52 protein-coding genes and 4 pseudogenes (1 of these 56 running past the window's edge) are annotated in these 57,671 nt (G+C 52.9%); 32 read left to right on the forward strand and 24 right to left on the reverse strand.

Annotation, left to right across the window (positions count from 1 at the left end):
- From ACYVHC_RS21050 to ACYVHC_RS21110, 13 genes are all read right to left on the reverse strand, one after another.
- On the reverse strand, window positions 1-433 hold a 433-nt coding region (locus tag ACYVHC_RS21050), incomplete at its 3' end, for a hypothetical protein (RefSeq protein WP_460615708.1).
- Between the two features lie 82 nt (window positions 434-515).
- Window positions 516-2,681 (reverse strand): RICIN domain-containing protein, encoded by a 2,166-nt coding sequence (locus ACYVHC_RS21055; protein WP_460615709.1) that lies wholly within the window; start codon window positions 2,679-2,681, stop codon window positions 516-518.
- A 165-nt stretch (window positions 2,682-2,846) separates the two neighbouring features.
- Entirely contained in the window at window positions 2,847-4,313 is a 1,467-nt protein-coding gene (locus tag ACYVHC_RS21060; RefSeq protein ID WP_460615710.1) for a glycoside hydrolase family 30 protein, read from the reverse strand.
- A gap of 55 nt (window positions 4,314-4,368) precedes the next feature.
- Complete coding sequence (locus ACYVHC_RS21065; protein WP_460615711.1) at window positions 4,369-5,802, reverse strand: glycoside hydrolase family 30 protein; 1,434 nt, start codon at window positions 5,800-5,802, stop codon at window positions 4,369-4,371.
- Between the two features lie 115 nt (window positions 5,803-5,917).
- The gene (locus ACYVHC_RS21070; RefSeq protein ID WP_460615712.1) at window positions 5,918-7,186 is read right to left on the reverse strand and encodes a sugar MFS transporter; all 1,269 of its coding nucleotides are present in this window, start codon (window positions 7,184-7,186) and stop codon (window positions 5,918-5,920) included.
- 167 nt (window positions 7,187-7,353) lie between these two features.
- Window positions 7,354-8,805: a RagB/SusD family nutrient uptake outer membrane protein gene (locus tag ACYVHC_RS21075; RefSeq protein ID WP_460615713.1), complete on the reverse strand. Its 1,452-nt coding sequence runs from the start codon at window positions 8,803-8,805 to the stop codon at window positions 7,354-7,356.
- 68 nt (window positions 8,806-8,873) lie between these two features.
- Entirely contained in the window at window positions 8,874-12,071 is a 3,198-nt protein-coding gene (locus ACYVHC_RS21080) for a SusC/RagA family TonB-linked outer membrane protein (RefSeq protein ID WP_460615714.1), read from the reverse strand.
- Window positions 12,072-12,182: 111 nt separating this feature from the next.
- Window positions 12,183-13,013: a carbohydrate kinase family protein gene (locus tag ACYVHC_RS21085; protein ID WP_460615715.1), complete on the reverse strand. Its 831-nt coding sequence runs from the start codon at window positions 13,011-13,013 to the stop codon at window positions 12,183-12,185.
- A gap of 183 nt (window positions 13,014-13,196) precedes the next feature.
- Window positions 13,197-16,016 (reverse strand): substrate-binding domain-containing protein, encoded by a 2,820-nt coding sequence (locus ACYVHC_RS21090; RefSeq protein WP_460615716.1) that lies wholly within the window; start codon window positions 16,014-16,016, stop codon window positions 13,197-13,199.
- Window positions 16,017-16,130: 114 nt separating this feature from the next.
- On the reverse strand, window positions 16,131-16,304 hold the full coding sequence (locus ACYVHC_RS21095) for a hypothetical protein (protein ID WP_460615717.1): 174 nt from the start codon (window positions 16,302-16,304) through the stop codon (window positions 16,131-16,133).
- A 60-nt stretch (window positions 16,305-16,364) separates the two neighbouring features.
- On the reverse strand, window positions 16,365-16,586 hold the full coding sequence (locus ACYVHC_RS21100) for a hypothetical protein (protein ID WP_460615718.1): 222 nt from the start codon (window positions 16,584-16,586) through the stop codon (window positions 16,365-16,367).
- Window positions 16,587-16,839: 253 nt separating this feature from the next.
- Window positions 16,840-17,274, reverse strand: a complete 435-nt coding sequence (locus tag ACYVHC_RS21105) for a hypothetical protein (RefSeq protein ID WP_460615719.1) — start codon at window positions 17,272-17,274, stop codon at window positions 16,840-16,842.
- A 71-nt stretch (window positions 17,275-17,345) separates the two neighbouring features.
- Window positions 17,346-17,759 carry an STAS/SEC14 domain-containing protein gene (locus tag ACYVHC_RS21110; protein WP_460615720.1) on the reverse strand — a complete coding sequence of 138 codons (414 nt, stop codon included), beginning with the start codon at window positions 17,757-17,759 and terminating at the stop codon, window positions 17,346-17,348.
- Window positions 17,760-18,207: 448 nt separating this feature from the next.
- Between ACYVHC_RS21110 and ACYVHC_RS21115 the strand changes: the two genes are divergently transcribed.
- The 5 genes and pseudogenes from ACYVHC_RS21115 to ACYVHC_RS21135 all read left to right on the forward strand — a co-directional run.
- Window positions 18,208-19,461, forward strand: coding sequence for a serine hydrolase domain-containing protein (locus ACYVHC_RS21115; RefSeq protein ID WP_460615721.1), 1,254 nt, complete (start codon window positions 18,208-18,210; stop codon window positions 19,459-19,461).
- A 191-nt stretch (window positions 19,462-19,652) separates the two neighbouring features.
- Window positions 19,653-20,054, forward strand: coding sequence for a DUF1016 N-terminal domain-containing protein (locus tag ACYVHC_RS21120; protein ID WP_460615722.1), 402 nt, complete (start codon window positions 19,653-19,655; stop codon window positions 20,052-20,054).
- Between the two features lie 199 nt (window positions 20,055-20,253).
- Window positions 20,254-20,745, forward strand: a pseudogene (locus ACYVHC_RS21125) (PDDEXK nuclease domain-containing protein).
- Between the two features lie 157 nt (window positions 20,746-20,902).
- Complete coding sequence (locus tag ACYVHC_RS21130) at window positions 20,903-21,184, forward strand: hypothetical protein (protein WP_460615723.1); 282 nt, start codon at window positions 20,903-20,905, stop codon at window positions 21,182-21,184.
- 33 nt (window positions 21,185-21,217) lie between these two features.
- Window positions 21,218-21,397 (forward strand): annotated as a pseudogene (locus tag ACYVHC_RS21135) (IS1182 family transposase); the annotation flags it as partial.
- A gap of 320 nt (window positions 21,398-21,717) precedes the next feature.
- On the opposite strand, the gene ACYVHC_RS21140 reads toward ACYVHC_RS21135, so the two are convergent.
- Window positions 21,718-22,479 (reverse strand): HesA/MoeB/ThiF family protein, encoded by a 762-nt coding sequence (locus ACYVHC_RS21140; RefSeq protein WP_460615724.1) that lies wholly within the window; start codon window positions 22,477-22,479, stop codon window positions 21,718-21,720.
- 624 nt (window positions 22,480-23,103) lie between these two features.
- Here ACYVHC_RS21140 and ACYVHC_RS21145 point away from each other — a divergent pair.
- From ACYVHC_RS21145 to ACYVHC_RS21175, 7 genes are all read left to right on the forward strand, one after another.
- A complete protein-coding gene (locus ACYVHC_RS21145; RefSeq protein WP_460615725.1) occupies window positions 23,104-23,400 on the forward strand; it encodes an NHLP leader peptide family RiPP precursor in 297 nt (98 codons plus the stop codon).
- 17 nt (window positions 23,401-23,417) lie between these two features.
- Complete coding sequence (locus ACYVHC_RS21150; protein WP_460615726.1) at window positions 23,418-25,379, forward strand: adenylate/guanylate cyclase domain-containing protein; 1,962 nt, start codon at window positions 23,418-23,420, stop codon at window positions 25,377-25,379.
- Window positions 25,380-25,595: 216 nt separating this feature from the next.
- The gene (locus ACYVHC_RS21155) at window positions 25,596-25,925 is read left to right on the forward strand and encodes an NHLP leader peptide family RiPP precursor (protein WP_460615727.1); all 330 of its coding nucleotides are present in this window, start codon (window positions 25,596-25,598) and stop codon (window positions 25,923-25,925) included.
- 440 nt (window positions 25,926-26,365) lie between these two features.
- A complete protein-coding gene (locus tag ACYVHC_RS21160; protein ID WP_460615728.1) occupies window positions 26,366-26,725 on the forward strand; it encodes an NHLP leader peptide family RiPP precursor in 360 nt (119 codons plus the stop codon).
- 53 nt (window positions 26,726-26,778) lie between these two features.
- On the forward strand, window positions 26,779-27,003 hold the full coding sequence (locus ACYVHC_RS21165) for a hypothetical protein (RefSeq protein ID WP_460615729.1): 225 nt from the start codon (window positions 26,779-26,781) through the stop codon (window positions 27,001-27,003).
- Between the two features lie 11 nt (window positions 27,004-27,014).
- Window positions 27,015-27,410, forward strand: coding sequence for a hypothetical protein (locus ACYVHC_RS21170; RefSeq protein WP_460615730.1), 396 nt, complete (start codon window positions 27,015-27,017; stop codon window positions 27,408-27,410).
- Between the two features lie 52 nt (window positions 27,411-27,462).
- A complete protein-coding gene (locus ACYVHC_RS21175; RefSeq protein WP_460615731.1) occupies window positions 27,463-27,804 on the forward strand; it encodes an NHLP leader peptide family RiPP precursor in 342 nt (113 codons plus the stop codon).
- A gap of 21 nt (window positions 27,805-27,825) precedes the next feature.
- Here the strand turns inward: ACYVHC_RS21175 and ACYVHC_RS21180 are convergent.
- A pseudogene (locus ACYVHC_RS21180) lies at window positions 27,826-28,010 on the reverse strand (IS701 family transposase); the annotation flags it as partial.
- Between the two features lie 228 nt (window positions 28,011-28,238).
- Here ACYVHC_RS21180 and ACYVHC_RS21185 point away from each other — a divergent pair.
- From ACYVHC_RS21185 to ACYVHC_RS21200, 4 genes are all read left to right on the forward strand, one after another.
- Entirely contained in the window at window positions 28,239-28,589 is a 351-nt protein-coding gene (locus ACYVHC_RS21185; RefSeq protein ID WP_460615732.1) for an NHLP leader peptide family RiPP precursor, read from the forward strand.
- 30 nt (window positions 28,590-28,619) lie between these two features.
- Window positions 28,620-28,973, forward strand: a complete 354-nt coding sequence (locus ACYVHC_RS21190) for an NHLP leader peptide family RiPP precursor (protein WP_460615733.1) — start codon at window positions 28,620-28,622, stop codon at window positions 28,971-28,973.
- Between the two features lie 24 nt (window positions 28,974-28,997).
- Window positions 28,998-29,351, forward strand: a complete 354-nt coding sequence (locus ACYVHC_RS21195; RefSeq protein WP_460615734.1) for a hypothetical protein — start codon at window positions 28,998-29,000, stop codon at window positions 29,349-29,351.
- 377 nt (window positions 29,352-29,728) lie between these two features.
- On the forward strand, window positions 29,729-30,955 hold the full coding sequence (locus ACYVHC_RS21200; protein ID WP_460615735.1) for a cupin domain-containing protein: 1,227 nt from the start codon (window positions 29,729-29,731) through the stop codon (window positions 30,953-30,955).
- A gap of 459 nt (window positions 30,956-31,414) precedes the next feature.
- Here ACYVHC_RS21200 and ACYVHC_RS21205 read toward each other — a convergent pair whose 3' ends face one another.
- From ACYVHC_RS21205 to ACYVHC_RS21215, 3 genes are all read right to left on the reverse strand, one after another.
- Window positions 31,415-32,200 (reverse strand): response regulator transcription factor, encoded by a 786-nt coding sequence (locus ACYVHC_RS21205; RefSeq protein WP_460615736.1) that lies wholly within the window; start codon window positions 32,198-32,200, stop codon window positions 31,415-31,417.
- A gap of 1,307 nt (window positions 32,201-33,507) precedes the next feature.
- The gene (locus tag ACYVHC_RS21210; protein WP_460615737.1) at window positions 33,508-33,690 is read right to left on the reverse strand and encodes an integrase core domain-containing protein; all 183 of its coding nucleotides are present in this window, start codon (window positions 33,688-33,690) and stop codon (window positions 33,508-33,510) included.
- Window positions 33,691-34,090: 400 nt separating this feature from the next.
- Window positions 34,091-34,534, reverse strand: coding sequence for a hypothetical protein (locus ACYVHC_RS21215; protein ID WP_460615738.1), 444 nt, complete (start codon window positions 34,532-34,534; stop codon window positions 34,091-34,093).
- 158 nt (window positions 34,535-34,692) lie between these two features.
- Between ACYVHC_RS21215 and ACYVHC_RS21220 the strand changes: the two genes are divergently transcribed.
- The 4 genes from ACYVHC_RS21220 (at window position 34,693) to ACYVHC_RS21235 (ending at window position 37,055) form a co-directional block, all read left to right on the forward strand.
- Entirely contained in the window at window positions 34,693-35,301 is a 609-nt protein-coding gene (locus ACYVHC_RS21220) for a hypothetical protein (RefSeq protein WP_460615739.1), read from the forward strand.
- A 60-nt stretch (window positions 35,302-35,361) separates the two neighbouring features.
- Window positions 35,362-36,015: a helix-turn-helix domain-containing protein gene (locus tag ACYVHC_RS21225; RefSeq protein WP_460615740.1), complete on the forward strand. Its 654-nt coding sequence runs from the start codon at window positions 35,362-35,364 to the stop codon at window positions 36,013-36,015.
- A gap of 80 nt (window positions 36,016-36,095) precedes the next feature.
- A complete protein-coding gene (locus tag ACYVHC_RS21230; RefSeq protein ID WP_460615741.1) occupies window positions 36,096-36,434 on the forward strand; it encodes a hypothetical protein in 339 nt (112 codons plus the stop codon).
- Between the two features lie 99 nt (window positions 36,435-36,533).
- A complete protein-coding gene (locus ACYVHC_RS21235) occupies window positions 36,534-37,055 on the forward strand; it encodes a cyclic nucleotide-binding domain-containing protein (protein WP_460615742.1) in 522 nt (173 codons plus the stop codon).
- A 356-nt stretch (window positions 37,056-37,411) separates the two neighbouring features.
- Here ACYVHC_RS21235 and ACYVHC_RS21240 read toward each other — a convergent pair whose 3' ends face one another.
- Entirely contained in the window at window positions 37,412-37,564 is a 153-nt protein-coding gene (locus ACYVHC_RS21240) for a hypothetical protein (protein ID WP_460615743.1), read from the reverse strand.
- A 710-nt stretch (window positions 37,565-38,274) separates the two neighbouring features.
- On the opposite strand from ACYVHC_RS21240, the gene ACYVHC_RS21245 reads away from it, so the two are divergent.
- The 7 genes and pseudogenes from ACYVHC_RS21245 to ACYVHC_RS21275 all read left to right on the forward strand — a co-directional run bounded on the left by ACYVHC_RS21245 (window position 38,275) and on the right by ACYVHC_RS21275 (window position 48,720).
- Window positions 38,275-39,825, forward strand: coding sequence for a TolC family protein (locus tag ACYVHC_RS21245; RefSeq protein ID WP_460615744.1), 1,551 nt, complete (start codon window positions 38,275-38,277; stop codon window positions 39,823-39,825).
- A 4-nt stretch (window positions 39,826-39,829) separates the two neighbouring features.
- Window positions 39,830-41,092, forward strand: coding sequence for an NHLP bacteriocin system secretion protein (locus ACYVHC_RS21250; protein ID WP_460615745.1), 1,263 nt, complete (start codon window positions 39,830-39,832; stop codon window positions 41,090-41,092).
- Window positions 41,093-41,103: 11 nt separating this feature from the next.
- Window positions 41,104-43,293, forward strand: a complete 2,190-nt coding sequence (locus tag ACYVHC_RS21255) for an NHLP family bacteriocin export ABC transporter peptidase/permease/ATPase subunit (protein WP_460615746.1) — start codon at window positions 41,104-41,106, stop codon at window positions 43,291-43,293.
- A gap of 11 nt (window positions 43,294-43,304) precedes the next feature.
- The gene (locus ACYVHC_RS21260; RefSeq protein WP_460615747.1) at window positions 43,305-46,229 is read left to right on the forward strand and encodes an NHLP family bacteriocin export ABC transporter permease/ATPase subunit; all 2,925 of its coding nucleotides are present in this window, start codon (window positions 43,305-43,307) and stop codon (window positions 46,227-46,229) included.
- A gap of 24 nt (window positions 46,230-46,253) precedes the next feature.
- On the forward strand, window positions 46,254-47,363 hold the full coding sequence (locus tag ACYVHC_RS21265) for a DUF7005 family protein (protein WP_460615748.1): 1,110 nt from the start codon (window positions 46,254-46,256) through the stop codon (window positions 47,361-47,363).
- Window positions 47,364-47,736: 373 nt separating this feature from the next.
- Window positions 47,737-47,892 (forward strand): annotated as a pseudogene (locus ACYVHC_RS21270) (transposase); the annotation flags it as partial.
- 297 nt (window positions 47,893-48,189) lie between these two features.
- Complete coding sequence (locus ACYVHC_RS21275) at window positions 48,190-48,720, forward strand: Riean_0653 family protein (protein WP_460615749.1); 531 nt, start codon at window positions 48,190-48,192, stop codon at window positions 48,718-48,720.
- A gap of 709 nt (window positions 48,721-49,429) precedes the next feature.
- Here the strand turns inward: ACYVHC_RS21275 and ACYVHC_RS21280 are convergent.
- From ACYVHC_RS21280 to ACYVHC_RS21295, 4 genes are all read right to left on the reverse strand, one after another.
- Window positions 49,430-49,936 (reverse strand): helix-turn-helix domain-containing protein, encoded by a 507-nt coding sequence (locus tag ACYVHC_RS21280; RefSeq protein ID WP_460615750.1) that lies wholly within the window; start codon window positions 49,934-49,936, stop codon window positions 49,430-49,432.
- A gap of 219 nt (window positions 49,937-50,155) precedes the next feature.
- Entirely contained in the window at window positions 50,156-50,746 is a 591-nt protein-coding gene (locus tag ACYVHC_RS21285; protein ID WP_460615751.1) for a hypothetical protein, read from the reverse strand.
- A 488-nt stretch (window positions 50,747-51,234) separates the two neighbouring features.
- A complete protein-coding gene (locus ACYVHC_RS21290; protein ID WP_460615752.1) occupies window positions 51,235-51,618 on the reverse strand; it encodes a hypothetical protein in 384 nt (127 codons plus the stop codon).
- An 87-nt stretch (window positions 51,619-51,705) separates the two neighbouring features.
- A complete protein-coding gene (locus ACYVHC_RS21295) occupies window positions 51,706-51,855 on the reverse strand; it encodes a hypothetical protein (RefSeq protein ID WP_460615753.1) in 150 nt (49 codons plus the stop codon).
- Window positions 51,856-52,044: 189 nt separating this feature from the next.
- Here ACYVHC_RS21295 and ACYVHC_RS21300 point away from each other — a divergent pair, with 189 nt between their 5' ends.
- From ACYVHC_RS21300 to ACYVHC_RS21315, 4 genes are all read left to right on the forward strand, one after another.
- Complete coding sequence (locus tag ACYVHC_RS21300) at window positions 52,045-52,548, forward strand: hypothetical protein (protein ID WP_460615754.1); 504 nt, start codon at window positions 52,045-52,047, stop codon at window positions 52,546-52,548.
- 514 nt (window positions 52,549-53,062) lie between these two features.
- A complete protein-coding gene (locus ACYVHC_RS21305; protein ID WP_460615755.1) occupies window positions 53,063-53,776 on the forward strand; it encodes a porin family protein in 714 nt (237 codons plus the stop codon).
- 666 nt (window positions 53,777-54,442) lie between these two features.
- Entirely contained in the window at window positions 54,443-54,874 is a 432-nt protein-coding gene (locus ACYVHC_RS21310; protein ID WP_460615756.1) for a hypothetical protein, read from the forward strand.
- 184 nt (window positions 54,875-55,058) lie between these two features.
- Window positions 55,059-56,264, forward strand: a complete 1,206-nt coding sequence (locus ACYVHC_RS21315; protein WP_460615757.1) for a hypothetical protein — start codon at window positions 55,059-55,061, stop codon at window positions 56,262-56,264.
- Between the two features lie 433 nt (window positions 56,265-56,697).
- Here ACYVHC_RS21315 and ACYVHC_RS21320 read toward each other — a convergent pair whose 3' ends face one another.
- Window positions 56,698-57,276, reverse strand: coding sequence for a hypothetical protein (locus ACYVHC_RS21320; RefSeq protein WP_460615758.1), 579 nt, complete (start codon window positions 57,274-57,276; stop codon window positions 56,698-56,700).
- 233 nt (window positions 57,277-57,509) lie between these two features.
- Between ACYVHC_RS21320 and ACYVHC_RS21325 the strand changes: the two genes are divergently transcribed.
- Window positions 57,510-57,671, forward strand: the 5' end (the start) of a protein-coding gene (locus tag ACYVHC_RS21325; protein WP_460615759.1) for a hypothetical protein. It continues 327 nt past the right edge of the window; the window shows 162 of its 489 coding nt (coding positions 1-162); it begins with the start codon at window positions 57,510-57,512; its stop codon lies beyond the right edge, outside the window.

Consider the following 57,671-nt stretch of genomic DNA (forward strand, 5'->3'; position numbering starts at 1 on the left):
TGCTGTGGATGGAGGTGCGCGCCAGCGTGTAGCCGATGCCTTTCGTAGGGCTGTAGTAGGCCTGCAGCAGCTCCTGCTGCTGGGCCTTGGGCAGGCGGGCAAACGTTTCGGCGGCGGCATCGGTCAGGGCCCCGCCAATGCCGAGCAGGGTCTGAAAGGCATGGGTGGGGTCCACAAACACAGTGGGCTGGGTTTCCAGCGGCTGGGCCTGGGCCTGGAAGGCCAGCTTCTGGGGGGCGGCCGCCAGGCGCAGCGGGGTGTTCTCGGCGGTGGTGTAGACCTGCACCTGCCGGCCGGCCGCTGAGTACTTCGGCGTAGCCACCGACGCCGCTCGCTGCGATGTGGAAGATGGAGAAGATGCTTTTTTCTGCGCTGCCCCACTCGGGATAGTGAAAGCAGACAGCAGCAGACAAGAAAGAAGTTTGCGGAACATGGTAAACAATGTGGTTGCGAGGCTTCCTCGCAACTACTGTCTGCCGGAGCGGTGCCGACAGACAGTAGTTGAAAGGCAAAACTTAATGCCGGATAGTCAGGCGTTGCTGAACCTGCCCCTGAGGAGTTAGCAGGCGCAGCATATACACCCCATCGGGCAGGGCGGCCACGTCCAGCTCTAATTGGTTAGCGCCGGCTTGCATGGCCTGTTGGGGACGGGTAAGCACGGTTTTACCCAGCAGATCAATCAGCTGCACCGTGACCTTTTGGGCGTTAACGGCCGAATAGGCAAAGGTTAAGGTAGTGGCCGCCGGGCTTGGATATACCTGCAGCGTTTCGGCTGGCGCAACAGCGGTGCTGGTGCTGAGCACCCGGCTAGCCGTGCCCTGGTCACTAAACCACCAGCGTTGGTTGTCACCTCCGCCGTAGGTCCACTGCTGGATGGCGGCCCCATCGGCGGTAGAGTTGTTTTGCACGTCCAGGGCTTTGCCACTGTACTTGTTTATAATTCGGTACGTGCCGTCCCCGTTGGCCAGAATCTGCCAATATTGGTTGTCCGCGCTTGCCCAGTCCCACTGGTGAATCAGGGCCCCATCGGCAGTGGAAGGACCCGCGATATCCAGCGACTTGTTGCTGTTCAAATTCACGATGCGCACGTAGGTGCTGCCCGCGTCCACCAGCTTCCACTTCTGGCTGGCGGTGCCGGCCCAGCCCCACTGCTGCACCCGGCCGCCATTGGCCGTCGAGTTGGCGGAGACCTCGAGGGTTTTACCCCCGTTCTTGGAGCTGATCTGGTAAATACGGCCAACCTGCGGGCCGCCCGAAGCGGGGGGCACTGCGCCGCCGCTCCACTTGTAGGTCGCCACGGCCCCGGCGGGCAGGGTGTAGGTAAACGCTTGGTTGTTCCACACTACCTTAAAGGTGCTTTGGGAATTGCTGGTGTTCAGGACAATCAGCACCTTGGAGCCGTCGGGGTTGCGGAAGGCCACGTTGCTGAGGCCCGTCGGGAAATTGGAGTCGATGCGCACGGCCCCCGGGTCCACAAACTTGCTGGCGTGGCCCAGGGCGTAGTACTCGGGGTTGCGCGTCACGTTGCCGTTATTTACCGTCACCACCCCGCGGCAATCCAGGCAGCCGCCGTTGGTGGGGCCGTTGTTCGGGTTGAGGGCCAGGTTCCAGATCAGCACGCTCTTGGCCCAGTTGCGGGTGTTGCCGATGATGAAGTTGCCCACGTGCCAACGCAAGTCGTCGGCGAAGTTGCCGTTAACTGAGCCGGTAGCTTCCGTAAACCAGATATCCTTGTTGGGATACGCATTGTGGACGGTACTCATGTTGGGAATCCCCTGAATATCGGAGTAGCCGTGGAAGGCCGAGCCAGCGGCATACTGGGCCGCCGCCGGGTCCGCGAAGACGTCCAGGGGGTAGTCCGGCCGGTCCCAATTGTGGTCGTAGACAATAAGCTTGGTGTTGATGCCCGCGTTGCGGAAAGCCGGCCCGATGTTATTTTTAAGGAAGGCCGCCTGGTTGCCCGGGTCCATGCGCATGGCCATGTAGGGCGCGGCGTAGAGGGGCTCGTTTTGCAGCGTAACGGCGTACACCGGCAAGCCTTCGGCGGCGAAGGCCTGCACGTATTTCACGAAATAATTGGCGTACGCTTGGTACCAGGCCACGTTCAGCCAGCCCCCACCGCGCAGGTTACCGGTTTCCTTCATCCAGGCCGGCGCCGACCACGGGGAGCCCATCAGCTTGATGGCGCCATTTTTGGCCCGGGCGGCTTTCAGCATCGGAATCACGTCTTCCCGGTCCTGGGCTAGGCTGAAGTTAACCAGGTTAGGGTCGGTCTGGCCGGCGGGGCGGTCGTTATAGGTGTAGTCCCCCTGGGGCGAGAAGTCGGAGCCGCCCATGGTGTGGCGCAAAAAGGTTAATCGAATGCCGCTGCCCGTAAACAGGTCGTTGAGCAGCGCATCCCGCTGCGTGGCCGACATATTCCGGTTCAGCACGTAGGCCGAGGAACCCGTCATCGAAGCCCCAAAGCCGTCGATGCTCTGGTAGGTGGTGCTCTCATTCACCGTAATGGTAGGGGCCGAGCCCGAGTTGGCCCCGAAGCTTATCCCCGTTTGGGGCTGCAGCAGCCTGCTGCGGTCCCCGGTGGTCATCCAGGAGCTCACGGACTGGGCCGCCAACACGCCCGGGGTAAACGCCAGGCTCGTGATGAGTAGTCGGAGCCAGGATCTGGTACTGTTTTTCATACGCGTAGTGGGTTTGGTTGTGGAAATTTCCCCGGTCAAGGGGCGGAAAAGCAGCGTAGAGAACAGGTGTGGGTAGGCAGCAGAGCGGCGGTAAGCGGGGATGGGCAATAAGCGAAAGCAGAAAAATGAATGGAGCAGAACTGGGAAAGGACCGCCGAAGTCGGCCTACCAGACGTAGGTGCCGACGGCCCCGGCGGGCAGGGTGGAGGTGGCCGCTTTACCCCGGTACTGGATGTCGAAGGATTGGCTGGCGCCGGTGGTATTCTGGACGATCAGCACTTTTTGGCCGCTGGGGGATTTAAAGCCCACGTTCGGCAGGCCGCCCGGCTCGTTGGAGGCAATCCGCACCGAGCCCGGGCGCACAAACTTGCTGGCGTGGGCAATGGTGTAGAAAGCCGTGTTTCGGGTTACCGTCTGCCCGCTGATGGTTAAGGCCCCCAGGCAGGTGCTGCAGCCGCCGGTGGTGTGGGGCCCGTAGCTGGGATCGGCGGCCAGGTTCCACTCCAGCACGTTGCGGCTCCAGTTGCGGGTGGCCCCGATAATTAAATTGGAAATGTGCCAGCCGAAGTCGCCCGCGAAATTTCCCGGGCCGCCTACCCACTGCTCCGTGAAGTACACGTGCTTGTCGGGGTAGGCATTATGCACCCCGGTTAGGGAGCCAATGGAGCCGGCGTAGAGGTGGAAGGCCGATCCGTCCACGTACTGGCGCACCTCGGCGTCGGCCAGAATACTCAGGGGGTAATCCGTGCGGTCGGCGTTGTGGTCGTAGAGGATAATCTTGGTACTCAGGCCCGCGGCCCGCAGGGCCGGCCCCACGTGCTCCTTGATGAACACGGCCTGCTCGGCCGAGGTCATGACCATGCTGGGGTTGTTGTCGGCGTTCAGGGGCTCGTTTTGCAGGGTTAGGGCGTCGAGGGTAATGTCCTCGGCCTGCATGCCCCGCAGGTACTTCACCAAGTACTGGGCATACACCCCGTAATACTCCGGTTTAAGCGAGCCGCCCTTCAGGCTGCCGTTGGTTTTCATCCAGGCGGGGGCCGTCCAGGGCGAGCCCAGGAGTTTGATCTGGGGGTTGATGGCCAGGATTTCCTTCAGCACGGGAAGCAGGTCGGCCTTCTCCGGCTCCAGGCTGAACTTGGCCAGGGTGGGGTCGGTCTGCCCGGCGGGCACATCGTCGTAGGTAAATTCCCGGGCACTTAAGTCCGAAGCCCCGATGCTCAGGCGCAGGTAGCTGACCCCGATGGCATTGTTGTCGGTAGCAAACAGCTCCTGGAGCACGGCCGCCCGGGCAGGAGCCGTCAGCTGGTGCAGCAGGGTAGCGTTGCCCCCGGTGAGCGTATAGCCAAAGCCATCAATGGTCTGGAAGGTTTGCGTGGTATCAACCGTAATGGTAGTTCGCTGGCCCGAGGGAGCCTGGAAGTTCAGGGGCAGCGTGTTCTTTTGAAACAGGGCCGACTTATCGGGCAGCGTCATCCACAACGCCACCTGCGAAGGGGCTGCCGGCGACGGGGTGGGGGGCACCGGGGGTGCGGGGGGAACAGGCGCTGGGGAGTCGTTGCCCCCGCAGCTAACCAAGCCTCCGCTCAGCACCATTGCGCTGAGCAGGTATCGTACTAAGATGTTTTTTTTCATAGCAGGTACTGGTGCCAGACCAGTGTGGATCGGAGAAGTGGAGAGGCAAATCAGTTTACCACACGTAGGTACCGGCAGCACCGGCCACCAGGGAGCTGTTAAGGGTTTTACCCTGATAGCGGATAGTGAAGGGTTGTGCAGCCGCCGTATTGTTTTGCACAATCACCACCTTCTGGCCAGTGGGCGTTTTAAAGGCCACGTTGGGCAACTGTTCCGAGCTAGTGGAGCTGATGCGCACCGAGCCCGGGCGAACAAACTTGCTGGCGTGGGCCACGATGTAGTACGCATCTTCGCGGGTGACGGCGTTGCCATCCAGGGTCAAGGCGCCCCGGCACTCAGTGCAGCCGCCGGGCGTATGAGGATTCTGCTGGGGGTCAGCGGCCAGGTTCCACTCCAGTACCGTGCGGGCCCAGTTGCGGGTGGCGCCAATGAGGAGGGTGCGCACGTGCCAGGGCAGGTTTTCGGCAAAAGCACTCTTCGAGCCTACCCACTGCTCGGTAAAGTAGACGTGCTTGTCAGGGTGGGCGTCGTGCACTTTGCTTAACGCCTCGATCGGGCCGGCGTAGAGGTGGAAGGCCGAGCCATCCACGTACTTTTTGGCTTCTGGGTCGTTGAGAATGGTCAGGGGGTAGTCAGGACGATCGGCGTTGTGATCATACACAATGATTTTCGTCTTGATCTTCTCCGCGGCGAACAAGGGGCCCAAGTGCTTTTTGATAAACTCCGCCTGCTGCTCAGCCAGCATGAGCAAACTGGGGTTGTTGCCCGGATGCAGGGGCTCGTTTTGGATGGTAATGGCATCGATGCGTACCCCCTCGGCTTGCATGCCCTGGATGTACTTGACAAAGTAGCGGGCGTAGGAATCGTAGAACTCGGGCTTAAGCGAGCCGCCCTTGGAGCTGCCATTGGTTTTCATCCAGGTGGGTGGAGACCAGGGGGAGCCCAGGATTTTGATGGCGGGATTGATCGCCAGAATTTCTTTGAGCACCGGAATCAGGTGGGCTTGGTCCGGGGCTAAGCTGAACTTGGCCAGGGTGGGGTCGGTCTGGCCGGCGGGCAGGTCATCGTAGCTAAACACGGTGGCGTCAAGGTCCGAGGCCCCGATGCTCAGGCGCAAGTAGCTGACCCCAATGTTGGTACCATCAGTGGCAAACAACTCGCGCAGCAGGGCCTTCCGCTCCGGGGCGCCCATGCGGTGGAGCAGCTCGGCACTGCCGCCCGTCAGGCAATAGCCAAAGCCATCGATGGTTTGAAAGGTCTGCTGCTCATCCACCTCAATTACCGGGTTGCCGGCCGCAACGGGGGTAGTAGACCAGGTGGGAGCCGGCTGGGCCTGAAACAGAGCCGACTTATCGGGGGTGGTCAGCCAGAAGGCAGGAGCCGAGCCCGTGGTAACGTCACCGGACTGCGGGACGCGTTGGCAGCCGGCCCCTAGCCCCAGGCTAAGAAGCAAACCCAGGGAAAGCGTAGTTTGGGAAAGTGAAATCATAGCGGAAAAAAGAGCGTGGCCCGCCGAATAGCCGGCAGCAAAACCCGCAACCGACCAGCGGAAACGAAAAGAACATCTTGCTCCAGGTTAGGTAGTAACCCGGCGTAAAGAGTTGTTATACCGTCGTGGGTTTGTGGCCTTTCAGGCCATACCACATGATGTAGACGTAGCAGAGCACGGGCAGCACAAAGGCCCAGCGTAGGGAGCTGGCGTCGGCCACCAGGCCAAACAGCAGGGGAATAATGGCGCCGCCCACGATACCCACGTTCAGCAACCCGGAGGCTTCCTCCGTGTGGCGTCCGAGGCCGGCCACGGCCAGCGTGAAGATGGTAGCAAACATAATGGAGTTCATCAGCCCCACGGCCAGCAAACTCCACATGGCCACCGGGCCCGTGGTCAACACCGAAATCAGCACCAGCACCACGGCCCCAACGGCATTGAAGGCCAGCAGGCGCCCGGGGTTGAACTTGCCCAGCAGGTAAGCTCCCAGAAAGCGGCCCACCATGGCTCCGCCCCAGTAGTAGGCAACTTTATCACCGGCTACCTTGGGGGTGAGACTCATCACGTCGGGCAGGTGCAGGTAGGAGACAATGTGCGAGCCAATGGCCACTTCCCCTCCCACGTAGGCAAAAATGCCGATCACGCCGAAGATAAGATGCCGGTAGTGGTAGGCCCGGCGGGAGGCATCCGCTTCGCTGTGGGCGTGGGCAATAGTGGGCAGCTTGAGCATCCCCAGCAGGACACTGATCACGATCAGCACCGCGCCAATGCACAAGTAGGGAATCTGCACGGCCTTTACATCAATTGCCGCCGCGGAAGCGGCCGTATCCAGGTCGGGCAGATTAGACAAAATCAGGGCGGAGCCCAACAGGGGAGCCACGGTGGTGCCCAGGGAGTTAAAGGCCTGGGTAAGCGTCAGGCGGGCCGGGGCCGATTCCGGCCGGCCCAGGATCGCCACGTAGGGGTTGCCGGCCACCTGCAGCAGCACGACACCCGTGGCCAGCACAAACAAAGCCCCCAGAAACAGGGCGTAGCTGCGGCTGTCCGCCGCGGGATAGAACAGAAAGGCTCCCAGGGCTGCAATCAGAAAGCCCGCCAGCATGCCGCCCTTGTAGCCAATGCGCTGTACCAGCTTGCCGGCCGGGATGCCCATCACGAAGTAGGCCCCGAAAAAACAAAGGTTGATCAGGTTGGCCTGGGTATAGCTCAGCTGAAAGATGGCCTTGAGGTAGGGAATCAGAATGTCATTCAGACAGGTGATAAAGCCCATCATAAAGAACAGCACCGTCAGGGAAGCCAGCGCGGAGGTGTAGCGGGGTGTTTCGCCGCCCGCTGACGTGGGCGCCGCGGTGGCCTGGGGGAGGGAAGAAATAGGAGCAGCCATGGGAGGGCGTAACAGGGGTTGGGGATGGGGTTGGTGGAGCCGGTCAAAGCCCTTCAGCAACCTAGTAAAAACCTCGGAGCCGGCCGCGCCCCTTTCGCGAGCCGGCCCGAGGGTATCGGGCTCAGGCCACCCACCGTGAGCATGGGTGCCTTAGCAACCGAAAAAGCTTAATAGCCAGGGTTCTGCTGCACGTTTGGGTTAGTGTTCAGCTCGCCCAGGGGAATGGGAAACAGCAGGTAGTTGGGGTCCGCCGTGGCCGACTTGCGCTGCTGCTTGATCAGGTCCAGGGCCGTAACGGCGTGATCCGCCGAGGGGTCCGCCTGCTCGTGCCGGGCGTAGCGCAGCAAGTCAAACCACCGCTCGCCCTCAAAGGCCAGCTCCAGGCGGCGCTGCCGGTCAATCTCCTGGCGCAAAGACTGCTTGGAGGCCGCCTCCGGAGAAGCCGTAGTCAGGGCCGCTAGGCCCGCGCGCTGGCGGATCAGGTTCAGTTTGGTTAGCACGTCAGCGGTAGGGCCGCTTTGCTCGTTGGCCGCTTCGGCGTACATGAGCACCACGTCGCCCAGGCGCAGCACGTAGGTGTTGTCGGGGGAGTTAAAGCCGTTCGGGTTGCCGGGCCACTTGTACACAAAGGGGCCGTCGTCGTTGCCCGTGCCCCGGCCGCCGTCCACGTAGCTGCCGTGGTCGCGGCCGGCGTTGGTGACGCCCTGAAACTTCCAGCGCGCGTCATTAACCGTGTCCGCAAACTGAATCAGCTCCGCGGTGGGAATACTGAATTTCGGAAAGGAGTAGGTAGCCGGAGGTGAGGGCAGCAGCAGGTCGGGCAGGATGTTGCCCCCGTCGGCGTTGCCGGCAAACTGCACCTCAAACAAAGACTCCGACTTATTATCCGCCGGAAACAGCGACTTGAAGCTGGACGCGAGCGTGGCACTGCCCAGCACCTTGGCGGCGGCCGCCTGGGCCTGGGGCCACTGGCGCTGGGTGAGGTGCACCCGGGTCAGCAGGGCATTAACCGCATTCTGGTTGATGCGGGTGGGGTTGTTGGCGGCTACCAGGGGTTCAGCCGCCGTCAGGTCCTCGATTATCCGGGCGTATACCTGGTCCGGGGTAGCGCGGGGCAGGTTCAGCACTTCCGGGGTGCCGGTTTCCGTGGGCTCCAGGCGCAGGGGCACGCCCCCGTACAATTTCACCAGGTTAAAGAAGTGCAGGGCCCGCAGAAAGCGCGCCTCCCCCAGGATCTGATTTTTACGCGCCTCGGTCATGCCAATACCCGGCACGTACTTCAGGACGGCATTGGCGCGGTTGATCCCGATGTAGGAGTCCCGGTAAATGCTGTTTACCTGGCCGGTGGTCGAGTTCCAGGTGATGTTTTCCAGGGCGGCCACATCGCCGTTGGCGCTGGTCACGTTGTCGGAAGGCATCTCGCCCACCACGATCATGTCCTGGCCGTAAAGGCCGGCGCCCTGCAGGGCATCGTAGGCCGCGGTCAGGCCGGCCTCCGCGTCATCGGCGGACTTAAAGAAGTTTTCGGGAGAAATGCTGGGCAAAGGGTTTTTGTCCAGCACATCGCAGCCCGAGGCCAGCAAAGTCAGGGCGAAAACGGGGATAAATATCTTTTTCATGGGGAATTAAAAGAAAGCTGAAAAGAATCCGGGCGGGCCCGCGCCCGCGGCGCTAGGGGTGCCGGGGGTTAAAACGTCGCGTTCAGACCCACCGTGTAGGTGCGCGACTGCGGGTACACCCCGTAATCCCGGCCGAAGCCCGTGTTGGATTGGGGGTCCGAGCTTACCTCGGGGTCGTAGCCCGAGTAGTCCGTCCAGGTAATCAGGTTCTGGCCCGTCACGTACAGGCGCAGGTTGCTGATGGCTGCCTTGCGGGTAAGGGCAGTGGGCAGACTGTAGGCCAGCGTCAGGTTTTTCAGGCGCACGTACGATCCGTCCTCGATAAAGCGGTCGGACATGCGGCGGTTGTTGTTGGGGTCGTTGCGCACGGCCCGGGGAACCGTAGTGTTGGTGTTCGTGGGCGTCCACCGGTCCAGCACGCGGGTGCTTTGGTTCAGCGGATCGGCCATGCCCTCCAGGGTTTCCCGGTTCTGGTTGTAGATATCGTTGCCGAAGGAGCCCTGGAAAAAGGCGCTCAACTCCAGACCCTTAAATGAGAAGGTGTTGGTCACGCCGGCAATGGCCCGGGGGTTGGGGTTGCCGATGATGGTGCGGTCCTTGTCGTTGATCAGCCCGTCGTTGTTCAGGTCGCGGAAGCGGATGTCCCCGGGGGAAGCATTGTCCTGCTTGGCGGCCCCGCTGATCTCGTCCTGGCTCTGGAAGATGCCCTGCACCTGGTAGCCGTAGAACACGCCCAGGGGCTCGCCCACCAGCGTAAAGCCGTTGCCGCTGGGCAGGCGGCGGTTTTCCTCCTGGCCCTGGTCGTTGCGGATGGTGCCCAGGTCCAGCACCTTGTTGCGGTTGAGGGTAAAGTTCAGGTTCGTCGTCCAGGCAAAGGCCCCGTTTTCCCCGGCCACATTGGTGGAGGTCAAGCCGAACTCGAAGCCCTTGTTTTCTACCTTGCCCACGTTCTGAATGATGCTCAAATCCTGGGCCCCGGTGCTCAGGGGAATGCTCACGTTGGTCAGCAAATCCTGGGTGCGCTTCAGGTAGGCGTCCAGGGTAATGGTCAGGCGGTTGTCGAGCAATCCCAGATCCACGCCGGCGTCGTACTGGTAGGTGGTTTCCCACTGCACGTCGTTGTTGCCGATGTTGGTGGGGGCAATGCCCCCGAGGATACTGCCTCCGTTCTGGTAGTTAAAGCCCGTGCCGTAGCGCGAGAAGCGCTGGTAGGTGTAAAACTCCTGGTTGCCCGTGGCGCCCACGCTGCCGCGCAGCTTCAGGTCGGAAACCAGCGTGGTCTGGGGGAAGAACGCTTCCTTGGAGATGCGCCAGCCCAAACCCAACGCCGGGAAGTAGCCAAATTTGTTGCCTTCCTTGAACTTGCTGCTGCCGTCAGCCCGCACGCTCAGCGTGGCCAGGTAGCGCTCGTCGAAGTTGTAGATGGCCCGGCCGAAGTAGCTCATCAAACCCCACTGGTCCTGGTAGCTGCTGGGCTTGTTGAACTGGGAAACCGCCGACAGGTAGGGAACCGAGTTGGAAGGGTAGCCCTGCCCGCTGGCCGAGGAGGTGATGCGGTCGGACTCCTGCACGGACTGGCCCGCCAGCAAGGTCAGGTTGTGGCGGTCCCCCAGGGTGGGGTTATACGTCAGGGTGTTTTCCAGCAGCCAGATTACCTGCTGGTTGAGGGAGGTGGCCCCGCTGCCCCGGGTGGCCGGGTCGGCGTTGGAGGTGCCGGGGTAGTCGCGGGTGATAAACTGGTTTTCGTTCTGGGTGCGGAAGTCCAAACCCAGGGAGCTGCGCAGGGTCAGGTTTTTAAGCAGGTCGAGCTCCCCGTAGGCGTTGCCGATGGCCTGGTAGATGATAGCCTTGTTGCTGGTCTCCAGCAGGTTGCCCACCGGGTTGTCAAAAGCCTGGAAGGGGTTGACCCCGTAGCGGCCGTCGGGCGTGCGCACGGGAATGGTAGGAATCTGGGCCAGGGCCCCGAGCACGGTGCCCGAGTTGCCGATGCCCAGCTCCGAGCGAACCGAGCCATTGGTGAAGGTGCGGCTCAGGTTCAGGTTGGTGCCCATGCGGAAGCGCTGCCCCAGCTTCTGGTCCAGGTTAACCTTGAAGTTGTAGCGGTCAAAGCCCGAGTTCAGGCTGATGCCCTCCTGCTTGAAGTAGCCCCCGGATACGTAGTAGCGGGTCTGGTCGGTGGCCCCGCTGATGTTGAGCTGGTAGCTCTGGATACCGGCCGGGCGGTAGATTTCATCCTGCCAGTCGGTGGCCGCCGGCAGGTTGCTCAGGTCGGAAAAGGCCGGGGCCTGGCCCGCGTTGGTCAGGGCCTCGTTGTAGTACTCGGCAAACTGGCGGGAGTCCAGTACGTCCAGCTTTTTGCGCAGCTGCTGCTGGCCGTAGTACACGTTCAAACCCACCTGGGGCTTGCCCACCTTGCCTTTTTTAGTGGTAATTACGACTACCCCGTTGGAAGCGCGCAGGCCGTAGATGGCCGCGGCCGCCCCGTCCTTGAGTACGTCTATGCTTTCAATATCATTGGGGTTGAGGGCGTTCAGGGGGTTGGGGCGCTGCCCGCCCACGGCCAGCTCCTGCTCGTAGGTAGGCAGGATGGGCACCCCGTCAATTACGTACAGGGGGGAGCCGGTCAAGCTGATGGAGCTGTTGCCCCGGATGCGCACGTTGATGCCCGCGCCGGGCGCGCCGGAGGGGCTGATGACCTGCACGCCGGGGGCCTGGCCCTGCAACGCCTGGTCAAAGCCCGCTACGGGCTGCCGCTCCAGGTCCTTGGCGCTGACCGACGCCACCGAGGTGGTCAGCTCCTGCCGGCTCTGGGTGCCGTAGCCTACGACCACGACCTCTTGCAGGGCCTGGGTGTTTTCCGCCAGCGTCAGGGTGTTTACCTGGGTAGGCTGGCCGTCCACGACGGTGATAGGCAGGCGGGTGGTCAGAAAGCCCACCGAGGACACCACCAGGTTGTAGGAGCCGGCCGGCACATTAGAGATGGTAAATCCCCCCGCGGCATCGGTGGCGGAGCCCAGGGTGGTGCCTTCGAGCAGGACCGTTACCCCGGGCAGGGCTTCGCCTTTCGCATCAACAATGCGCCCGGTTACGGGGCTGTTTACCCGGCGGGCGGCGGCGTTGTCCGCCGCGCTGCGTCCGGGGACCGGGGCGGCCTGGGCGACGGGCGCCGCCGCAAAGTGAAACAGCAGGGCGCCTCCTACGGCCGGGGTCAGCCATTGCCGAGTGCGAAGCCGGGAGCCGGGAGGCAAGAGTAGAGAGAAAGGCATGAAGCAGGGAATTAAGTGAAGTGGGAGAAATATCTCAGAACCAGAGTGGTCTCTGGGTTGTGGAGTATGAAAATTCGCTGTGCAGTCAGGTACGCTACCGTGGGCTGGGGCTTAGGGCCCGGCTGCCGCCGGGAAGGTGGCCGCGCAGGCCGCCTGCAGGCAGGCAGCAGCGCTTTCCTGACCCCAGTGGGCCAGCAGGCGGCCGAGAAATACGTCGCTGCGGCCGAGCTCCTCCGGGCTTTCCCGCCGGGGCAGCTCCGCCGTGTGAAGCTGGGGCGCCTGCCAGAGGGTAACCTGGCTGGCTTCCTGGTACAGGCACACCGCATCCAGCTGGTAGTGGGCCGCCAGCCAGGGTAGGGCAGTAGCAACCGTGGCTTCCTGCCCGTGCCAGTCCATAATTTGCTCCAGCTCCGCAAGGGTAAGCTTAACCAAATCGGCCTGACGCAGGAGGTAGTTTACGACCAGGCGGGAATAGTGCGGGCGCCGCAAATTCACATCAAACACCTTGTAGGAGGCAACCTGCAGCAGGCGGTAGAGGGTTTCCCGGGTTACCGGGTTACGGGCGGCCAGGGAGCCGTACACCAGCATCCGCCCGCTGGCTACGGCAGCGCGCAGCTCCTCCGTATGCTGGAGGTAATCCCAGGCGACCGGCTCCACAATCTTGTACTGACGATGCCCCGCCGACAGGTTTACTTTCACGACCCCCGTCAGGTGGGTCTGGCTGCGCTGAATCAGCTCACTGCCCAGCCCGAACCCGGGCAGGCAGGCCAGCAGCTCGGCCCCCAGCTCATCGTTGCCCACCCGGCTGATCAGCTGGACCGGCTGGCCCAGGCGGCCGAGCTGGGCGGCCACGTTCAGGGGCGCCCCACCCGGACGGCGGCCGGTAGGCAGCATATCCCAGAGGCATTCTCCGATGCAAACGATGGCGGCTGAAGGGTTCATGGAAGCGGGCTTTACACAAAAGTCCGCCTTCTCCCAGCTCAGGGATAAAAGGATTGTATCAAAATACGTTCACCGGCGACAATATCCGTAACCGTTTGAAATACAGAAATATAAAATAGAAAACCCCGGGGTGATTCGGAGTTCGGGTAGCACGTATGTAACGACCCTGTTGAAATTATTGCACTAGTGGGGGGCAACGTGCAGGCTCCGGAACTCGGAAGGGGCCATCTGGTAGTGGGCTTTAAAGCTGGCCGAGAAGTAGGAGGGGGAAGAAAAGCCCAGCTCGTAGGCAACTTCGGCAATCGTCAGCGATTCATCCAGCAGCAGTTCCCGGGCCTTGGTCAGGCGCAGGCTCTGGATAAAGTCCGTGACCCCGGTGCCCAGCACCGCCTTGACTTTGCGGTAAAGCTGCATGCGGGAAATGCCCAGGCTGCGGGCAATGTCTTCCACGGTCAGGTCGGAGCGGGTCAGGTTCGCTTCGACAATGGCCGTCAAATCGGCCAGGAATTTCTGGTCGGGTTTGGTGGCTGCCACCGTTACCGTATCCAGGGACAGCTCCCGTCGGAAGTGCTCGCGCTGCCGGCTGCGGTTGGCCAGCAGGGTGCGGATGCTTTCCAGCAGGAAGGTGGGGTTGAAGGGCTTGGTCAGGTACAGGTCGGCCCCGGCCTGCACGCCCTCCAGCTGCTGCTCGGGGGCCGTGCGCGCCGTCAGCAGCACGATGGGAATGTGCGAGGTGCGCCAGTCCTCGCGCAGCTGTGCTACCACTTCCAGCCCGCTTAAGCCGGGCATCATCACGTCGCAGACAATCAGGTCCGGGATTAAGTCCGTGGCCAGGCGCAGGCCGGCGTGCCCATCACGGGCGCTTTGCACCCGGAAGTCGGTCCGCAGCTTGCGGGACAGAAAATCGTTGACGTCGGAGTTATCCTCAATTACCAGCACCAGGGTTTCCCCGGCGCTGGGTAGCGCGGGCTCCGGCAGCTCGGCGCCCAGGGCAATCCCCTCCAGCAGCTCCGGTTCGTCGGTGCTCAGCAGGAGGGAGCCCACCGGGGCCGGGGTGCGCAGGGACTCCGGCAGTTCCCGGGGCAAGGAAACGGCGAAGGTGCTGCCCAGCCCCGGTTGACTGCTGAACGTCAGCTGGCCCTGGTGCAGGCGCACCAACCCCTGGGCCAATGCCAGGCCCATGCCCGAGCCCTTAGCGACGGGCCCCTGCTCGCCCTGGTAAAACCATTCGAAAATATGGGCCTGGTCCTGGTCGCTGATGCCACGGCCCGTATCCGCGACACTGACCCGGACCGACTTGCCGTTTTCGGTGGGTTGCAGGCTGATGGTGATCTGCCCTTGATCCGGGGTAAACTTCAGGGCGTTGGACAGCAGGTTGAAAAATACCTTGTCCAGAATATTGCCGTCAAACCACACTGGCAATACCGGCTCAGCCGCCAGAAACTTGATTTGCACCCCGCGCAGGCGGGCGGGCTTTTCAAAGGCATCTACAATTTCCCGCACAAAGGCGACCAGGTTGCCTTCCGAGGCGCGCACGGTCATTTTGCCCACCTCGATTTTGCGAAAGTCCAGGAGCTGATTAACCAGCTGGAGCAGGCGCTGGGTGTTGCGGCGCACCAGTGCCAGATCGTGGCGCTGGGGAGCGGTAAGATCCGGGCTGCTGGTAAGCAGCTCTTCGACCGGACCCAGAATAAGCGTGAGGGGAGTGCGCAGTTCGTGGGAGAAGTTAGTGAAAAACCGCAGCTTGGCCTCCGTATCCGCCCGGCTTCTTTCGGCCAGGGCCTCCAGCTGGTTGCGCTGCTGCAAAATTTCTTCATTCTGCACCTGGAGCTGGCGGTTGATCTTGTCGTTTTCCGCGTTCTGCAGCGCCAGCTGCCGGTTAATCAGGCGATTTTTCCGGGACGAGCCCCAGGCCATAACCCCGAGGGTGACGGCCCCGAGCAAGGTCAGCAGCAGCCCGTAAAGGATGGTCTGCTGGCTGGCATAAGTGGCCCGCAGGGACTGCAGCAGGGTTTGCTGGCGCTCGACATCGTGCTGCTGGCTTACCATCTGGGTGGTTTGCTGCTGCATGGTTACCACGTTGGTAGAGTCGATGACGATCGTGCCCAGGGTGTTCTCGCGCTGGAAGGGGTGGCGGCGCAGAATTTTCAGGGCCGTACGAATGGCTTCTTCCCCTCCGGGAGAGTACAGCAGGGAGGCCGTGAGAATTCCGCGCTGCACAAAGTCCAGGCCCTCGCCCTTGCCGTAAAGTCCGTCCACGCCAATGATACGAATCTGGGTGGTGCGGCCCAACAGCTGGCACACTTCGTAGGCCCCCCGGCCCATGGCGTCGTTGTGGGCGAAAATTAAGTTGACCTCGGGGTGTTGGCGCAGCAGGGAAGTCAGGGCGGGCTTGAGGGTTTTTTCCTGCCAGTTGCCCGTCACCTGCCCGGCAACGCGCAGGCGGGGGTAGGCCTGCAAGGCCCGCGCAAACCCTAGGTGCCGGTCGGAGGTCGCGGAGGAGCCGGGAGTGCCTAAAATCTCAATTACGCTGCCCTGCTGGTTAAGTAAGGCCGCGGCGTAGCGGGCCGCTGTCTGCCCGACGGCCTGGTTGTCACCGCCCACATACGCCGTATAGTGGGGGGAGGCGGTGCGCCGGTCGAGCAGCAGCACGGGAATGCCGCGCCGCATGGCTTCCTCCACGGCCGGGGTAACCGGCGCTGATTCGTAAGGCGAGACTATCAGCAGGTCAACGCCCTCTTGCACAAAGGCTTGTATCTGCTGCTGCTGCCGCTGGCTGTTATCCTGGGCATCCGTCATCTTTAACTCCACCTCCGGATGGAAGCTTAGTTCCCGCCGCATCCCGTCCAACATGGCTTGCCGCCAGGGGCCCGCGGTACTACACTGCGCAAAGCCAATTCGATACGCCGCCTTCTTCGGCGGGTGGGTGCAGCCGGCCAGGAATACCACGGCCAGCACGAACATCCACCCCCAGCTGAACCGATGATCTTGTACTCTTTTCACGGGAAGAAGCAACCTAAGCCAGTAGCGAGGAATAATGCTACCCGATCAAATATACTTGGTTCCCCGCAGCTTCTCGGGCTACGCGTGCTAGGCTGTCAGCAAGCGGCCTCAGCCTTAGTGGATGATGGTGGGGGAAAACGGCGGCCGGAGGCCTTCCTCGACCTGCTTGATTTCCCGGCACATGCGCACAAAGTAGTTGCGGGAGAAACCGGTGCCGGATTTCAGATACTCATAGCCGCTCCACAGGGCATCGCGGTGGCGCAGCACTTCCTTGACGGGAGCTTCCACCTGCTCGGCCGTGGTTTCGCTGAAAGCCCGGTACAGCTCGTCGTCCGTGGTGAAGTTGTTTCAATGGCGCTGGAGGCCTTGGCTTCCTGCCGTCACCAGCAGCTCCTGGTTGGGGATGGCGATGCTGCGGCCGTGCAGCCGGCCCAGGGCTTCGCGGGCCTGCCCCAACTGCTCCAGCACGTCCGCCGTGCGCCATAGCTCCTGGGCACTGGGCAGTTCCGGTGAGGGGTTCCACGGCACATTCCGGAAAGGGGTAATGGAATACAGCGGCCGGTTTAGCATTAAAAAACGGCGTAAGCAACGTTAGCTTACTTAGCCCGGATCAAAACCAACCTAAAGCGGCCGTCTTAACATTAAAACAAGCTCCTTTTAATGCCAGCTTTCCTGCTTGACCTTAAAAGCGGCACTTCGCAGCTTGGGAGCCACCACCCCCCGACTTCTCCCGACTGCGCTTTGTGTAAGTATTGCGCAGTATAGCGGCGCCGACCTTTTTGTGCCGGCCGAGGTGATCCAGCAGCGCTCGCTGCCGGGAGCATTAGCGCCGCAGGGCTTCCCGGGCTCCCTGCTTGGCGGCCTCCAAGGAAGGGTAAAAGGCGGAGTTGATTTCGTACTGGTCCAGCTGGGCGTGCGTGCTCTTAACGTAGTGCTGCGTGGCCAGTTGGCCCAGCACGTTGGCGGATAGCACGATGCTTACCTCGCGGATGCCGGCGCTGAAAGCTCGCCGGTTCCAGTCGGTGGTCAGCCACTGCTGCACGGCTTGGGGAATGGCCCCCATGTGGCGCACGTCCCCGATCCAGCCCCAGGGCCGCAACACTTGGCTGTGAACCCGGTAGTAGGCCAAGCCGGTTTCCATGATGTTCTTGAACTCGGTTGTGTTGGCGAAACCGTGGAACTGCACGATGACGCAGGGCACCTGGGCATCGGCGAGAACGGAGCCGTAGGGTTCAGCCAGAATAATTTCTTCGGGCATTTGGGTGGGGTTAGGTATTTCTTAACCGGGGCGCCAGACGGCTAGAGCCGGTAGGAAACGCGGCGTATAGCCTATGGTTGGTTGCAGAACGGGCGCAACCAGGCCTGGGCGTCGTCCAGGTTGTCGAACACTTCGGCTTGGAAGGCCGTGAGCTGAGCGTAGAACGCGGCGGCCGACCCATCGGCGAGGGTCTCCGGGGTAGAAATCAGGGCGAAATGCGTCAGGCCGGCGGCGGCGGCATTGGGGGCCCACTCGTTGATAACCCAATCCATGGAATGGTCCCAGGGCCCGCGCACGGAGCGCGTATCGTTGAGCACGCACGAGAAGCCGGCGGCGGCCAGGGCATCGGTGTACGCCTTGGCCCCGGTCTTGATACTGTCGGCGGTCAGGTAGCCCTTCCAATCCACCGCGACCCACCGGTTCACCGGGTCGGTTTCGATGGTAAGGTAGACCCGGCCCGTGGCATTGTGTAGCTCTTGCTTCATACAGCAAAGTACGCCATTGGTCTCATCAAAACCGTCAGCCGTCCTACCCGGCGGCGAAAAAGCCCATGGGCACCGCACTAGCAAGCGGGTTTGGAAATGAGAAAAAAGCTGGGGTGTCCTGCAAGACCAGGGCCTCTCGAGCAAAGAATATGTCGTGCTTTTTGTGCTAAGCAGGCCTAGCACTTCCCCAAGTGGTGGGCAATGGTTGTCTCAAAGAGGAAGGTAGCCCTATGTTTCATTCTAAGCAGGAACTTCCTAGCCATCGAAACAGGTCTACTTTACCTGCCTTCTGTTTCCTGGCTGGCCTGCTTAAAGCAGTGGGCGGTTAAAATTACTCTAAGCCCATGAAGACACCATCTCGGGCTGGTTAGCCATCAGGATGAAAAATGCCTTTTATTTACGGCCAGTACTATCTAATGGTCGTGTTCATTCCTTTCTATCCTATTTCGTGCTTAGAATCCTTACTATCTCGCTATGCTGCCTTGCTTTCGGCCTCGCCACGCCAGGAGCCGCGCAGTCCTCCCACCGGCGCGCCGCACAGGACTCCTTGACGGCCGAACTGGAAACGTTGCGGAGCCAGGGCCATTTCACCGGCTTTGGGGTGGCCATCGTGACAGGCCAGGGGGCGCTCTATCAGCACGGCTTTGGCTTCGCGGACGCCGAGGCCCGCACGCCCTACGACGTACACACCCGCCAACCCATTGCCTCAGTGAGCAAAACGGTGGTCGGGCTGGCCCTGCTTAAGGCCCAGGAACTCGGCAAGCTTACCCTGGACGACCCCGTTAATAAGTACTTGCCCTTTCCGGTCGTCAACCCGGCCTTTCCCGACGTGCCGATTACGCTCCGGCAGTTAGCTACTCACACCTCCAGCATCCGCGACAACGACTACTACCTGAGCAAGAATCTTTACCTCAAGCCCGGCCAACCGCTCGCGGGCTTGCCGCGGACCTTTCGGGATGAGCAGACGTTTATCTCCGCCGATTCGGCGGTGGCCCTGCCCGTGTTTCTGCAAAACGTGCTCACCCCGCCAGGCAAGTGGTACCAGGCCCAGAGCTTTCTGGCCCGCCGGCCCGGTGAGCTGTACGAATACTCCAACGTAGGCACGTGCTTGGCGGCGTACGTGGTGGAATTGGCCACCGGCCAGCCCTTTTCAGCCTTTACGGCCCGCTACCTGACCCGGCCGCTGCGCATGCGGGCGTCGGGGTGGCAGGTTGGGGCCGTCGATTTCACCCGGTACGCGCGGCCGTACCAGGCCCCGGCCGTGCCCTTGCCCTATTACGCGCTGACCACTTACCCCGATGGCGGGTTCATCTCGTCCGTGGCCGACATGAGCCGGTACCTGCGCGAGCTCATTCGGGGCTACCAGGGGCAGGGCACGGTGTTGCAGCCGGCGAGCTACCGCGACTATTTTCGCCCCCAGCTGGGGGCAACCAATTTCGAGGAGCGCAACGAGCGTAACCCCTTCAGTGAATCCTACAACGTGGGCGTGTTCATGGGCTTTGGCTACACGGGCTACATCGGCCACACCGGCGGCGACCCCGGCGTGGTGACGCTGCTGTTTTTTGACCCCAAAACCGGCATTGGTCGGCTGTTGCTGTTGAACACCAATCTGACCGGCCGGGCTTCGGAGGTCGCCATGTACGCCATCTGGAACACGCTGGCCAAATACGAGCACCGTCTGGGTCGCTCAGCAGTAAACTAGAACTAGGCGGAGTAGGGTCTTGGCGGCAGTCGTAATCGTTCGGTCAGTTGCGGCAAAACCCCTTGGAGTAATTGTATTTCCCCGTTGCTATAAGAAGGCCTGGCTGTATCTTCGTTCCTATGCCCGACAGCACCTTTCTCGACCTAGCGGAACAACTGGCTTAGTAGCACACCACCACGCCGCGCGCCGCCGTGCAGCAAGTCAATTACTGGCTCACCGCGCGTAATTGGCTGGTCGGCTATTACGTGTCGGAATACGAGCAAGCGGTCCAGGACCGGGCAACGTATGGCCAGCGCTTATTAGCGCAGTTGGCGCGTGCCTTGCGGGCGCGGGGCGTACCAGGCCGCTCCCAGACCAACCTGGTGGTATATCAAACCTATCCGCTGCTGCGTGAGCAGGCTAGCACCCTTCAGCTCGCCGGCCTATCCCTGCCGGCAATTGGTCGGACAGTGTCTGACCAATTGCCGCCGACCACGGTGCCCGTCGGCCTCGGGCCCGCCCGCTTGCAGCAGCGGCTAAGCTTCTCGCATTTTATCGAATTAGTCGCGCTAAATCGCCGTTGCAACGGGCCTTTTACGAGGTGCAAAGCGTGAGCAACCACTGGTCGGTGCGCGAGGTGAAACGCGCGATTCACTCGGCCTTGTATGAGCGCACGGGGCTCTCCACCGACAGAACGGCGGTGCTCGCGGCCCATGCCGGCACGCAGCCCCTGCCGGTAGGGGACGTGGTGAAAAACCCTATGTCCTCGAATTCCTCGGCTTGGAGCAACGACCCAGCTACAGCGAAAGCGAGTTGGAGCAGGCCATTATCGATCACCTGCAGACCTTCCTGCTGGACCTGGGGCGTGGCTTTTGCTTCGAAGCCCGGCAGAAGCGGCTGACCTTCGACAATAAGCACCTGTACGTGGACCTAGTATTTTATCATCGGATCCTCAAGTGCCACGTGCTGGTCGATCTGAAGATCGGTGCGTTCTAGCATGCCGACGCCGGGCAGATGAACGTGTACTTGAACTACTACCGCGAGCACGAGATGAGTGCGGGCGACAACCCACCCGTCGGCCTCATCCTGTGCGCCCAGAAAAATGACTTGCTTGTGCGCTACGCCACTACGGGGCTGTCCGAGCAGCTGTTCGTGAGCAATTACCAGATCGGCCTACCGAGTGAAGCCGAGCTGCGCACCTTTCTACAACGAGAGCAGCAGCGGTTAGACAGCGAAGTAAGCGAGGCGAAGCAAGTACGCATTACCTGTTTGGGCCTTCGGGAAACAATGCGTGTCGCCCGTTAACACTTAGAGAGGAACTACTGGGGATGGCACTTGCCCGTAGCAGGGGTAGATCGTATACCAGCGCACGGGGATGATCGTGCGCAGATGCTGGCCACAGCTTGGTCGTGTTCCTGTGTTCCACTCGGCTTAGTTTCCGGAGGGCGATCCAGGTACGGTCATGGGTAGCTTCCCAGAAGGGTTATACGTTTTTACGGCGTATGACGTGATCAGCCATGTGCAGGCCGACTCAGCCCATGCGCGCGACAGCCGGTATTTGCCCACGATCGTGCAACAGGTGCAGCAGCGTCTGGCGCGCAATGAGTTGCAGCTACAGGACCCAGTCGCCGACCCCGGGTACTCCAATGGCTTTACCTACCACGAAACCGCTGACGAATATCGATGCCGAGCCGATAAGACGCTGCCCTTTCGCAAATATCGGCTCTCGGCCGATGGCAACTGATTAAAACACTATCGGGCCTACTATCAGGATTGCCAGCACTGCCCTTGCAAAACGAACTGGGTGCCCTCCGCCGACCACAAGCAGCTGAATCGCTCCGCATTCGATGCCGCGTATCGTCGGGCCTGGCACCGGCAGCGCAGCCGGCAAGGGCAGAACATGCGCCGGGTGCGCCAGAGCACGGTCGAACCCGTGTTTGGCCACTTGCTGCACTAGTATGGGCTGCGCCGCATCAATGTGCGCGGCAAGGCCGCAACAGGCCATGCTCTTAGCGGCCATCGGTTATAACTTCAAGAAGCTGCTTCGCTATCGTCCCGTACAAACCATGCGCTTGGCCATCATCCTGCCAAGGCCGCTTGCACCACCAACAGTAATACTTGCCTTGCGGCATCAGAGTCGACGGAAATGGCGGAACGCCAAGCGGCATTCACCCTAACACCGACTCAGTGTTATGCAACAGCCACGACCCTTTAATAAGAACAAAACTGGGTTGTCATTCTGGGTTTCATAATTATTCGGAAGTCTTGTTCGTGATTCTACACAGCATCAGCGTCCCAAATTGAGGTCAAATAGAACTCCGGGAATTTCTTTACTGATCTCCCCGTAACAAGATCGAAGATTATCTTCGTGCAGACTCCTGCTACTAACCAGGAAGCTATTGACAATTGGGGAGGAGAAAGTTGCTCTACTTCTGCCGTGTACTCTCTTATCGTCTCATCGAGCCATTCCTGTGGACTGTTATTGCGTCTCATGTAGTCTGATACATACTGCACAACACTTAGCTCATTGAACGGCCGATCGGCTACTCGCAAGGAATCCAGACCAATGTCCCGGGTGATTACCATGACCAGGGCACTCCATCCCAAATTATACGGGTGCAAGACGGGGACGTCGTGTTCCTGACATACGCTGTCGAATAACAGAGGGACATCTGACGAGAAATCCAATGCATTTATGGCTATCGTGTGGCCTGGCACGAAGTCCTGAATGGTATCGGGTGTTATGAAACAGTTATGAGTGGTGATTTTGGCGTTGCTGTTGATAGCAATTAACCTGTTTTTCAGAGCCTCTACTTTAGGGATTGCTAGGTCTGATTCTATGTAGTTCTGCCGGTTGAGGTTAGACAGCTCGACCACGTCGCCATCAATCAGCGTGATGGTTTCAAAGCCAAACCGCACTAAACATTCGGCGATCACACTCCCAATGCCCGCCCCACCCAGTAAGATTGGTGTGGCTTGTATCAGGTTTTGCTCCTCCCTTGTCAGGTAGATTCTATTTCGAACGTAACGCTGTTGCACGATTCGTATAAATAAGTTTGCGTATTCTTTGTTTCGGCATTCACTCTGTAAACCGACGTATTCCCGCATATATATGGGTTTTGTCGATCTATTTGTCAGTTATGTCGCAAAAAAATAAGAGAGTTTTGCTCAGCAAGCAATCGAGTTTCCTTGAATGGGAAAGAGCCGTTAAGCGATGAGACTCCAACAGCACGATTATGGAGTGATATATTGGTCCTGGCAACAGCACTAACGACGGCCAATCCTACGGTCATTACCTGCCAACTATCAACATGTTGAATACCCTTTTTAACTATCAAGCGCCTGCACAGTGCAGGTTTTTAAAACCAACTGATGCGATGAAAGGCAACAAGATGCAGAACATGAGCAGCAAAGTGTTGCGTAGCGGCAACAGGATTTCTATACCGAGATACTGGCTGTACTCCTGATTGTAAGCTTATACTCGTGGTATAAGTAAGGATTCACTTCTTTAGTCATCGTTCCGTTTGCGCTACTTCCCATCGTGATCATGAACTGGAAAAACGTGAATGTGATAATAGAAGAACTTATTTCTCGAAACGAAATGATCTCAGAGTCATAAATGTATTATCACTAAATAATTAATCACATAACCCAAAAAAGATTATGGAACAGCTAAACGATCAATTTTTCCTGCAGAGACTGGCTAAAAAAGCAGAAGAAGATGCTCAGTTTAAGAAAAACTTATTGCAAAATCCTACAGAGGTTATAGAAACCTTTTTAGAAAGTCCAGTTACTCTCCCCAAAGGGATGAAATTAGTAGTTGTTGATCAAACAGATCCTTTTACTATTTTCATCAACCTTCCATCTATTCAAAGCACAGAAGATGTGGAACTGAGTGAAGAACAGTTGGATATTGTGGCAGGCGGCTTAGAAGGTGGGAATTTGATATTCAAACCGTGAGAATATTTCAGATATGTATGTTAGTGCTTCTCCTGGTTCTGGCAAAAGGACCAGGAGAAGCGTTATATGCGCAATCTGACTCCCTACAGCTCAATAAAGAGGCAAATTCCTTTACTAGCCAAGCATCAGTCGACAGTCTTTTTAGCCTTGGTGAAAAATATTTACATTCTCAAAAATACGAGCAATCGCTGTCACTTTTCCAAAAAAGTATTAAATTATATGGCCGCACTGATAATCACAAGAAAATAGGAGATTGCTTCAACTACATTGCAGTAATACATTATTTTCAAGGCGACTATTCCAAAACAATATTCTTCTTCAAGAAGAGCATTGAGTCATACAAAAAATCTAAATATAAAAAAGGAGTGGCAGCACTTCTAAATAATATAGGCAGTGTATATAATACCTCTGGAGACTATCTCAAAGCATTAGATTACTACAGGCAAGCTATTGTTATGTTTGAGGAAGTTGGAGAGAAAGAAAATCTGGCTGTAGCTATTCGAAACATAGGACTGATTTACATGGAGGGTAAGGACTACAAGAATGCGATGGAACACTTTCGCAAATCCTATGCTCTTCATAAAAAGTTAAACGATCAGAAAAACATTTGCGAAACCCTAATACCAATAGGGAATGTGTATGCCAAAGAAGGAAGGTATGATAGTGCATTCGAGAACCTTACCAAAGCATTACAAATTGCTGATAAGGAGAAGGATAAGCAATTGCAAATCACAGCACTCGCTAGTTTAGGTGATTTGTTCTACAGTAAGTCAGACTACAAACAGGCATTGCCCTATTACACTCGTTGCTTAGCTTATTCAAATGAAGTAGGCAGATTGCAGTACCAAAGTGAATCGCAGATTGCCATTGGCGGCATTATGCATATGTTGGGAAAGAACAGGAGTTCAATAGTGAAATGCCAAGATGGCTTGAGATTGGCCGAAAAACTGGGATCTATGTCCCAAATGAAGAGTGGATGTGATTGCCTGTATCAGGCACATAAGTCATTAGGTAACAATCAGCAGGCACTGCGCTATTATGAGCAAGCCAATGCGTACGAGGACAGCCTGAACTTAGCAGAAACGTCCAACAGGATAATGGGCATGGAGTTCCAGAAGCAGCAGCTGGTCGATAGCATTGCCTACGTCAAAAAAGAATACGTCGTTCAGCTCAAGCACAAAGAGGATGTACGGCGCAGAGAGAAGACCAGAAACATCATCGTCATCTCCTTGTGCTTTGTGGTCCTGATGGCGGCTGCCTTGTGGAACCGGCTAACCTATACCAGGAAGTCAAAGTCGGCTTTACAAACCGAGAAGGACCGATCCGATACTTTATTACTAAACATCCTTCCGGAAGAAATTGCGGAGGAACTGAAGGAGAAAGGCAATGTGAGTGCTCGGGATTATGATCTAGTGTCGATCCTGTTCACCGACTTCAAGTCCTTCACTCAGACCGCCGAGAAGATGACTCCCCAGAGCTTGGTGGAGGAGATAAATATATGCTTTAAAGCATTCGACCTGATTACCGAGAAATACCAGATCGAGAAGATAAAAACCATTGGTGACGCCTATATGGCGGCAGGGGGCATTCCCAAGTCGGACAAGGACTCAACCAGAAACATCGTGTTGGCCGGACTTGAGATGCAGGAATTTATTAAGAATAGAGCCATAGAGGGCCACCGGACAAATCGCCCCGCCTTTGAAATGAGGCTGGGCATCCACATTGGGCCGATCGTTGCCGGGATCGTTGGGGTAAGGAAGTTCCAGTACGACGTATGGGGGGACACGGTCAACACGGCCAGCCGGATGGAGAGCAGCGGCATGGTCGGGAAAGTAAATATTAGCGAGACGCTGTACCAGATCATAAAAGACGAAGACTGCTTCTCGTTTGAATACAGAGGCTACATCCAGGCTAAGGGCAAAGGGGAGGCAGTCATGTACTTCGTAGAGAAGTGCAGCGTAGCTCAGGTCGTGGCTTAATCAGGATATACCCGCATTTTTTTCAGTTTACTTGGCAGGTTTACAGGTAACACCCAATATATTTTTACAGTATCAAACGTTATTAATATCAGGAACGATAAACAAACTGGGTTTATTTTTAGGAATAGCAAGAAATAAGAGTTGATATTTATGACAGTTATTTTGGCAAATTTATAAGAAAATAATTAATCAAATTTGTGTCATACTAATTAGGAGATGGAACAGAGAAAACGAGATATTATAGAAGCAATCATATCTAAAGCCTGGGAAGATACCAGCTTTAGAAAAGAGCTACAGGTAGATCCGATAACGGCAATAGAAAAGTTGACCGGAGTTAAGGTGGTGATACCGGAGGGAAAGACTTTGGTAATTACAGACCAGACCGACAAATCTAAGATATACGTAAACATACCGGTAGAGCCCGAGGTGGAGAGTCTGGAGCTAACAGAAGATCAGCTCGAAGAAATAGCGGGTGGCGGGCATAAAATCTGGACTGATTTTGTCAGCAGTTTATTTCCTTCATTAAAACAGTGTTTTAATATTTAAAAGTTAGTTAGTTAATTAATTTAATTCAATTACTTGATAATATAAGTTTTATACATGTATGCGGTGGTATAAAGCATAGTGATTACTCTTCTTCGTGACGAGATAAAATAGCTCTATCAGCGTCCCATCACGATGATTTACTAGAGGTGCAAAATGGCATCATCCCGCTTTATACCACCGCCGAAGTATAATGCTGAATAAGTTTTCGGCACTTGGATAATCAGCCCCCTAACCATTATAACGGCTCTCTACTCAATTAGCGCCGATTTAGGAAGCACTACATTTTCAAGACTACCCTCACAGGTTCGATCATTGGTATTCTGATTCATGATCCTCCCACTATGCCCATCGATCCCCTCTATCATAGATTTCGTGCTCTACTAATAATCAGTTTTTAAAAAAAGTCCAAATCTAAAATCAATCTTTTACCAATCAATCACATGGAATTTACACAAAGTCAAAAAGTGTACGCTGAAATCGTACAAAAAGCTTGGGAAGATGCCCAATTCAAAAGCGAGTTGATGGCTAATCCTGCCGAAGCTATTGAGAAAGCCACTGGCCATAAACTCAACCTGCCCGAAGGCAAGACCCTGGTAGTGCGCGATCAGACCAACGAGTCCACAGTGTATATTAATATTCCGGCTAAGCCAAACACGGAGGATGTCGAGTTGAACGAAGATCAATTGGAAGCCGTGGCCGGCGGGGGGCTTGTCGGTGGGGGTATATTCCTGCCAACGCCTGTCTTCCCTCCTTACACCACTGGTCCTGTTATCCCGATTTATGGTGATGTTCTTTCGTAGTCAAAACGATTGAACACAGTAAAATAAATCATCTACATTAATCAAAATAGATTGTGAAAAATTCAATTAACGACAAGGTCAATGCGTTGAAAAAAGACGCAGAAAATCAGGAAGAGTTCATGCAGAAACTCGCTGAGGTCGATGAGGAAGGCCAACTTACTGATGATGTGCTGGAGCAAATCAGTGGAGGAGCTGACCCCGGTAAAATTAGTGCTCTCATCGACATCCCCGCACTGGGCATGCTGACACCAGATTTCCCGGCACCTGCAGAGTACTAAACGGGTCCGTCATGGCTTCTCTACTCTGTCCCAGCTCAACTGCTAAGCCCGGTGCCGCTCTTTTCGGTATTCAGGATGCTACCGGCCATATTCAGTACCTCGAAGAACCAGTCATTGTTGACCAGACGTTCGTTGATACCGCCCGCCAGCAGGTCCGCCAGCCCGAAGAAAGGTTTCGGTTTGCCAGCAACTGCGCTAAAACTGGTTGTGGCCACTGGAGTTCGCAAAACACCAGTTGCGGTCTAGTGGGTAAAATTGTTGAAGCCATGAACCGCCAAGCCGATGCGACGCTCGTCGCCTGCGCCATCCGCACCCGCTGCCGATGGTATCATCAGGAAGGAGCGAATGCCTGCGCCAACTGCGACGAAGTGGTGCGTAACGTCCGAACGCAGGAAGTAATGGCGTAGGGTGCTTAGTTATTGACAGCCAGCTTAATTTAACGTTTAATTATTCAAATCAATGGAAGTTGCAACAGAACAAAAAATAAACGCAGAAATTATACAAAAAGCCTGGGAGGATGCTCAATTCAAGGAGGAATTGCTGAAAAATCCAGTAGCAACAATGGAGAAGTTTGCTGGCCAGAAGCTTAAGTTATCGGAAGGACAAAAACTAGTAGTAGTAGATCAAACAGATCCTTCTACAGTTTATTTTAATATTCCGAAAAAAATCGACATTGATAATGTAGAGCTGACTGAAGAGCAACTAGAAACGGTTGCAGGTGGAAATGGATATGCTGAAGCTCAAATAGTCAATTATATAGTTAATAAGACTGTTGATGTTTATATCTGGGCAACAACGTAGTAGGGTACTTATTTACTGATGTTACGCGGTGAATTGCGCCGATTCTTGGTTCATAGCTTTGGATCCAGCTAAATAAAGTTGGGCTTTAGTCGAAAATGACCGATTCCGTGTCGCACTTTGAGCGCCTTCAACTTGCTGTAAGCCAGGATTGGGGCGAAGAAATGGTTGGCTTGGGTATTCGGCTTTTTGGTGGGCGAGTTCCCCAATAGGAAGGAGCGAATGCCTGCGCCAACTGCGACGAAGTAGTGCGTAACGTCCGAATACAGGAAGTAATGGCGTAAGGTGGTGGTTTCGTCACGTAAATAAGCACTAGGAGCTATTAGTGATATAGCTAATTCTGTAGTTGCCTTACTTGGCGTATTATTCACTACTTCGGTATTTCTTCAACTTCAATGAAATTTTAATCTATTCTTAACAATTCAACAATCAACCACATGGAATTTACACAAAGTCAAAATTTGTACGCTAAAGTCGTACAAAAAGCTTGGGAAGATGCCCAATTCAAACAAGAGTTGATGGCAAGTCCAGTAGAAGCAATTGAGAAATTGACGGGCCAGAAACTCAACTTGTCAGAAGGACAGATGCTGGTTGTAAGAGACCAAACCGATGAGTCTACTGTTTATATTAACATTCCTGCTCAGCCAAAAAATCTCGCAGATGTAGAGTTGAACGAAGAACAATTGGAAGCTGTAGCTGGAGGAGTTGATGGGACAATTGGGTGTATTCCTGATATTTTTAATAATCCAGGAGGGTGTTTTCCACCTACTATCTTCACAACTATATAAATATACCAATAAAATAAACATTTTATTATCATGACAACATCAGAAAAGCAAAAGCAAGGTGCAGAGTTAATTAAAACGTTGGCACATAAAGCGTGGGAAAGTTCTTCTTTCAAAGATCAACTAGTGAAAAACCCTGTATCTACCATTGAATCAGTCACGGGGCATAAATTAGCAGAAAATGTGAAAGTTGTAGTAGAAGACCAAACTAATGCATCGGTCATTTTTCTAAATATACCAAGGAAACCCAATTATGATGAAATGGAGTTGACCGATGAACAATTAGAAACGATTGCTGGTGGGGAGGTTGCAGTAGCGGCCGCAATAGGTTTTGGCGTTGTAACCTTATTCGCAGCTGGAATAGCCATAGGTCAAGCGTGGGATTAATAAACATTTAAAAAGACTAATAAAATGCTTACGCAAGAACAACAAGTTAGGGGCCAAAAGTTGACAAGTGATTTAGTGCAAAAAGCACATGAAGATACACTTTTCAAAGAACGTTTGATCAGCAACCCGGTGGAAACAATTGAGGATTTTACCGGAAATAAATTGCAAAAAAATGTTAGTATAGTGGTTGAGGACCAAACAAGTTTAAACCATATTTACTTAAACATCCCAGCTAAAATAAAAGTTGATGAATTAGAGTTGACAGATGAGCAACTCGAAATGATTTCTGGTGGAGAGATTGCTGGTACAGCTGCTATATGTGTCCTTATTGGAGGTGCCGCTTTAGGTGCAGGCATCTGGGTTGGTACACATATGTAATACATTATTTGATTAAAAAATCTGATGACAAAAAAATTAAATTTTGTCATCAGATTTTTTAATTATTGTAAAATTCATTTTTAATAAACATGAAGAATCTAAATCCTCTTGTTTTGCTAATAATAGGGGCTTTGCTAATTCCTATTAGCTATGCATTTCACAATAATGCATTTAAGTTGTTTTTGTTGGGGTCTTCTGTTTTATTAGTATCGGTCAGTCTCTTTTTATCTTTTATGAAAATAAAAAATAAAAAGATATAATGTTATCCTTAATATATTTATGTAACTGTAAGATTCTTTTAAACAATTATAGCTTTTCTAAAATATAAAAAGCTTACTTTTAGTCAACTAGTATTTATAAAAAAGAACTTAAAACAAATGAAAAAGGCTATGGAAGCAAACACTGAAACTCAAGCTAAACTGAAAGGGCTTTCTGATTTAATTCAGCCAATCAGCATCGAAGATTTTGAAGCTCATTATTGGGAGAAGCAGTTTATACATATCAACAGAGATAATCCCGATTTTTTTTCATCATTATTCTCAATTGAGGACTTAGATAGTCTTTTAGCATATAATCGTCCTAGAGGCAATAGTTTAAGGGTTGTCAAAAGCCAGCAACCTATGAATCCCACTATTTATGAAAACCCTGACGGGAGCTTAAATTTGAATCAACTTTACGCAGCTTATGCTGACGGTTATACTATTGTAGTTAATGAGATTCAACGTTTTTGGGATCCAATTAAAATGCTTGTGGAAAATATAAGGAATTATATGAGCCACAATACTGTAGCAAATCTTTATCTAACTCCCGAAAACGAAAAGGCTCTTTCTCCCCATTATGATTCACATGACGTTTTTGCACTGCAAATTTCAGGAGAAAAACATTGGATCTTGTATGATGATACTCATTTCAAAACACCACTTTTAAACAGTTTTCAACCTGTTTTTCAAAGAGAACATCTTACGGGTGCAAAAGAAATTACAATGCGAGCAGGGGATATTCTGTATATGCCACGTGGAGTTCCTCATGAAGCTTATACCACGGATAAGTCGTCGATGCACATTACTATCGGCGTTCATTCTACACAATGGATTGATTTCATTGCAAAATCGTTAATAAATTTAAGTCAACAACATATAGAATTACGCAGAGCACTCCCTATTGGATATTTAAAATCTAAAAATGAAAATTTATTATCTTCTGATACTGAATTAGATTTTATAACTATTTTACAGCAAGTTTTTCAAAAACATAACATTGAAGGTTCTTTGAATATATTGGAAGAAGAGTTTAGAACAAAAGAACAACCAAAACCAGATGGTCATTTCTTAAGTTTAGACAAGTCAAACCACATCAAATTAGATTCTTATCTTTCAAAAAGAGATGGTGTAACCTCTAAAGTTACTAATAATATTTCTGGAGCAAGGATTATATTTCAAGGAAATACGATAAAAGGACCTTCTCAAATTACAAATTCACTAGAATTTATATCACAACAAGAAGGTGTTTTCTCCGTTATTGATATTCCATTTTTAACTGACGAAAATAAATTGAAATTAGCGAAAAGGCTTGTTAGAGGTGGGTTGCTTAAAGTTGTCAATTAGTTACATATTAAGAGCTTATCCCAAAACGGGTCAGCAAATGTGAAAAGTGCAGTCAACCTACCTTGGGGATTGATCCGATCCACAAGGGCGGTCCGGCAAAGTGTCCCCACCTGCTCTAACTGGCTCCGCCCGACAAGCCCCGTGAGGAGCGCTGCCTTGATCCCAACACGTGAGTCAAGGGCTGCATGCTAACGAGCAGTACTCCATGGCGGGGTGGCGATCCACTAGAGGGTGCGGATAAATACATAGGGGAAAACCTCTGGCTCGATACGTTAAGCTGATGCTTTACGGCTAGGCTGGCGTTATTGCTTGGCCAAGTAGCTCTTCAGGGAAAGGTACTTGCCGTACTTCAGGTGCACATCCACAATGGTGGCCAGCAGCACCGCCAATGCGTGCAGTCTGCGCTCGATTAAATTTTAAAATAGAAAAAATATTTAATTTATTTTATCGTAAAAAATATCAAGACTTTGTAGGCTTTACTTGCCAAAATATATTAAGGTTATTGTTTACCGCGTAAGAGATGGCCTCAGTCATACTGTTTACGCCCATCTTCTCAAACAGCTTTCTCCGGTGAAATTTAACAGTATCGGGAGATACAAAAAGCATTTCAGAAATTTCATTAATTGTATGACCTCTACCGGACAGTTGTAAAATTTCCGTTTCCCGATCCGATAGCTTTATCTTCTGGTCAGGTCGCCATACATTTTCCTGAAGGTCGTATGTGTAGACCTTGTTTTCTCCACTCTTGTGAATTCTAATATTACCTTCGGTTCGCTCAGATGAGAGGGAAACGACACACAATGCCTTCCAGATCTTTCCTTCGTCGTTAAAGAATATAGGAGTCAGTTTCTGATTGATTAATATTAGCTTTCCCTCTTGGTTTCTTAGATGGAAGTCATATGAGATTGAGTAATTACCGCGGTCTTCTAATGGGATTTTCTCATAAAACTCAAATCCTACCGTATTAATTTTCAGCAACAACTCCAGGTCCTTTTCGGGAACGTACTTGAAGTAGTAGTTGTACCCCATTTCCTGCACCTGGGTCGCGGTGTTGCCACACAAGAATAAAGGGTTATCGGAGACGTACTCAAACCCCTGTTTCATGTAGTCTATCACATAGATACTACTGTAAGTAGCTATGGCAAAAGCTTTTATACAGTCCAGATAATTAAATTGCTGTCCGTTTTTCTGATCGATGTCAGAAATGGTGTTGGCACCGTTAAAAAACTCGCTTACTTCCTTCATCTTACTGTTTGAAGTTACATTCAGTGAAATCAACTATTGTATCACTGCCCAAAATCTGGGCAGTTTAGGAGGCCGTTGTCAAGTAGGACACAAGTAGGGTTGAGGCGAACACCTGGGCCGGCGTTTGGCCGTTGAGCTCTTGGTGGGGGCGCTAGTGATGGGAGTAGGTGAAGTAGGCATACAGTTGCTCCTAGAGGTGCTGGTCGTCAATGGCTAGGTTGAGGTAGACGGATTCCCAATTGACGGAACGCCATAGGCGCTCCATGAAGGCATTGTCAGTGATGTGGCCGCGCCCGGCCCTGCTGATTTGGCAGCCAGATGTCGGGCGTGTACCAGTCGAGCACAGGCACCAGGTAGAGGACGCCTGTGGCCATGGGAACATAGGTGATATCAGTGCTCCAGACCTCATGGGCGCATCCAGTACTCGCTCCCCTAACAGGTACGGATAGCGTATGCTGCCTTGGCCCGCCACCGATAAGCACGGTTTGGGGTAGACCGGCTCCTTTCCCATAAGCCGCACCAGCCGGCGCGCCCGTTTTGCGTTGACGGAATATCTCGCCGGGCGCAAAAACACCTGGTAGCGGATCTCTACCAAGCCCCAAGCGAGCAACCCAACTACGGCGCGTAGTTAGGTTGCTCGCTTGGGGCCCGCGTTTTTTTTAGCAACTGGTTTTTCATCTGCAAGCGCCCGATAGCCACGTAAAGCGGCTCGGCGTCTGGTGGTGGCACCATGGGCACAATAGGCTCGGCCAAGACGTGCACCGCCTGCCGGCGGCCGGCGCAAATGCAACTTCCCGCAATTGATTTGCGCCACCGACAAGTGGTAACGGGCGGTTAGTTCGGCCAAGGGATGCCACTCTGTCCGGGCAGCCAGGGACAATTCCGCCCTGAACTCGGCAGTGAAGCGATGATGGGTACGTTTTGGATTCATAGGCTAACTAAGATATTCGCCAGAAACTGTTCAAACTTTGGGGAGTACGAGGTATTGCCAACGGAGTAGTTTCATTCGTCAAGGATCTGCGGTCTGTGGCCGAGCTTATTTGCACAATCAGGATTTTGGCAAATACTCACCCCTTTTGCTTCCGGAGTGGTTCCGGCTTATAGTAGCAAATGTGACGGTTGAAGCTTAGCGACGAATAGAACGTGCCAATCTTGTGTCACGCTTACTATCAAGCCGTTGTGGACTTCCGTAACCTACTGATGAATATTCGTGTGCCTGAATCTACTTGAAAATCTCCGAATACCATGTAGGTGAGCTGGTCCGGTTAAGCAGGACAGTTTGGGGATGTATTTTTAAGTTATGGAAGCTAAAAGGTCCGAGGGCTTTGATAGGCTACCGCCGAGTGGCGATGGTCGTGGTTATAGTAGTCAAAATAGGCGGCCACGCTTTGGTGTGCATCGGCCAGGTCGCGGAAAACATGTCTCTCCCGCGCTTTAAGTTCTTCGGTTTTGCGCTGCAACCACAAGCTCTCGGCCGGCGCATTTTCCAAGTACTCGGACCGCCGACTTTAGGAGCCTAGACCATCATATGCAGCCAGCAAGACCCGATAGGCGTTACCGCAATACTGCCCGCCTCGGTTAGAATGCACCAGCAGACCACCCGCACCTTGTGCGGGGCTAGCAGAGTCCAGCACAAGGCACTGATCACAGACCTTTAAGGGGGGGACTCGCGCTCTTGCCAGCCTACCACCTGGCGGGTAAAGCTGTCCTGGAACGCGTACACGTAGGCCCACGCTCCCGAGGACAGGAGCAACTAAGTGAAATCGCTGACCCAGACCTAATTCGGGCAGTTCGGAGCCGGCTGGTCAAGCAAGCGGTTGGGCCCACGCGGTGGCCTCTTTACCGCAATTCGACACGCAGGCGACGAGTGCTGTAGCGCTTGGGCAGCAGCTAAAGGTGTTTTCCAGCGCCGCTTCCCACACCACGGACGCAGCGCTGGTAGCGGGCGAGGGGCTTGTTTGCGCCCAGCGTAATAACGGCGGGGGCCACTTCCACTACCTGGTAGCGTAGCCGTACGCAATAGCTACCGCGCTGCTGATCTATAAAGGGATAGCAACTCCTAGCGTCGGTGGGATAGCCGAAGAAAAGAGGAATGGCTTGTTTGGAAATCTCCAACTCTTGCGCCAGCCACCGGTTGGCCACGCGTAACTGACGCTCTTCGTGCACCTCGGCCGGGCCGGCCGGCAGGGCGTCGCGCGGCCACTTGTAGAGCAGCTTGGGGTCCAGGTTCAAGGCACGAGCGCCCACTGGGGTCGAGCGGCTCTCGGCTACTATTCGCAGAGTTTCCGTGCGGAAGGCCGCGTCATACTTACGGCAGTTATCGGGCTTTTCCACTGGCGGAAAATACCACCCAATTTTTTCTCGCTTAGCTAGACCATCTCCTATTACGACTACAAAGTGTAGTTGTTCAGCTCTCTTTTGTAAACTACAATTTAGTGTAGCTATGTTACCCTTGGTCTAGGGTTTATTTGAGTCTAAACCCTATACAAAATATGAATATTACTCAAAATTACTTGGGGCAGTTAGAGCTGGGACTACTCAGTGAGTTGGCAGCGTTTGTAGTAGGGGAGAACTTCAGCCATCACTCCGTATTATGTCCGGAGGTGGACGTACAACGCGACGTGCAGAATATCTACAGTGAAGAGTTACACCATCTCAAAAACTCGAGTTTTTACATTGCTCGAGATTCATCCGGTACTATTCAAGGCTCCATAAGACTCACCAAGTGGGACTACAAAGCGGAGTTGCCCTTACAGAAGATCTTCGACATTAACCCGATTGACACCCTGGACTGCGCTGAGAAGGTACCGCTTATTTGGCACATCGGCCGGTTTGCTACGCGCAGAAGCAATACAGACAAGACGATGTTCAAAAAACTCATGGTCCACGCCGTTACGCCTATCTGTAAGGAGAAAGATAGTGTAGCCTTCGCTGAATGTGACAGTAAGCTATTGAGAATCATGAACCTCCTTGGCATCGAGACCCGGGTAATTGGCAAGTCGGTGAATTACCTGGGATCAGAGACTATTCCTATCTCAATAAGTGCCCAGGGGCTGAGTAGATTTTACCATAAAAATAAAGACTTGGTGAGAGTGGAGTAGTAACCCACGCAAGTCATTCTAGGGTGAACGAAGTCTACTTCAACCAAAACTATCACACCAATGAATCAGGCAGAAAACATACTCATCGACTGGGATGCTCCTAACCTTTTAGAGCAGCTTGTTCAGAACATCAAAGCTCCTTTGGAGAACATTGCAGCTGCGGGGAGAAACAGCGATGAATATAATAAAGAGAAAATAGAGGAAATTATATTTTCAAGTACTAAGGAGATAAGTGACATTATAGAAGCAATAGTGGCAAAAAATAAAGCCAGATCGCTTAGCCTAACCCATGAAAGCCGTCCCGATATATTTAAAATATATGAGTCTAACGAGAATATTAGGCAGATGTGTATGGATGCGGTAACTCCTCAAAAAGTGACCAAGGTCGATCAAGATTGGTTGATGAGTTTCGAAAAAGCGGTTTATGACAACCTTAGTAACAACTTTCTGAACTTATGTGAATTGTCATATAAAATGGCCGTGAGCGAACGGCAACTGTATAGAAGAATTTTGAGTCTGGTGTCCCTAACCCCTAATAAGTACATCCGCATATTGCGATTGCACAAAGCAAAGCAGATGATTGATAACTTTGTAGATCATTCCATTCCACAGATCGCCTACGCAGTCGGCTATAATGACGTTCATTATTTTTCGAAGCTGTTTGCGAGTCAGTACAGTGTTTCTCCAAAAGAACTCTTGGGTTCCCTACGATGAAATGATGTCGACTTCACAGTTAAAGTAAGCTATTTTTGATTTGAGTGTGGAAATCAGCTATATAAAACGAAAGCAACCCTATGGATTTGACCGAACAACAAAAGAAAGGGCAAGAAGTCTTATTCAGGATAATTTCCGAAGCCTGGGAAAATGACCAGTTTAAACAAGCCTTACTTGCCAACCCGAAAGAAACGCTAGAGCAGATCTTCGGAAAGAAATTCTCGTCTGGAAAGCGAATTAAGGTCACCGATCAATCTGATCCGTCCTATATCTATATAAATATTCCGGTAAAGTCGAATGTTGAAGAAGAAGCCTCGACCCTGAACAGAGGTAACTTAGCAGCAGGGGCAAAGAGTAACGGCTTTGTTATGACCGATTATAAATCATTGTATAACTCATTAGATAATACAAATACGTAAAATGTCATTTATGTCAGTCTTTTTAGCCAGAATGCCTAGGTAACGCATAGTAAGTTTGTTTGAAGCAAAAGTAATTTCTAGAACTAAATAAATACTATTATGAAACGTGTACTTTTTTTCTTGGGTCAGTTAAATGACAGAGACGTAGAATGGATGCTCCAAAACGGCAATAGAATGATGCTGGATGCGGGTGACCGGGTTATCACCAAAGGAGAATCAATTGATAGCTTATACATAGTAATCTCAGGGCAATTAGCCGTGTATGCAAATAGTAACCACAACGAATGTATCGCCAAGCTGGAATCAGGTGAGATGGTTGGCGAAATGTCTTTTCTAGAATCTCGTCCCCCTTCGGTATCGGTAATCGTCACAAAACCCTCTACCATTTTTCAGATCTCCCGTGATAAGATCAATTCCCGGCTCCTAAAGGACGCCGAATTCAAAGCTAACTTCTACCACGCCCTGGCTCTGTTCCTGTCAAACCGATTGAGAGCGACGACCGATCAGCTTGGATTCGGAAATCCAGAAGAGGATGACTTGTTGGAAACTGTCGTTTTGGATGGGGTAGCTCAAGCCGGCTCGCGGTTCGTCCAGATCATACATCGGTTCTCAGAAGTATAGCCTGAGCTGTCGTAGTAATACACAACGTATAGCATAGATCGTTAAGTACTTGGTGCTACTAAATTTATGTTATAAACAGGTCGTGCTTTCGCGCTGTTAGGGCTTGTCGCCAACGTAGAAACGCCACCCTTCGCCACGCTGAGCGCGGGAACGATGGTTTCGACGAGCAAACACGCGAAGGGTCGCGTTTCCACAAGCACTGGGCCTGTTGAATTTAACATAGAAGCTAGTTAGGAAGTGGTCAGGCGCGCTAGAATAGAAACGACTCCCACGATAGAGCGAAATTGGAGGTAGAACCCACCTCCTTTTGCTTCTTTATGGCAGTCTTGTTCAAAGAAATCAGCACGATCTGGATTCTACCGCATCTGCTTTTTAGCTCGCTCGGTCTTCGGCGTATAGTACAGCCACAGGAAGTGGTCGGAGCCATCTTGTACAAACTCAAATCGGGTTGCTAATGGCGCTGGTTGCCCGTGCAGCAACTGCTGCCGACCCAGCGCTTGAGCTGGCAAGGCGTGTACTATTATTCGATAAATGGCGCAAGCAAGGAGCTTGGAAACAGCTTTGGCTACGCGTAGGGCAACATCGCTGTGCCCTGGACCTGTCCAGCATTCAACTCGATGGCAGCCATACACCAGCTAAAAGCGGCGGAGTCCCGATCGGCTATCAGGGCCGCAAAGCGGCTCCTACCATTAACGCCTATTTTTAGCCGACAACACGGTCCAGCCCCTGGCGGTGGCCACCCCGCAAGCGGGCAACCACCACGGTACGTTCGGCCTACAGTCGGTATTTGCCCGAACTCTGCAATCGGCCCCAACAAGCCTAATTGCGTCTAGCCGGGCTTTTCTCAATGCGGACAAAGCCTTCGATGTCAAAATCTTGCGTTTAGGACTGCGCCAAGCGTGCGATAGAGACCCATATTCCTCGCAACCAGCGCGCAACGGACTGGCAGACCGACGATGAGGCCCTGTTGGATTCCAAACTCTACCGCTGCCAGTTCGTCCTTGAGCCAATGCATGAGTGGCTCGGCAGTTTCCAGACAATGCTCGTGCGCAACGAAACGTGTCTGGAATAGTAGCTCGCCTTCCATTGGCTGGCCTTGGTAGTGCTAGTGTTGCGTAAAGTTTCCCTCCACCGCCTTCCTAAATTATCAACCACCGGGCACTTAGTAAATCAAAATAGTTATATAATGAGATACGGTAGATTTGTCATGCTATTCGCTATGACTGTGTATGCAGCCGATGCATGCAGCCAGTCGAGGATCAAAACTGACTTGGTTCAGATAGCTTACGGGGCATTAAGCAAAAACCCGAATATCATACGAAGCTCGTATGCGGTGCAGAACGTAGCGTCTGACTTGCAGATTCAACGAAGCGTGTTCGACCTGAACTCGTTCTCAGAATTGCTTTTTCGCACCGATCAGTACAGTCTGTTGGAGGCTGATCCCAGGAGACATTCTATAGAAAATAACTGCCTGAAGACCAATGCCCTGAATTTCTCGGCAGGAGTAAGAAAGAAGATTCGTACTGGGCAGATAGCTGAGTTTGGTGTGAACTACGGCTTTACGAATAACAACTATCCATTCAACAACTTCAATCAGCCAGTAAATACCTACTTGGGTAATAATGCAAGTGCGCTCAACTTTTCGCTGATTCAACCTTTGGCAAGGGGGCGGGGAAGGAACATTGCCACTGCACTTGAACGGTCATACGTTCTATACGTAGAAAACGCCAAGAGCAATAATGAATACATCAACTCGTATGAGTTGTGGCAAATAGGAACTGCCTACTGGAATTACTACACGGCTTTCAAGAGTCTCGACATCTACAGGCAGAGTGAAGCCAGAATTCGGAGCGTTCTGTCCGTAACTGAGGACTTGGTCGAAGGCGATAAAAAGCCCGCCGGCGACTTAATTCAGATAAAGGCAGACTTGGCCAGCCAGGAAAGATTAACCATTGCTGCTGAACAAGAGTTGTACGCGGCAAAGATTCAGTTAGGAAAAGTAGCTGGTCTGAGCAGCGAAGAGAGTCTACTATTAGATATTCCTGAGAATGATTACCCTACTGTCTCTCAGTCATTATACAAGAAGGGTATAGATCAAGCGGACCTCATCCGAATAGCCAAAGAAAAAAGAGCCGATCTACGAGCAGCTAAGCAAGGGAATGAAGCCCTAAAGCAGCAGTATGAGTTGGCCGAAAACAACATAAAGCCCCAGCTGGACTTAGCAGGATTTTTCTCTTACGGCAGCGTAAGTACCGGAAACGGGGCAAACGACGTGCTCTCTTCGTTCGCTAATAATCAGGGCAAAACGATCGAAACCGGTGCCAAGCTGACGTTCACATTTCCAGTCAACAATAACCTGGCTAAAGGAAACCTTATAAAAAGCTATGTCACGTTGAATGAACAGGGCGTGATCCTCAACAATATTGAACGGACTATCGCACTGGAGGTAGGTAACGATTTGAACTACCTGAACAACAGTGTTTCCAACTTAGAAAAGGCGGAAGAAATCACGAACTATAATCGGGAGGTGTTCAACAACGAACAACTTAGGTTTAAATCGGGGCTGACTACGCTTCTGAGCCTAATCCTATTCCAGGAGCGTCTTACAACGGCTCAGTTAAGGCACCTACAGGCTTATCGGCAGTTTGCTACGGCTATTATTAATCTTAGGCACAATACGGGAACGTTGATCAATGCTGATAATAAAGGCTTCACCATCGATCAGAACGCTTTTTACACAATCCCAGAAACATACAATACTAAACGCTAAAACTATGGCAGCAAGTTTTCTAAGAAAGTCGGCTTTAGAAAAGCTGTCAACACCAGAAAAGCTAGATCAATTGATCCAGGTTACCAGCCCCAAGGCATGGATCGCGCTCCTGGTTATCTTCGTAGCTCTTGGTACGGGTATCGGCTGGGCGGTCTTTGGTCGGGTAAGTACAAAACTCAATGTAACGGGGGTTGTGCTGGGGGGAGAAGTCCACGAGCTAGTAGCCACGTCCCAGGGGCAACTTATGAAACTACATGTTTCTATCAGCGACAAAGTAGAAAAGGGGGCCATCATCGCGACAGTGCAGCAACCGGAGCTTCGCCAGAAGATCGAAGATGCCAAAGCTATTCTAGCGGAGCAGAAGCTCGAAATGAACAAACTCGTATCCTATGGTAGCAAAGGAACGATGTTGGAAGGTGAGTTGATGAGCCAAAACAGAGTAAGTATTCAAGGTGAAGTCGAAGCTGAAAAAAAGAAATTGATATTTCTCAACAGTCAGCTGGAATCCGAGGCTAAGCTGCTTGAGAAAGGACTCATCATTAAAGCGCAGGTTGCCAGTACGAAGCAGCAGATTGATGCGTCGAAGAATACGATAGAGCGTTTAAAGGGCCAGATGGCCGAAGTTTCCAGTCGGCAACACGATGTGGGCTTTGGGATACAGCAAAAAGTTGCTGTTCAAAAACAACGCATAGCTGAGGCCGAGCGCAATCTTCAGTTTCTGAGTGAGCGATACGACACCCAATCAAATATAAAAAGCGCTTACAGCGGTGAGGTTGTCGAAGTACTGGCTGATGCTGGTAGTATGGTAGGACCTGGAACTCCGCTGTTTAAACTAAAAAATCAGGAGGGAGTGAAATCGGCTACGCTGAAGGGAGTCCTCTACATTCCTTCGCAGGATGGAAAAAAGATAAAGCGAGATATGGATGCCTTTGTGGTGCCTTCGACGGTACAACCACAGGAGTATGGTTTTATGAAGGGGAAGGTTACCTACGTATCGGATTTTCCCATCACGCAGCAGGGGATGATGATCTCGGTGAAAAACGATCAATTAGCGAAAGGCTTGTTGGCCATGGGGCCCCTGTTCGAGGTGCACGTAGAGTTTGAAAAGGATAGTGAATCCTACAGTGGATTTAAATGGACGTCCGCCAAAGGACCTGATATTTCAATAAAGGAAGGGACCTCGTGCATGGGTCAGATTACAATAAAGCAAGAAAATCCAATTACGATAGTTGTCCCTGCATTCAAGAAGTTCTTCAACTTATACTGATATTTTTCAAGATGGCAACCAGCGCAATCTATCCCATAGGTAAGCAAGCTAAGCCTGTCAAGTCGCCTACCGTTCTACAGATGGAAAGCGTAGAGTGTGGTGCAGCAGCCTTGAGTATTATCCTAAGCTATTTCGGCAAGTTCGTGCCTTTAGAGAAGCTCAGGATCGCCTGTGGTGTATCCCGGGATGGCTTGAAGGCGACTAATGTTATCAAGGCCGCCCGCGAATTCGGACTGGAAGCGAAAGGGTATGCCAAGTCGATTGAAAAGTTGATGCAGATTGAGACGCCAGCCATCATTTTCTGGAACTTCAATCACTTTCTGGTCTTGGAGGGGTTTGCAAAAAACAAAGTGTACCTGAGTGATCCGGCTCAGGGACGGTATCATGTTACTTACCAGGAATTCGATGATGCGTACACGGGCGTAGTCCTTACGTTTAAACCAACCGATCATTTCGAGAAAGGAAATGAGAAACGTGGGTTGGCTGCGTCACTGGCTTCCAGAATTTTGAACTCGAAATTGAGTATCACCTATATTTTTTTGGTGAGTCTCTTTCTGGTCATTCCAGGCTTGGTGATCCCATCTTTTATCCAGGTATTTATCGATAAATATCTGGTGAACGGCCACTCGGACTTTGTTATGCCCTTGCTGTTGATCATGATGGCCGTGCTGATCATCAATGCCGCCTTAGTTTATCTTCAGCAGTATTACCTGCTTAAATTAGAAACGAAGCTCGCCCTAACCACGTCCAGCAAGTTTCTCTGGCACGTCTTTCACCTACCCATTTCGTTTTTCACGCAGCGGCACAGTGGCGAGATTGGCAACCGGGTGTCCCTCAACGATAAAGTAGCCAAATTACTCAGTGGGGACCTAGCCAACGCGGTGCTAAACGTCATCATCGTCATATTCTATGCCTTCCTTATGTTCTCCTACGACGTATCCCTGACGCTGATCGGGATATGCATGGCTGGACTCAATGTGATCGCACTCAAGTATGTAACCAGGGCCAGAAAAGACGGCTCTCGCGTGCTCTGTAACGAAACAGGGAAATTGTTGGGCACGACTACCTCTGGCATCAGTATGATTGAGACGCTAAAGGCGTCGGGGCGGGAAAATGACTTCTTCACGAATTGGATCGGCTACCTGGCCAAAGTAATGAATGCCCAACAGGCATTGGGCTGGTTGACCATTCGATTGAATGTTTTGCCCCCGCTGATCACCTCCCTGACGACGACACTCATTTTGGGTTTAGGTGCCTTGCGAATTATGGATGGAGAGATGACGCTCGGCGCATTGGTATCCTTTACGTATTTGATGGGCAACTTCATTGCTCCGGTCAATCAACTCATATCCGTAGGTACGATGCTGCACGAGACGGAAAGCGACATGGGGCGGATTGATGACGTGATGAACTATGAGCTTGATAGCCAGTTCAAGGCAAGCGAGGCAATCTCTGGTAACGACGCTGGTAGCCACGGTAAGTTAGTTGGCTACTTCGAAATGAGAGATGTGACATTCGGGTACAACACCACGATGGCTCCGCTAATCGAGAATTTCAATCTGAAACTGAAGCCGGGGAGCCGGGTTGCCCTGGTGGGTGGATCCGGTAGCGGTAAGTCAACCGTCGCCAAGATAGCCTCCGGTCTGTTTCCGTTGTGGAGTGGTGAACTCTACTTCGACGGTAAACCCAAGAGCGAGATTCCAAGGCATGTCATCACCAACTCGTTAGCCGTAATCGACCAGGAAGTGCTGGTGTTTAGCGGGACTATAAAAGAGAATATTAGCTTCTGGGACTCCATGATTCCAGATAAACACGTGATCCAGTCGGCCCGTGACGCAGCTATTCACGACATCATCTCCGTTCGAAAAGATGCCTACGACAGCTCGGTTACGGAAGGGGGTGCCAATTTTAGTGGCGGACAACGTCAGCGGTTAGAAATCGCACGAGCCTTAGTCACGAACCCGTCTATTCTGATTATGGATGAGGCTACCAGTGCTTTAGACCCCACCGCCGAGAAAATTGTCATGGACAACATTAAGAAACGGGGATGTACCTGCCTCATTGTGGCGCACCGACTCAGCACAATCATTGATTGCGACGAGATCATCGTCATGGAGTATGGTAAAGTAGTGGAGCGGGGAACTCATCAGGAGTTGCTCGATAAGCATGGAGTTTATGCGCGCTTGATCGAAACGAAATAAATGCTACTTCTATGTCAGCTATAAAAGAAAAGATATATATCAGTGGCGAGTCTCCCTTTGTACTCAATCGTTCCGACCAGTTCTGGATGGTGCTTTCCGGCGAGGTAAACGTTTTCTACACAACGATTGATGAAGGTGGTAATTATACGAATAGACTCATACACCTCTATACGGCAAAAAAGGGAGAGGTAATATTTAGTCTGCTTACCCCGGAAGTTACCAAGAGCACCCGGCTCATTGCTTTTTCCCCCGCGTCTACTCTGCTGTCGATCGACAAGACTGATCTTTTGGAAATGGATCATTTCTTTCTGAAGAACATGATCGATAAATGGATTCAGAAAACCTCGTCCGTTGTCAACACAGGTATCGCGCCAAGGGTCTACAAACCCCTTGATGATTACCAAGAAGTAACCCTGGAAGCCAATACGGTTGCTTTCCCCTCAAATGGCATAAGCTGGGTTCACCTGTTGAAAGGCGAGGTTAGTTTGTTTGCCGAAAGCACCCACGTTAAATCAGAGCAATATTCCGGCTTTCTGGTTCCAGTATCGAATAAACTGTGGCTAAAATCGCTGAAAAACGGGACCGTCGTGCGGCTGTTGAGTACCCGTGAGATACTGCTGCAGGACGAGATTTATTTCCTGCTGTCGTTAAGTAAGCTGGAGGCATACTTTTACGCCCAAATTAACAGTATCATAGACACGCAGCTCCTAGAGGAGAGTACGTATCTATCGAATAAGCTCAACGTTGATCAGCTGACACTAGAGGACACCCTCAGTCAGATAAAGTCCGTCGTAGCGGGTAACAGCAATAACCAGGAGGTCGCGATCGGTCGAAACCGGAAGCAGCAGAATATTCTTTATTTGACCTGTCAGTTAATCGGTAATCAGATTGGGTTCACGTTAGAAGAGCCTAAGTACATTGAGTCGCATCAAAACAATATTACGAATCAACTGCACCTCATTGCTAAAAGCTCGAAGCTGAGAATCCGTAAGATTATTTTGAGAGGTACTTGGTGGAAAGAAGAGAATGGCCCCCTCCTGGCCTTCACCAAAACAGACAAAACAGACAAAACTCCTGTCGCTTTACTGCAGAAGACATCCAGCAGTTATACGATAAAAGACTTATCGACGGGGAATGAGTCGGTTGTTGATCACCAGATCGCCGAGCAGTTAGAGCCGATCGGATATATGTTCTTCTCCGGTTTTGATGACACGATGACTTCGGTGAAGAAAGTGCTCTCATTTGCGCTGAGGAGCGTCAAGAAAGACGCAAAACTATTGATTTTAGCTGCGTTAGCGGGTAGCCTGATTGGCTTGTTGGTGCCGGTACTGTCAGGCGTTATGTACGATGAAGTAGTACCAACCGCAGATCGATCCCTACATCTTCAGGTATTCACAATCCTGGTCATGATTGCGCTCGTGAAGGCAGGCTTGCGATTGGTCGAGGGAGTCTTGCAGCTACGAGTCGAATCCAAGTCCAGTATCAATCTGCAAGCCGGAATGATGGACCACATGCTTCGACTACCCGTTACGTTCTATAAAAAGTACACAGCGGGCGATCTAACGAACCGCATATTAAGCGTCAACGCGATCCGACAAATCGTATCCAGCACATTAATGACGGCCGTGCTGAGTGGGGCTTTCTCATCGGTGAACCTGATATTACTCTTTTACTATGACTCTAAATTGGCTCTGGTAGGCGTAGGGTTAGGAGTGATTGCTGCCGCGTTCATCATCACGATTGGCTGGCTGAAGCTGAAGTACGACCGCCAGGTTTCTCAGTACCAGGGTGAGATTCAGGGTTTCCTCTTTGAGTTTCTCTCGGGAATAACCAAGATCAGGATAACAGGGGGGGAGCGGAGAGTTTTCGCGCTTTGGGCCAATAAGTTTTCTCTCCTGAAAAAGCTTGGTTTCAATTCGGGCACCTACCAAAACGTCGTAGAGACCTTCACGGCCTCTTATCCGCTGGTAACGACCATTTTCTTCTTCTCCTTTCTCTACTATACCCAGTTGCATGCCACCGGCGTAACGGGTGTACTATCGGTGGGGATATTCATGGCGTTCATCGTATCATTCAATCAATTTCTAAACGATAGCCTGCGTCTGAGCATGGCCCTGATAACTTCCCTGAACGTAATCACATTGTATGAACGCGTTAAGCCGATTTTAGCCGCAGAAACAGAATCAGCCGAGCAAAGTACGGATCCAGGAGAACTGGCTGGAGAAATAGAAATGAATTCTGTCTCCTTCCGATACAGCGAGGACCAGCCCCTGGTCTTGAATGACGTCACGTTTAAGATAAAGCCAGGCGAGATGGTTGCGTTCGTCGGTGCTTCAGGATCAGGTAAATCGACAATCATGCGATTGCTTCTGGGCTTCGAGCAGGCTGAAGCAGGGTTGATCTACTACGACGGGAACTCATTTGATCTCATGAACAGGGAGTTGCTGCGCAGGCAGATCGGCGTGGTTCTGCAAAACGGGGCGTTGATGTCAGGTAGCATATTTCAGAATATCATCGGCAACTCAGAGCTAACCCTGGACGATGCTTGGGAAGCTGCAAAAATGGCCGGCATGGAGGATGATATAAAACAGATGCCGATGGAAATGCATACTGTGGTGAGCGAAGGAGCCAGCACGTTCTCCGGGGGCCAGCGTCAGCGGCTTATGATTGCGAGAGCGATTGCCCACAAGCCCCGACTGCTGTTCATGGACGAAGCTACCAGCGCACTGGACAATCGAACGCAGGGTTTAGTATCCCAGAGTTTGGAGAAGCTTCAGGCAACCCGGATCATCATCGCTCATCGACTCAGTACAATCAAAAACGCGGACCGCATTTACGTCTTGGACAAAGGGACCATCGTTGAGTGCGGTACCTACGATGAATTGATGGAGAAAGACATGCTATTCGCTCAACTGGCAAAACGTCAAATTGCATAGATCATGATTGCAAACTCGTCAGCCATGGTCTCGATTGATGCTATGGATAGGGTATCGGATAAAATGAGTAAGTATTTTATCAATAGGTTTTGCGATAAGCCTGATAAGAAAATGGCTTCTGTTGATGAACCCTACGTCAGGTCCTGGGAGAAGTACGCAGCAACATATAGAGAAGAAGATGCTTTTCAGTTGTTGAAGACGTGCTACCCTCAACTCAACTTCCCCATTCAGGAAGGCATCAACAAAACCCAGGATTACGTTGATGTGGTGCTGAAAGGCAAGTCTCTCCCTGGGAGCCGGGGGGCTACACCACTGCTCAACAAAGTGGAAGGCGTAAGATTTACATTGCACGAAAGTATTGCAGGGAAAGTACCCGTGCTGACTGTCACTGACAATGAGGACTTCATCAAGATAGTCCAATGCCTACTATACAAGAACAATCCGACGCCTGTTCCCCATTCCATGGGGGCTCTGCTGGTTAATGGGATAAACAACTGGGATCGAATTAAGACGCTAAAGAAAGAATGGCAACAAAACAATCCCTCAGGGAGCTGGAACCAAGAGTTTTCTAAGAACATCTTGCCAAATCCCGGCCTATACAAGGATAAACTGATTATTCTGAGCACAAAGCCTTATAGTGCTGTCAGTGCTGACTTCCTGGGGCTTACTGAAGCGGACTGGATGTCTCAGTCGCTTACCTTAAGACTGGAGCATGAGTGTACGCATCTATATACGCTCAGTCGGTACGGCTGCGCTTCCAATAACCTCCATGATGAACTCGTCGCGGACTATATCGGGATTAGCAACACCATAGGTTTTTATTCTAAAGAGTGGATGTTAGCCTTCATGGGCTTAGAAGGGTACCCCAATTACAGACAAGGTGGAAGGCTTGAGAATTACGTGAATAATGCCAACTTAACTTTTGAAGATTTCAGGCATTTAATTTCAGTTATTAAATGTGCTATCGAGAACATCGCCAGTTTTGACGCAGTGGTAGGAAACATTCATTCAGTAGATGATCAAGTAGCCAGGATGGATACGCTATGCACCACTAATTTGCTTGATATTTCATCGCCACTTGGATCGAGTTTGCTTAGTCAAAAATATAGAGATCTATTCACCAAGGCCGTATAGAATCAGCCAATAAACCGTCAATGGTCATCAAAGTGGTAGCTCTTTCGATGATGAAATATGCGCTGGCTATTACGCAAACAGGATCATAGTTATGAGCTTCTTGACTATTTTATTAACCCAGCTAAACATGGGTATTTCAAAACAGTGAACAAGCCAGTAGCTTAACGACAGCAAGAGCGTTCAGAACTCGTCACGAATTTTGTTTCACGTGTTGACGGAACAGTCACGGCAGCTAAATCACGTTTTAGCCACATTATGAGTAGCGAACAGACACATATGTACGCTTACCTAAATAGCGGGCCAGTTAGGAGTGGGGAAAGCCGTACTTTCATTACCTGACGACTGACCAATGAAAAAATGACGGTTCAGCGAAGCTCAAATCGTGGCGATTCTACAACAGCAAGTCAGCGGGCAAACCGTGGCTAAAATTTTGTGGGAGCGTGGTTTGAGCGAGGCCACGCTTTATGCCTGGAAAAGCAAGTACGCCGGGACCAGCGTGGCCGAGCTAACGCGACTTAAGCACTTGTAAGAAGAGAATCGTAAGCTCATTTCTGCGAAGCTAGAATGCAACCAGGGGTAGGAAAAACGGCTCCGAAATCCGTGTTTTTGGGGCCGATGACCTCGATGCTCGAAGTATCCAGCAACCGTTCTTTAGGGGGATGGTGTTACTTCCAGAACCGGAGGTGATATGGCGACTGAAAAGTCTAATTAGCTGTGGTTAACTATCTGACATAAAGTGTATTAGGCTAATATTATAGCCATTCTCAGCGTCCACTTTCTTCCCATAGTGGGTAGCGTTCTTGACGTAGGGGCCGTACCTTGTGCTATGCTACGATTTCTCTACTGTTGGCTGCTGCTTGCCGGGCTCACCGCAGGCTGTCAGGTGCGGGAAACGATCTTTCCGGACCCGCCGCCCCCACAACTGCCGGCCGAAACTCAGACGGGCAAGAACACGCTGGGGTGCCGGATCAACGGCGCCCTGTGGCGCCCCTTCCGCAGCCCGTTTGCCGGCCCCAGCCTGGGCGCGGTCTGGCTGGTCGAAAACGGCGGCACCCAGCTCAACATTTTTGCCCGAAACCAGCAGACCACAGGGTCTCAAAGTTTATCGTTGCGGTTGCATAACGTGTGGCAGACGGGGACGTATCCGCTGGGCAATGGACGCCCGTACTACGTGGAATTTGACGATGGCAGTCCGTGTCAGGGGGACACGCTCAGCAGCCAGCAGAGCGGCCAGGTAGAGATTACGCGCTTTGATCCCGTCGCTCGCATCGTATCCGGCCGGTTTGAGTTTACCCTGCAACCAACCGGGTGCCCTACCATCCAGGCCACCGAGGGTCGCTTTGATGTGACGTTTTAGACCGCTAGTAGCCCCTCTCTATCCGGTTTATAAGAGTACCCCATCGGATAGGGCAGGAGAGGCACCGAGAAGCAGGCCGTCTTGGTATAGCTAGTGCCATTTTAGGGTGTTAGTGTCCTTAACGTAATGCTTGTTATATACGCCACCTCGGCAAAGTGACGACTTTCACCACAATGCCTTTGACGAGCACAAATAGTACTTTCCCTGTCCTACTGAAAGCCTCGATTCTCAAGGAGATCGCTGTGGCGCAGGGTCCATTGGGAGATAAGCCTTAAAGCATATCAACAGCACCACCATCAGGATCACCCCCTCGATAATAATGCCTTCTATGCTCTCACCTCGACTCCGTAGTCAGAACCACCACACCGTCGCGGCGATGTAGAGCAGGATCGGGGTCAGCACCTATCGGCCTTGATTAAACGTTTGGTACCAAAGTTAAATGGATGGGGCCGCTTGCGGCTACCGGTTGAAGGCGAACAGAGCTTCCACATCGAAGCTAAAGGGGGCGAGGCTTTCATCGCGTCGTCGGCAAAGTCCATCTTGCCGTGCAGATTGAGGTGCTGCCGCGGCAGCCTGGAGTAAATACTGGTTGAGGTAAACAGGAACTGCTTTGCGGTTGCGCGTAAGGCAAGCTGGCTTCCGGCCACCCCAATGAGAAAGTGGCGGTAGTCACTGGGCAGGGGCGATAACCATTGTACCCGCCGCTTGCCTACGACACCTGTTGCAAGCCCGACCGGTGGAGGTGGTCGGGGGCCTGCCGCTGGAACTCGGTCGGCGTCATACCCGTGACCTGCTTGAACTGGTTGGTGAGGTGGGCCGGGCTGCGGTAGCCGAGCCGGCGCGCCACCTCGGCCACAGAATCGTCTTGGTAGCTGAGCAATTCCTTGGCCCGTTCTACCTTCTGCCGAATCAGATATTTCTCGATGGTAAGCCCTTCGCGGGCGGAAAACAACTGAGACAGGGCCCGGTAATCGCGGCCCAGCCGCTCGCTCAGGTACACGGAGTAATTCAGCACCGGCCAGTGCTCGACGGGCGTGTAGTGCACCATCTCCACGATGGCCGCTTTTACCTGCTCCACCACCTGGTCGCGGGAGTCCTCCAGCAAGTCAAAGCCCAGCGGACCAAGCGCGGCTTGTATCGCAGCGGCGCTGGGCTGCTGGTTTTTCGGCCGGGCCACGTCGGCGCCGCCCAGCCCCACGTCGAGTACGGTAAGCAATCTTCATAGACCAAGTACAGGTTTCTCATTCAGAAGATACACAATCTGTACTTCGCTTCCTATACCAGTTTATTGTACTGATTTTCGCGGGATTAGGCTCTTACTATTCTCTTTAGACATGAAGACTAATTGTACAGATAAACGAGGAATTTCAGCGGACAAGCTTGTCCGCTTTCCTGCACTCGGTTCCGGCAGGTTGGCCACGTCGTAACCGTCAGGCTAGCGTGTCGGCTTCCATCCCGCTGGCACCAGGCGCTTACCCGCTGCGTCAAACGAGTAAAACCGCTTCCGGACTTCCGCATTCTCGCGCAGCTTGGCGAAGCGGTGCTCCACATAAGCTGTATCGGCCGGCGTTGCCAGTTTGAAATAGGTGGTCCGCACTTCGAGCACGGAGTCTCCGTCCAGCACCCGGGGGACCGTTACCATATGAAAGTCTGGCTGACCGGTCGGTAAGTATTCGTGCCAGTAGTTCTCTTGGGCCCAAGTGGTCTGAGTGAACTCGGCCCACAGGCGACCATCCGTCCGCATGCGCCGCCAGTGGCCGTAGGGCAGGAACGTGTACTTGTACTTGCCTTTAGGTGTTGGCGTCACGCGCAGCGGTCCCTCGTCGTAATAGTCCTTCCAAATCGATTGAAATGCCTTGTGCGTCTTCTCAATCGTTTCTCCCCGCCGCAGCGCGGCCACTTCCTGGCGCGTGAGATGGCGTTGATATTCCCGGTTTTTGTAGTCCAGGGGCAGTGGGCGCGATAGTAAGTAGACCCCGCCGCTGAGGGCGAGCGTTAGCGCGAGCCATATTGGCCAGTTATCCATGGGCTGAGAATGATGGGGAGAACGAGAGGGAGAACGGTAAAAATAAGCTAATTCGAAACGGACTCCTCCGTCCTCACAACCGACCTCCAAATTTTAGGCGGTTTATCCAGCGCTAACCGTTCATCCAAACGGTGGTTTAGCCAACCATACGGCTTCCCTCTTTACCTACCTACTAAGAGGGAAGAGCAGTTGGACGCTTTACTACCGGACTTTTAGGAAACGTCCGAGCAGGTGTCCTTTTGGCCTCTTTTTCATTCTGCACCGCCCTACCTATTGCTCTTTAGGACATACCGTAGTTCTGGAACAACGCTAGTTGAAGTCTAGGTGGAGATCGTTGCCTTCTAGTCGAGCAATCCTTTCCTCACAAGTAAAATCATTACCGGTCGTATTAGGTAGGTGCTGGATGCAAGCGGCTACGCATGCTTCTATCCGAATCTAAGGTCATTTTACAAGTTGTAAAGGAACATTTACAACTGATAAAATTCAGCCTAATGCTGGGATGGATTTTCCGGCGCCCGCTGGCGAGGTGTACGGCCAATAGGTTCCGGGGCGGCCGGGGTAAGGGCCGCCTGCAGGAGCTCGATGATGGCTTGCTCTTCCGCCGTAGGCGGGGCCTCGGGGAGAGGCTCCGGGACGGCCGCCAGGGCCTGAGCGAGCGCTTCCGACAGCGGCAGTGGCTCGCTCACGGGAGCGGAGACACCCATGGCCTTGCTCATGTGGCTCACCTGCTGCTGCAGCTGCGTGTTTTGGCTGATCACGTGCTGCACGAGCTCCGTTAACACCGTCAGTTGTTGGCTGTGCTCTTTGCTGCGCCGCTCCAGGTGGCGCGTGACGAGCGCATACTCTAACGCATTGGCCCCGGCTGCCCCCAAGCCCGCCGCGGCCGTGGAGGCGAGAAACCCGAGGCCGCGCGCCGGGCCCGGCAGGGAGGTGAATTTGCCCAGCGTGCCGGCTTTCTTTTACTTACTATGGGTGGAGCGGCAGGAGCCCGAGCAGAACTTCTGGGTGCCTCGCTTGGCTGGTACATAATCTTTGTGGCAGTGCCGACATACCAAGGTGTGGGAAGCGGGGAGCTGGTCTTTCGAGCGGCGGGAGCGGCGAACAGGCATAAGCAGGAGAAAAGAGAAAAGCAAAATGTATCGGCTGGTTGTTTACCGTTGCCGTGCCATAGCAAACATACGGCAAATACAGCATAGGGCGGCGTTGGTGAAGTACCATGTGACTACGCTACTACCCGTGTACTCAGGCCTCGGCTGCGATATAGCCCTACCCACCTTATTCCACCTTATCTTTCGTTGATGATGCCTCTGCCTACCCCTGCCCGGTTATTCGCTTCTACCCTGCTACTGGGGTTGTTGACCAGCCTGAGTAGCTGCCAAAAAGAGCCCAAGCCCCTCACCGTTCGCGAACGATTGATGGCCCGAACCTGGCGGCTCACGGCGGCGACGCAGCAAGAAGGATCGGCTCCTGTCCAAGACAGCTATGCCAACGCAAATTCCTGCGTTCTGGATAACCTCTACACCTTTCACGCCGATCAGACCATTGTTATGGACGATGGGCCCACCCAGTGCGATCCGCTGGACGAGCAGGCCTACACGGGTAGCTGGAGCTTAGCAGAAAATGACCAGGTGCTGGAGGCCAACATTCCGCTACGGGCCGTCCCGCCAGTATCTGCCGCCAGCTACCGTCTGTTCGGCATGATCGAAGAATTGACGGAAACGACGCTCATCGTTACCCATCGCTTCCCCAGCCCCACGAGTGGGCTGCTGCTGGTGCGGCGACTTGTCTATACCGGTCAGTAATACACAAGGCAGTAGCGCGGCTGTGAAGCGGTCGTCTTCCGGCAGGCCAAGGTAAGTGAACTAGAGAGGCATTCTTACCCATGGGTGGCTCCTGTCTGCTAGGGAGTGCAGGCAGAAGCGAAAAAGAGGTGGCCTAGCAGCCCAAACGCTAACAGGAGGAGCTGATGCCTCCTGCGCTAGCAGTGCAAGTATAGGATTCGCCTTGAGCAGCTATGGCAGCCTGTACGTCGCATTCTGTACTAGTTTACGGAACGGGTTTTCCCGCTAGTAGGCGCTGTTTCCGCGACATTTACTGCTTGTGGGCCTGTACAGGAAAAGGAGCGTATGGAGCGACCCGGCTCCAGCGTTCAAAGGAAAAGTACTGGTTGGCGCCGCTAAACAAGTATTCGTGTTCCTGGCGTAACTGTATAGCAGATAAAAAGAGGACGTTGGCTCTGGCTAACTACCATTAGCTAAAAGCCTGTGACAAAATCACGGGCTTTTTTGTGTTAGCCTGTCGTGTTAAGTTTAAGCTATGAACTATATACTCAGCTTATCCTTCTCCTTATGCAGTGTTAGCGTTGCCTATAGTCAAACGGCGGTACATATCGGACCCAGAATTGGATTGAATGTGGGCACCGCCCCCTACGAATCGTCCAACCACGTGCATGATACTCGCCCTCTGCTAGGAGGAGAAGCTGGGATTATGGCAACCGCCAGCAAAGGCAATGTGGGCCTGCACGTCTCGGTTCTCTACTCGCAGAAAGGATTTCGGATACAAGATGAACATCCGTATTCAACCCTGGTAGTCAACAGGAACGATACGTATGCCCTGAACTACCTGGTACTGCCCGTGAGCGTTGCCTATTCCCTACAGGAGAATGGGCAGGGGCTACAGGTGTTTGCAGGGGGCTACCTGGGCATGCTGCTACATGGTCGCTATACTTGGGATGATTACAATCAGATTGCCGGAAGGGTTAGCTCAACGAATACAGGAGAACTGCCCATACGGGTGGATAATGTGGTCGAGTTAGAGGAGGGGGGAGCAGCGTCCAAACGATGGGATGCCGGCCTGCAAGCCGGAATAGGGTACCGCTATAATCGGCTCCTACTGCAACTGAGTTACAGTTATGGGCTAGTGGATCTGGGAGCAGAATACCGCCAGTCAGACCGTGGGCTAGATGGAGCCCACTACTACCACCGCGTGGCCCAGCTGTCAGCCGCGTACTTTCTCGGTAGATCCGAGTAATTCGAATCAGAATAAGTATCCTTTTTCCGCCGCCTTGTATGTCATTCGCGCTGGGCCAGCACTTCCATTTTTCACTGAAGCGTTGCGCGTACTACCTGGCAGCCCAGGCGATCATCGCCTTCATCAGGCCTTTCATCGGCCCGGTTGTATGGAGTAGTGGTTTGGAGTAGCTCCAGAAGCGGACACCACCCTGTTCCAGCAAACCAGCCAAGTCGTGTGTTCGAATACTTTCTCGATACCCGCACGACTAAAGCGGCTCAAATCCGACACGCGTGAGCGATGGAAGGGAGTTGCCAGCAGTAGGCTCAGGGTATGACTGAGCAAGTGCGTGCCTAGGGCAAGCAGCGCTTGCTGTAAAACAAGTTACTAGTATAATACAATAGTGTAAGCCAGTAGTAGAGAGGCAGCAATAAGATGACCGGCGCATTTAGGCAGATCAAATATTGCGCTGCCTCTTCTAGGCAGACAATACGATCGGGAAATAGTACTTGTGTACGGAGGGGATTATACATAACGAGTAAGTATATACTCCGAAAAGTCTAACTTGTACGCGCACTCATTGACTGAGCAAGATGACAAATTATTGTCCGGCCTGTTCCAGGGACTCTTTTCTTTAGGCAGGCCACTCTTTCTGCGGACTATAGTCAACCCTAGTTATCCATTACCATGAATCGAGTTATCCTAGTGCTGAGCTTAGCGCTCTTCACCGGTGCCTGCCAGGACCGTCAGAGTGATCCGGAACCAGTGGAAATAGCGGGCCCATTGGAAGGAAACTGGAAAGTGCGAAACGTAGAGCCTGTCATGTACGACCGTCAGGATAAAGTGGTGGCCACGTACAAGCCCATTGATGCCATCGGGTATAGTCAGCTCACGATCACGGCTACGGAGCTACAGCACTATGATGGCGTTACCAATGGGCAGTATACGGATGTATACGTTCGACAAGGGGACCTGCTGATCTGTACGCCGCCGGCGCGTTCCTATACGATCCGTAAGCTGACGGATAAAGTCCTGGATCTGTATTTACGAGGCGAATACTATCCGTACGGAAACCAGGATACGCGTACCGATTTTACCATTCACCTAGATCGGCAGTAGCCTGTTGTCTTTCTTCCGAAGGCGCATTGGACTTTGCTTTTCCTGTGTATAGCAGCGGTTCCATCGGCGGCAGGTGCCCTCGTGTATGGTCGGGGTGGGGACCCTGAAATGCGAGGCCGTGAACCCGCAACGGCAGGCTACGCTACAGTATACGGAGCCTTCTCTCTCTCTTAAGTAACAACTCATGGTGAACCTTCTACCAGCTGCGGTTGCACTTTTGATGCTAGGTCTGGGCTTGCAGCAATGCAATCCGAAGAAGGCTACCATCGGACAATACGTGGCACCCCCTGAGTTTGCGCCTGCTATCCGGTGGCACCAACGGTGGCAGAAACTGCAACAACTGGATTCCAACAACGCGCTGTTGCCCCTCCCGCTGCTCTACCAGGAGGACAGTGCCCGGGTGGGCATGAATTTCCGGATTGAAGCGGATACCAAGGCGTTGGGACTGAACAAGTCGGATATAGTGCTGCGCAACCCGTTCTCGTCCAAGCCCTTTCCTTTAGCCAATTCGGTCATTTTCCAAAACCACCTGGTCACCTTATTTGAGCCCGGGTATTTTGCGTGCTACACCCTGGACAACCACACCCGGAACGAGGATCTGGAGCGCCGGCTCAACACCCGCAACTATGAGTATCACTGGCTGGTTGGGGGCCAGCTAATCGGCTTATCGCATGGAAAATACTACGCCTTCGGCGCGGCCAATGCCTGGGTGCCTTACACGGGGGACGTGCCGTTCAATAAGCAGCCCACGTTGTTTGAGGACGAGCGCTACTTGTCTTTCCTCACGTGCCATGGCGAGTTTGGGGGCGAAGTGTATTTCTATGACAAGCACCAACGCCGGTACTACCTGACCGGGGCGACCTGCCCGAACTCCGTGTTTAAACAGGACGGCAACTACTTCGTGCTTTCCTCCTTGGGACATGGGATGGGCAGCGCGGACCTGCAGAAGATTGCCGACCCCGCCAAGCTCGCGCGCTGGCAGGGCTCGCAAAAGCCTCAGGATAGGGAATTTTCTCCTCGAGCGCAGGCGCTGAACACGAGCGACGCGAGCGCGAGTCGGACGGTGTTCCAGTATTATGGGTTGGAGGTCTTTTCGGCCTTTTACGTACGAGGCCACCGCTACTACATGGTACACTGGCAGGGGCGAACCTTCCTGGCCACGATTGCGAAGAACGTAATTACCCTAGTGGACCCCTTATTCAACGACGGCCTGTACACCCATTACCCGGTGACCATCAATTACGGCCCGAATGTGGTGTTGATGAACCTGCACTTTTATGGCGTGGCTGGGGAGAAGGAAGTGGCGTGCCTCTTAATTGCCGGCAACGACTTGGTGAAAATCAATTGGACCGATGCTAAAAGCTTCGAGGCCTTGATGATGGGGCAGTAGCCGTGGGGCACTCGCATCACCCTGGTACGGCGCCAGCGCGAAGTGGGGCACGCCAAGGGATGGTTCAACGAAGGGGTGGTTTTTCACGCGTCCTGCACGAAACAGGGTTTTAGGAGAAGTGGGGAAGTGCAAATAATGCGGTGCCCGTCTGAGTTCTGTCCCTTAGCATAATTACACTTCTAGGACAGTCTATCGGCGGTAAACTAACTGTAGCAGCTTGACAGTTATGAGAAGCGCCATAACACTAGCTACTGCCGCCAGCACATACTGCGCTATTGATATACAAGGAGGGCAGGGACCAACTGGTAAACAGGGTTCGCATCGCGGCTGGAGAAGTTGGAATAGGAGGTAGCTACCCACGACATGCAAGCCTAAACCCATGCATAATCCTTGAATAGCACGGCTGTTACTAATCATAACTGAACTTCTAGGACTAGTGAATAGCTGGTATTCTGCTTCGCGATAAGAACGCCCCGCTTGTTTTGCTATAGGCATACGGCCAGTCATAGGGGGAGACACACGTCGCTCTGTTCAACCGCTTTCCCGTGTCGTCTACCAACGTGGTAGTTTTATGTACTTCGCGATGGGACGCAGTATAATAGCGCGTGATGGTCTCCAACGCGGCCGACTCGGTACACCCACTGTTGAAGAAAGCGGTTTCCCGCTTGAAAGCGAAGGTATGGCCCTGCTGATTGAAGTAGTGCGTGTAGGCCAGACTCCAGTCCCCGCTTTCACTCACAGGGGACTCACTTGCCAAGAGCAGGCGCTGCTGCTCATTTCTTAGCACCCGAAAAACCACGGCGGTCGTGGCAGGAAGCGTATCTGAAGTCGTCTTCACGAGCGTTCCATTTTCCAGTTGCACATAGGTCAGGAACGCGGCGGGGTGGGCTAGGGCATAGCGGTCAATAGCCGCTTGCTGTTGCAAAAGTTGGTCGACGCCTGATGTGGTGTAGCGGGAACCGGTGGTAAAGGATAGACTCCCGATCAGAGAACAAAGTACGAGTAGATACATAGCTAGGATAAAGGAGTCTAGTAGTTCGAATCTAAATTGAATTCTCGAAATAAAGAGGTGGAGCAGGCACTAGGTGATTCATCTTCCTTTCGTCCCTTAACATAAAATTTGATCTCGAACCCGCCTCGGAAAAGTGCCGGTTTTCTCTCTGCTACCCTTGACGGGCGCATGTAGTACTTTAGTCAGAGTATTGGGCAATATGCCTTACAATTAACTAGCCTAGTAACTCACTCATGCGCGCCTCTTTATACTGGTTGCTATTGCTCATCCTGCTCACTTCATCCGTGCAGGCGCAAAGCTTTGATTTTGCGGGTAAAGATGCGGTAAAAGTACCGGAGGCTTCACTGAAGCAAATACGTCAGTACGTGGAAACACACGATGGAACCTCCATGGCG

Source organism: Hymenobacter seoulensis, assembly GCF_054780535.1.

Coding starts and splice junctions, on each gene's coding strand:
- ACYVHC_RS21055 (WP_460615709.1), bottom strand. CDS start 2,681: ATGAAAAACAGTACCAGATCCTGGCTCCGACTACTCATCACGAGCCTG.
- ACYVHC_RS21200 (WP_460615735.1), top strand. CDS start 29,729: ATGAAAAAGGCTATGGAAGCAAACACTGAAACTCAAGCTAAACTGAAA.
- ACYVHC_RS21250 (WP_460615745.1), top strand. CDS start 39,830: ATGGCAGCAAGTTTTCTAAGAAAGTCGGCTTTAGAAAAGCTGTCAACA.
- ACYVHC_RS21225 (WP_460615740.1), top strand. CDS start 35,362: ATGAATCAGGCAGAAAACATACTCATCGACTGGGATGCTCCTAACCTT.
- ACYVHC_RS21190 (WP_460615733.1), top strand. CDS start 28,620: ATGACAACATCAGAAAAGCAAAAGCAAGGTGCAGAGTTAATTAAAACG.
- ACYVHC_RS21105 (WP_460615719.1), bottom strand. CDS start 17,274: ATGCCCGAAGAAATTATTCTGGCTGAACCCTACGGCTCCGTTCTCGCC.
- ACYVHC_RS21060 (WP_460615710.1), bottom strand. CDS start 4,313: ATGAAAAAAAACATCTTAGTACGATACCTGCTCAGCGCAATGGTGCTG.
- ACYVHC_RS21255 (WP_460615746.1), top strand. CDS start 41,104: ATGGCAACCAGCGCAATCTATCCCATAGGTAAGCAAGCTAAGCCTGTC.
- ACYVHC_RS21175 (WP_460615731.1), top strand. CDS start 27,463: ATGGAAGTTGCAACAGAACAAAAAATAAACGCAGAAATTATACAAAAA.
- ACYVHC_RS21245 (WP_460615744.1), top strand. CDS start 38,275: ATGACTGTGTATGCAGCCGATGCATGCAGCCAGTCGAGGATCAAAACT.
- ACYVHC_RS21300 (WP_460615754.1), top strand. CDS start 52,045: ATGATGCCTCTGCCTACCCCTGCCCGGTTATTCGCTTCTACCCTGCTA.
- ACYVHC_RS21110 (WP_460615720.1), bottom strand. CDS start 17,759: ATGAAGCAAGAGCTACACAATGCCACGGGCCGGGTCTACCTTACCATC.
- ACYVHC_RS21145 (WP_460615725.1), top strand. CDS start 23,104: ATGGAACAGCTAAACGATCAATTTTTCCTGCAGAGACTGGCTAAAAAA.
- ACYVHC_RS21075 (WP_460615713.1), bottom strand. CDS start 8,805: ATGAAAAAGATATTTATCCCCGTTTTCGCCCTGACTTTGCTGGCCTCG.
- ACYVHC_RS21305 (WP_460615755.1), top strand. CDS start 53,063: ATGAACTATATACTCAGCTTATCCTTCTCCTTATGCAGTGTTAGCGTT.
- ACYVHC_RS21265 (WP_460615748.1), top strand. CDS start 46,254: ATGGTCTCGATTGATGCTATGGATAGGGTATCGGATAAAATGAGTAAG.
- ACYVHC_RS21155 (WP_460615727.1), top strand. CDS start 25,596: ATGGAACAGAGAAAACGAGATATTATAGAAGCAATCATATCTAAAGCC.
- ACYVHC_RS21085 (WP_460615715.1), bottom strand. CDS start 13,013: ATGAACCCTTCAGCCGCCATCGTTTGCATCGGAGAATGCCTCTGGGAT.
- ACYVHC_RS21205 (WP_460615736.1), bottom strand. CDS start 32,200: ATGAAGGAAGTAAGCGAGTTTTTTAACGGTGCCAACACCATTTCTGAC.
- ACYVHC_RS21130 (WP_460615723.1), top strand. CDS start 20,903: ATGGGTAGCTTCCCAGAAGGGTTATACGTTTTTACGGCGTATGACGTG.
- ACYVHC_RS21150 (WP_460615726.1), top strand. CDS start 23,418: ATGTTAGTGCTTCTCCTGGTTCTGGCAAAAGGACCAGGAGAAGCGTTA.
- ACYVHC_RS21295 (WP_460615753.1), bottom strand. CDS start 51,855: ATGCCTGTTCGCCGCTCCCGCCGCTCGAAAGACCAGCTCCCCGCTTCC.
- ACYVHC_RS21080 (WP_460615714.1), bottom strand. CDS start 12,071: ATGCCTTTCTCTCTACTCTTGCCTCCCGGCTCCCGGCTTCGCACTCGG.
- ACYVHC_RS21315 (WP_460615757.1), top strand. CDS start 55,059: ATGGTGAACCTTCTACCAGCTGCGGTTGCACTTTTGATGCTAGGTCTG.
- ACYVHC_RS21185 (WP_460615732.1), top strand. CDS start 28,239: ATGGAATTTACACAAAGTCAAAATTTGTACGCTAAAGTCGTACAAAAA.
- ACYVHC_RS21160 (WP_460615728.1), top strand. CDS start 26,366: ATGGAATTTACACAAAGTCAAAAAGTGTACGCTGAAATCGTACAAAAA.
- ACYVHC_RS21100 (WP_460615718.1), bottom strand. CDS start 16,586: ATGCTAAACCGGCCGCTGTATTCCATTACCCCTTTCCGGAATGTGCCG.
- ACYVHC_RS21275 (WP_460615749.1), top strand. CDS start 48,190: ATGCTACGATTTCTCTACTGTTGGCTGCTGCTTGCCGGGCTCACCGCA.
- ACYVHC_RS21320 (WP_460615758.1), bottom strand. CDS start 57,276: ATGTATCTACTCGTACTTTGTTCTCTGATCGGGAGTCTATCCTTTACC.
- ACYVHC_RS21070 (WP_460615712.1), bottom strand. CDS start 7,186: ATGGCTGCTCCTATTTCTTCCCTCCCCCAGGCCACCGCGGCGCCCACG.
- ACYVHC_RS21195 (WP_460615734.1), top strand. CDS start 28,998: ATGCTTACGCAAGAACAACAAGTTAGGGGCCAAAAGTTGACAAGTGAT.
- ACYVHC_RS21260 (WP_460615747.1), top strand. CDS start 43,305: ATGTCAGCTATAAAAGAAAAGATATATATCAGTGGCGAGTCTCCCTTT.
- ACYVHC_RS21310 (WP_460615756.1), top strand. CDS start 54,443: ATGAATCGAGTTATCCTAGTGCTGAGCTTAGCGCTCTTCACCGGTGCC.
- ACYVHC_RS21170 (WP_460615730.1), top strand. CDS start 27,015: ATGGCTTCTCTACTCTGTCCCAGCTCAACTGCTAAGCCCGGTGCCGCT.
- ACYVHC_RS21065 (WP_460615711.1), bottom strand. CDS start 5,802: ATGATTTCACTTTCCCAAACTACGCTTTCCCTGGGTTTGCTTCTTAGC.
- ACYVHC_RS21230 (WP_460615741.1), top strand. CDS start 36,096: ATGGATTTGACCGAACAACAAAAGAAAGGGCAAGAAGTCTTATTCAGG.
- ACYVHC_RS21285 (WP_460615751.1), bottom strand. CDS start 50,746: ATGGATAACTGGCCAATATGGCTCGCGCTAACGCTCGCCCTCAGCGGC.
- ACYVHC_RS21235 (WP_460615742.1), top strand. CDS start 36,534: ATGAAACGTGTACTTTTTTTCTTGGGTCAGTTAAATGACAGAGACGTA.
- ACYVHC_RS21220 (WP_460615739.1), top strand. CDS start 34,693: ATGAATATTACTCAAAATTACTTGGGGCAGTTAGAGCTGGGACTACTC.